This window comes from Winogradskyella aquimaris, from assembly GCF_042676105.1.
GTDB lineage: Bacteria > Bacteroidota > Bacteroidia > Flavobacteriales > Flavobacteriaceae > Winogradskyella > Winogradskyella aquimaris.
On record NZ_JBHTJQ010000010.1, the window covers coordinates 115,344 to 173,014 of the forward strand.

50 protein-coding genes (2 of these 50 cut by a window edge) are annotated in these 57,671 nt (G+C 35.8%); 15 read left to right on the plus strand and 35 right to left on the minus strand.

Going from position 1 to position 57,671, the window contains the following annotated elements; all coding sequences use genetic code 11:
- The 12 genes from ACFQ1K_RS08270 to ACFQ1K_RS08325 all read right to left on the minus strand — a co-directional run.
- A protein-coding gene (locus ACFQ1K_RS08270) for a DUF6090 family protein (RefSeq protein ID WP_320556306.1) crosses the window boundary here: on the minus strand, window positions 1–28 show its 5' end (the start). 764 nt of this gene lie to the left of the window's left edge; 28 of the gene's 792 nt are visible here — the first part of the coding sequence; its start codon is at window positions 26–28; the stop codon falls past the left edge of the window.
- 15 nt (window positions 29–43) lie between these two features.
- Window positions 44–1,459 carry an MBOAT family O-acyltransferase gene (locus ACFQ1K_RS08275; RefSeq protein WP_320556305.1) on the minus strand — a complete coding sequence of 472 codons (1,416 nt, stop codon included), beginning with the start codon at window positions 1,457–1,459 and terminating at the stop codon, window positions 44–46.
- A 12-nt stretch (window positions 1,460–1,471) separates the two neighbouring features.
- Window positions 1,472–2,503 (minus strand): hypothetical protein, encoded by a 1,032-nt coding sequence (locus tag ACFQ1K_RS08280; protein ID WP_320556304.1) that lies wholly within the window; start codon window positions 2,501–2,503, stop codon window positions 1,472–1,474.
- Between the two features lie 416 nt (window positions 2,504–2,919).
- Window positions 2,920–4,266, minus strand: coding sequence for an amidohydrolase (locus ACFQ1K_RS08285; RefSeq protein ID WP_320556303.1), 1,347 nt, complete (start codon window positions 4,264–4,266; stop codon window positions 2,920–2,922).
- 68 nt (window positions 4,267–4,334) lie between these two features.
- Window positions 4,335–5,072 carry a DUF6090 family protein gene (locus ACFQ1K_RS08290; protein ID WP_320556302.1) on the minus strand — a complete coding sequence of 246 codons (738 nt, stop codon included), beginning with the start codon at window positions 5,070–5,072 and terminating at the stop codon, window positions 4,335–4,337.
- A 250-nt stretch (window positions 5,073–5,322) separates the two neighbouring features.
- Entirely contained in the window at window positions 5,323–6,126 is an 804-nt protein-coding gene (locus tag ACFQ1K_RS08295) for a DUF6090 family protein (protein WP_320556301.1), read from the minus strand.
- Window positions 6,127–6,353: 227 nt separating this feature from the next.
- A complete protein-coding gene (locus tag ACFQ1K_RS08300; protein WP_320556300.1) occupies window positions 6,354–6,896 on the minus strand; it encodes a DUF4287 domain-containing protein in 543 nt (180 codons plus the stop codon).
- Window positions 6,897–7,049: 153 nt separating this feature from the next.
- Complete coding sequence (locus ACFQ1K_RS08305; RefSeq protein ID WP_320556299.1) at window positions 7,050–7,739, minus strand: DUF6090 family protein; 690 nt, start codon at window positions 7,737–7,739, stop codon at window positions 7,050–7,052.
- A gap of 203 nt (window positions 7,740–7,942) precedes the next feature.
- Window positions 7,943–8,440, minus strand: coding sequence for a hypothetical protein (locus tag ACFQ1K_RS08310; protein ID WP_320556298.1), 498 nt, complete (start codon window positions 8,438–8,440; stop codon window positions 7,943–7,945).
- Window positions 8,441–8,942: 502 nt separating this feature from the next.
- On the minus strand, window positions 8,943–10,034 hold the full coding sequence (locus ACFQ1K_RS08315; protein WP_320555107.1) for a hypothetical protein: 1,092 nt from the start codon (window positions 10,032–10,034) through the stop codon (window positions 8,943–8,945).
- Window positions 10,035–10,192: 158 nt separating this feature from the next.
- Window positions 10,193–12,337 carry a M3 family metallopeptidase gene (locus tag ACFQ1K_RS08320; RefSeq protein ID WP_320555108.1) on the minus strand — a complete coding sequence of 715 codons (2,145 nt, stop codon included), beginning with the start codon at window positions 12,335–12,337 and terminating at the stop codon, window positions 10,193–10,195.
- 61 nt (window positions 12,338–12,398) lie between these two features.
- Window positions 12,399–13,106 (minus strand): peptidylprolyl isomerase, encoded by a 708-nt coding sequence (locus tag ACFQ1K_RS08325; RefSeq protein ID WP_320555109.1) that lies wholly within the window; start codon window positions 13,104–13,106, stop codon window positions 12,399–12,401.
- Between the two features lie 2 nt (window positions 13,107–13,108).
- On the opposite strand from ACFQ1K_RS08325, the gene ACFQ1K_RS08330 reads away from it, so the two are divergent.
- Together ACFQ1K_RS08330 and ACFQ1K_RS08335 are read left to right on the plus strand one after the other, a co-directional pair.
- Window positions 13,109–13,750, plus strand: a complete 642-nt coding sequence (locus tag ACFQ1K_RS08330) for an NUDIX hydrolase (protein ID WP_320555110.1) — start codon at window positions 13,109–13,111, stop codon at window positions 13,748–13,750.
- Window positions 13,751–13,798: 48 nt separating this feature from the next.
- Window positions 13,799–14,596 (plus strand): lysophospholipid acyltransferase family protein, encoded by a 798-nt coding sequence (locus ACFQ1K_RS08335; RefSeq protein ID WP_320555111.1) that lies wholly within the window; start codon window positions 13,799–13,801, stop codon window positions 14,594–14,596.
- A gap of 41 nt (window positions 14,597–14,637) precedes the next feature.
- On the opposite strand, the gene ACFQ1K_RS08340 is transcribed toward ACFQ1K_RS08335, so the two are convergent.
- From ACFQ1K_RS08340 to ACFQ1K_RS08350, 3 genes are read right to left on the minus strand one after another with little or no spacing between them, the layout of a single operon-like run.
- Entirely contained in the window at window positions 14,638–15,270 is a 633-nt protein-coding gene (locus ACFQ1K_RS08340; protein WP_320555112.1) for a hypothetical protein, read from the minus strand.
- Window positions 15,271–15,274: 4 nt separating this feature from the next.
- A complete protein-coding gene (locus ACFQ1K_RS08345) occupies window positions 15,275–15,769 on the minus strand; it encodes an RNA polymerase sigma factor (protein ID WP_320555113.1) in 495 nt (164 codons plus the stop codon).
- Window positions 15,770–15,800: 31 nt separating this feature from the next.
- Window positions 15,801–16,490: a lysoplasmalogenase gene (locus tag ACFQ1K_RS08350; protein WP_320555115.1), complete on the minus strand. Its 690-nt coding sequence runs from the start codon at window positions 16,488–16,490 to the stop codon at window positions 15,801–15,803.
- Between the two features lie 121 nt (window positions 16,491–16,611).
- On the opposite strand from ACFQ1K_RS08350, the gene ACFQ1K_RS08355 reads away from it, so the two are divergent.
- Window positions 16,612–18,762, plus strand: coding sequence for a TonB-dependent receptor (locus ACFQ1K_RS08355; protein ID WP_320555116.1), 2,151 nt, complete (start codon window positions 16,612–16,614; stop codon window positions 18,760–18,762).
- Window positions 18,763–18,854: 92 nt separating this feature from the next.
- Window positions 18,855–19,583: an energy transducer TonB gene (locus ACFQ1K_RS08360; protein WP_320555117.1), complete on the plus strand. Its 729-nt coding sequence runs from the start codon at window positions 18,855–18,857 to the stop codon at window positions 19,581–19,583.
- Between the two features lie 73 nt (window positions 19,584–19,656).
- Here ACFQ1K_RS08360 and ACFQ1K_RS08365 read toward each other — a convergent pair whose 3' ends face one another.
- Together ACFQ1K_RS08365 and ACFQ1K_RS08370 are read right to left on the minus strand one after the other, a co-directional pair.
- Window positions 19,657–20,178 (minus strand): GNAT family N-acetyltransferase, encoded by a 522-nt coding sequence (locus ACFQ1K_RS08365; RefSeq protein ID WP_320555118.1) that lies wholly within the window; start codon window positions 20,176–20,178, stop codon window positions 19,657–19,659.
- Entirely contained in the window at window positions 20,175–20,729 is a 555-nt protein-coding gene (locus tag ACFQ1K_RS08370) for a thioredoxin family protein (protein ID WP_320555120.1), read from the minus strand. The genes ACFQ1K_RS08365 and ACFQ1K_RS08370 overlap by 4 nt, the downstream gene beginning before the upstream one ends.
- A gap of 31 nt (window positions 20,730–20,760) precedes the next feature.
- Here ACFQ1K_RS08370 and ACFQ1K_RS08375 point away from each other — a divergent pair, with 31 nt between their 5' ends.
- Window positions 20,761–21,096 carry a tRNA-binding protein gene (locus tag ACFQ1K_RS08375; RefSeq protein WP_320555121.1) on the plus strand — a complete coding sequence of 112 codons (336 nt, stop codon included), beginning with the start codon at window positions 20,761–20,763 and terminating at the stop codon, window positions 21,094–21,096.
- A 75-nt stretch (window positions 21,097–21,171) separates the two neighbouring features.
- Here the strand turns inward: ACFQ1K_RS08375 and ACFQ1K_RS08380 are convergent, their stop codons facing one another.
- Both ACFQ1K_RS08380 and ACFQ1K_RS08385 read right to left on the minus strand, forming a co-directional pair.
- Window positions 21,172–21,561 carry a PUR family DNA/RNA-binding protein gene (locus tag ACFQ1K_RS08380; RefSeq protein ID WP_320555122.1) on the minus strand — a complete coding sequence of 130 codons (390 nt, stop codon included), beginning with the start codon at window positions 21,559–21,561 and terminating at the stop codon, window positions 21,172–21,174.
- A gap of 63 nt (window positions 21,562–21,624) precedes the next feature.
- On the minus strand, window positions 21,625–23,382 hold the full coding sequence (locus ACFQ1K_RS08385) for an ABC transporter ATP-binding protein (protein ID WP_320555123.1): 1,758 nt from the start codon (window positions 23,380–23,382) through the stop codon (window positions 21,625–21,627).
- A 133-nt stretch (window positions 23,383–23,515) separates the two neighbouring features.
- Between ACFQ1K_RS08385 and ACFQ1K_RS08390 the strand changes: the two genes are divergently transcribed.
- From ACFQ1K_RS08390 to yajC, 4 genes are all read left to right on the plus strand, one after another.
- Window positions 23,516–24,619 carry a Glu/Leu/Phe/Val family dehydrogenase gene (locus ACFQ1K_RS08390; RefSeq protein WP_320555124.1) on the plus strand — a complete coding sequence of 368 codons (1,104 nt, stop codon included), beginning with the start codon at window positions 23,516–23,518 and terminating at the stop codon, window positions 24,617–24,619.
- 94 nt (window positions 24,620–24,713) lie between these two features.
- Window positions 24,714–25,658 carry a transcription antitermination factor NusB gene (gene nusB, locus ACFQ1K_RS08395; protein ID WP_320555125.1) on the plus strand — a complete coding sequence of 315 codons (945 nt, stop codon included), beginning with the start codon at window positions 24,714–24,716 and terminating at the stop codon, window positions 25,656–25,658.
- Window positions 25,659–25,780: 122 nt separating this feature from the next.
- Window positions 25,781–26,320, plus strand: a complete 540-nt coding sequence (locus ACFQ1K_RS08400; protein ID WP_320555126.1) for a DUF1573 domain-containing protein — start codon at window positions 25,781–25,783, stop codon at window positions 26,318–26,320.
- A gap of 8 nt (window positions 26,321–26,328) precedes the next feature.
- A complete protein-coding gene (yajC, locus tag ACFQ1K_RS08405) occupies window positions 26,329–26,619 on the plus strand; it encodes a preprotein translocase subunit YajC (protein ID WP_320555127.1) in 291 nt (96 codons plus the stop codon).
- 85 nt (window positions 26,620–26,704) lie between these two features.
- Here yajC and pepT read toward each other — a convergent pair whose 3' ends face one another.
- On the minus strand, window positions 26,705–27,943 hold the full coding sequence (gene pepT, locus ACFQ1K_RS08410; protein WP_320555128.1) for a peptidase T: 1,239 nt from the start codon (window positions 27,941–27,943) through the stop codon (window positions 26,705–26,707).
- 22 nt (window positions 27,944–27,965) lie between these two features.
- The gene (locus ACFQ1K_RS08415; protein ID WP_320555129.1) at window positions 27,966–28,796 is read right to left on the minus strand and encodes a universal stress protein; all 831 of its coding nucleotides are present in this window, start codon (window positions 28,794–28,796) and stop codon (window positions 27,966–27,968) included.
- A gap of 147 nt (window positions 28,797–28,943) precedes the next feature.
- Here ACFQ1K_RS08415 and ACFQ1K_RS08420 point away from each other — a divergent pair, with 147 nt between their 5' ends.
- The 3 genes from ACFQ1K_RS08420 to ACFQ1K_RS08430 are packed head-to-tail and all read left to right on the plus strand — an operon-like array spanning window position 28,944 to window position 31,496.
- Complete coding sequence (locus ACFQ1K_RS08420) at window positions 28,944–29,966, plus strand: quinone-dependent dihydroorotate dehydrogenase (RefSeq protein WP_320555130.1); 1,023 nt, start codon at window positions 28,944–28,946, stop codon at window positions 29,964–29,966.
- Window positions 29,967–29,969: 3 nt separating this feature from the next.
- On the plus strand, window positions 29,970–30,587 hold the full coding sequence (locus ACFQ1K_RS08425; protein WP_320555131.1) for a LysE family translocator: 618 nt from the start codon (window positions 29,970–29,972) through the stop codon (window positions 30,585–30,587).
- 45 nt (window positions 30,588–30,632) lie between these two features.
- Complete coding sequence (locus ACFQ1K_RS08430) at window positions 30,633–31,496, plus strand: hydroxymethylglutaryl-CoA lyase (RefSeq protein WP_320555132.1); 864 nt, start codon at window positions 30,633–30,635, stop codon at window positions 31,494–31,496.
- On the opposite strand, the gene ACFQ1K_RS08435 is transcribed toward ACFQ1K_RS08430, so the two are convergent.
- Complete coding sequence (locus ACFQ1K_RS08435) at window positions 31,493–33,724, minus strand: TonB-dependent receptor family protein (protein WP_320555133.1); 2,232 nt, start codon at window positions 33,722–33,724, stop codon at window positions 31,493–31,495. The two genes, ACFQ1K_RS08430 and ACFQ1K_RS08435, sit on opposite strands and share 4 nt — an antisense overlap.
- A gap of 227 nt (window positions 33,725–33,951) precedes the next feature.
- Here ACFQ1K_RS08435 and guaB point away from each other — a divergent pair, with 227 nt between their 5' ends.
- Window positions 33,952–35,421 (plus strand): IMP dehydrogenase, encoded by a 1,470-nt coding sequence (guaB, locus tag ACFQ1K_RS08440; protein ID WP_320555134.1) that lies wholly within the window; start codon window positions 33,952–33,954, stop codon window positions 35,419–35,421.
- Window positions 35,422–35,507: 86 nt separating this feature from the next.
- On the opposite strand, the gene ACFQ1K_RS08445 is transcribed toward guaB, so the two are convergent.
- From ACFQ1K_RS08445 to ACFQ1K_RS08455, 3 genes are read right to left on the minus strand one after another with little or no spacing between them, the layout of a single operon-like run.
- Window positions 35,508–35,936 carry a DUF4268 domain-containing protein gene (locus ACFQ1K_RS08445; RefSeq protein ID WP_320555135.1) on the minus strand — a complete coding sequence of 143 codons (429 nt, stop codon included), beginning with the start codon at window positions 35,934–35,936 and terminating at the stop codon, window positions 35,508–35,510.
- Window positions 35,937–36,611: a ZIP family metal transporter gene (locus ACFQ1K_RS08450; protein ID WP_320555136.1), complete on the minus strand. Its 675-nt coding sequence runs from the start codon at window positions 36,609–36,611 to the stop codon at window positions 35,937–35,939.
- Window positions 36,612–37,343, minus strand: coding sequence for an SAM-dependent methyltransferase (locus ACFQ1K_RS08455; RefSeq protein ID WP_320555137.1), 732 nt, complete (start codon window positions 37,341–37,343; stop codon window positions 36,612–36,614). It abuts the gene before it with no gap.
- Window positions 37,344–37,398: 55 nt separating this feature from the next.
- On the opposite strand from ACFQ1K_RS08455, the gene ACFQ1K_RS08460 reads away from it, so the two are divergent.
- Window positions 37,399–38,559, plus strand: a complete 1,161-nt coding sequence (locus ACFQ1K_RS08460; protein ID WP_320555138.1) for a THUMP domain-containing class I SAM-dependent RNA methyltransferase — start codon at window positions 37,399–37,401, stop codon at window positions 38,557–38,559.
- Window positions 38,560–38,587: 28 nt separating this feature from the next.
- Here ACFQ1K_RS08460 and ACFQ1K_RS08465 read toward each other — a convergent pair whose 3' ends face one another.
- The 10 genes from ACFQ1K_RS08465 to uvrA all read right to left on the minus strand — a co-directional run bounded on the left by ACFQ1K_RS08465 (window position 38,588) and on the right by uvrA (window position 52,870).
- The gene (locus ACFQ1K_RS08465) at window positions 38,588–39,220 is read right to left on the minus strand and encodes an outer membrane beta-barrel protein (RefSeq protein ID WP_320555139.1); all 633 of its coding nucleotides are present in this window, start codon (window positions 39,218–39,220) and stop codon (window positions 38,588–38,590) included.
- A gap of 106 nt (window positions 39,221–39,326) precedes the next feature.
- The gene (locus ACFQ1K_RS08470; RefSeq protein WP_320555140.1) at window positions 39,327–39,896 is read right to left on the minus strand and encodes a DUF4136 domain-containing protein; all 570 of its coding nucleotides are present in this window, start codon (window positions 39,894–39,896) and stop codon (window positions 39,327–39,329) included.
- A gap of 240 nt (window positions 39,897–40,136) precedes the next feature.
- On the minus strand, window positions 40,137–40,610 hold the full coding sequence (locus ACFQ1K_RS08475) for a hypothetical protein (RefSeq protein ID WP_320555141.1): 474 nt from the start codon (window positions 40,608–40,610) through the stop codon (window positions 40,137–40,139).
- 27 nt (window positions 40,611–40,637) lie between these two features.
- Complete coding sequence (locus ACFQ1K_RS08480; protein ID WP_320555142.1) at window positions 40,638–40,910, minus strand: DUF202 domain-containing protein; 273 nt, start codon at window positions 40,908–40,910, stop codon at window positions 40,638–40,640.
- Window positions 40,911–42,521: a class I SAM-dependent methyltransferase gene (locus tag ACFQ1K_RS08485; RefSeq protein ID WP_320555143.1), complete on the minus strand. Its 1,611-nt coding sequence runs from the start codon at window positions 42,519–42,521 to the stop codon at window positions 40,911–40,913.
- A 79-nt stretch (window positions 42,522–42,600) separates the two neighbouring features.
- Window positions 42,601–45,012, minus strand: coding sequence for an alpha-ketoacid dehydrogenase subunit alpha/beta (locus ACFQ1K_RS08490; protein WP_320555144.1), 2,412 nt, complete (start codon window positions 45,010–45,012; stop codon window positions 42,601–42,603).
- Between the two features lie 155 nt (window positions 45,013–45,167).
- The gene (locus ACFQ1K_RS08495) at window positions 45,168–48,014 is read right to left on the minus strand and encodes a metalloprotease (RefSeq protein WP_320555145.1); all 2,847 of its coding nucleotides are present in this window, start codon (window positions 48,012–48,014) and stop codon (window positions 45,168–45,170) included.
- Window positions 48,011–49,285, minus strand: coding sequence for a T9SS type A sorting domain-containing protein (locus ACFQ1K_RS08500; protein ID WP_320555146.1), 1,275 nt, complete (start codon window positions 49,283–49,285; stop codon window positions 48,011–48,013). The genes ACFQ1K_RS08495 and ACFQ1K_RS08500 overlap by 4 nt, the downstream gene beginning before the upstream one ends.
- Window positions 49,286–49,305: 20 nt before the next feature.
- Entirely contained in the window at window positions 49,306–49,992 is a 687-nt protein-coding gene (locus ACFQ1K_RS08505) for an LOG family protein (protein ID WP_320555147.1), read from the minus strand.
- A 49-nt stretch (window positions 49,993–50,041) separates the two neighbouring features.
- Complete coding sequence (gene uvrA, locus ACFQ1K_RS08510; protein WP_320555148.1) at window positions 50,042–52,870, minus strand: excinuclease ABC subunit UvrA; 2,829 nt, start codon at window positions 52,868–52,870, stop codon at window positions 50,042–50,044.
- A gap of 291 nt (window positions 52,871–53,161) precedes the next feature.
- Here uvrA and ACFQ1K_RS08515 point away from each other — a divergent pair, with 291 nt between their 5' ends.
- Window positions 53,162–57,671: the 5' portion of a PKD domain-containing protein gene (locus ACFQ1K_RS08515; RefSeq protein ID WP_320555149.1), read on the plus strand. The gene runs 1,541 nt beyond the window's last position; the window shows 4,510 of its 6,051 coding nt (coding positions 1–4,510); the start codon lies at window positions 53,162–53,164; its stop codon lies off the right edge, out of view.

A 57,671-nucleotide genomic window follows, 5' to 3' on the forward strand; every position in this document is an offset into this window, starting at 1 on the left:
GTCTAATTTTTCTAAAGAATTTTATCATTAAGAGGAGCGATTTCTAAAATTGGAAATAAATAAATTGCTCGCCACTTCCTTGTGAGATTACAATCAAAAAAAACAGAATGGCCCATACGACGCCGAACACAAGAGGAGGTGTTTTTTCAGCTAATGATTTTAAAGAGCTATTTCTCATGAACCAATGGCATAAAAACATTAAACCTATTAGAGTACAAACTTTAATAATATCAAAATTACCCAATATTTTTTCACCATTAATTTGTGCATAAAACATTGATTTAATCATATCCCAGGATTTTTTAAACGTGTCGGCCCTAAAAAACACCCAGGTAATATTAATACATGAGAACGTTATAAAAGCTAAGAAAATACCGTTATACGTGTTGATTTTAAATGGTAAGTATCTACGCTGAAGACGTTCTAAAATGAGATATGTACCATGTAAACCACCCCAAACAATAAATGTCCAAGCAGCACCATGCCATAGGCCACCGAGTAACATGGTGACCATCAATGCGATATACATTCTTGTGATTCCGTTTCTGTTACCGCCAAGAGGTATATATAAATAATCTCTTAGCCAAGTAGAAAGGCTAATATGCCAACGTTTCCAAAAATCTGAAAAACCTAAAGCTGAATAAGGATATTTAAAATTATCGGGCAGAATTATGCCAAGCATCAATGCAATACCGATTGCACAGGTTGAGTAACCTGCAAAATCAAAAAATATTTGACCAGAAAAGGCAATAGTGCCTACCCATGCATCTACACCATTCAAAATTTTAGAAGAACCAAAAACAGAATCTGAGACTCCGGCTAATAGTGTGTCAGCAAGTACTACTTTCTGAAATAAACCTGTCGTTAGCAAGAACAAACCCCATATAAATTGTTTTGGGGTGGCACGTTTACTTTCATAAAATTGTGTGATGAGTTCTTTTGCACGTACAATTGGCCCGGCCACAAGTTGTGGAAAAAAGGTAACATATAATGCAAAATCCAAGAATGTTTTAGCCGGTGGCATTCTTTTATGATACATGTCTATGGTATAAGACATAGTTTGAAAGGTGTAAAAGGAGATGCCCATTGGCAAAATAATATCCATTGGTCTTGGATGGTAATCCATGCCCAATGTATTTACAATAGAAACAAAATTTTCTAGCAAGAAATTACCATATTTAAAAAAGGCCAAAAAACCCAAGTTGACAAACATACTTAACAGGAGCCAAAACTTCCTTTTTCGTTGATTATCTTCTGCAGCCAGTTTATTTCCTGCAGTCCAATCTACTACAGTGGAAATCCATAAGAGAATAACCAGTGGAGGATTCCATAATCCGTAAAAAACGTAACTCGCAAAAAGCAACATTCGTTTTTTGTTTTTCCAATTGAAAAGTTTTGAATAATAGAGTAATAGTACTATTACTAAGAATACAATGAAACTTAAAGAATTAAATAGCATATGATGAATTGGTTAGTTTGTACTTAGCGCTTTATCCTTCTTTAAAATTGCTATCAATTCTCTTGTGAAAAATTGAGCATCTTCTAATGCTAAATGTGACCATTCAGGAAGGTTTAAGTTTCTAAATTGTGGATAATCATGGTAATGGTATGCCTTTACATTTGCTTTTTCAACCAATAATTCCCAAAAATCTTCACGAGGAAATCCTTTGTTTTCAATATCCTTAAAAAAGCCAGATGACGGACATCTGAGTAAGATTAAATTGCCACCTCGATCTTTGAATTTTTTAGAAAGATCCAAAAAGGCCGCTGTTGTACCTTCTTTATCTGGTGGTGGCCTATCTCCACTGAGAACCATATCTTTCCACGCTGCTTTAATAGTGTTTGCATAAGCTGTGTCCTGAGTAACATAAGCAGGCATTTTCATATGTCTGTCTTCTGTAATTTCCTCAAAATTGTTAAATGGAACAGGAGGCGGACCATTGCGTTCGCCTATGTAAATATGACTGAGTAAGGTTTTTAAATCAACATCAGTGTCCCACTCTTCATCTCCATCTCTGATAAAGGCAAAATTAGTTTGCAAGGGCACGGCTAATCTATGATTTATCCTTTGCGCGTAAGTTCGTTTTTTAAAATAATCTACCTTAGATTGTGCTCTAGAAATAGGAAATGCCCCTGGATAAACTGTTGAAAAGAATAACGGTGGAGTGATGCCTACAACAAGGGTACCACTGAAGGAGGTGTTTTCAACGATATCTCTTAGAATAGGTATTGGTGATGCCCCTTGTACAGCAAGCATTATAGGTTCCGTATCGGTCATTTCTCTCCAAATATCCAATTGTATATCATAAAGTATACGGGAAGAGCCAATAAAAACAGTCTTATCAGAAGTGTCGTTTTCTAATCTGGCACGTTGATTTGCCCACAAATCTTTATTGTCGTCTAAGTTTGGTTGAATACCTTGAGAACGCCAATACATTTCCCAACTCGTAACCATAGCGATTCCCAAAATCGCCGCAATTATTAAAGATTGCTTTAATTGCATATTGATTGAATTTAATTAGTTTGGAGTAAGTTAGGAACAACTTGGGATAGGTTTAAAGATAGAAAATATTATAATAGGACTGCTACAAATTGTATTTATTATATTTTTATCTACTTTAATTAATAAATTGATATTTCGATTGTTAACTAGATATTTCTGATACATTTTTTTCAAAAATATTGTTGGTCTTTACTCTGGCCTATGAGTCTATTCTACGGAAACTTTATATCAAGCTCTTATAATTAGGAAGACGCATATAGATGTATTTAACGGCCCTTTGAAGATCTGTTTTATACTCTACAAATACTTTTAATTAATTCAAGTTGTTGATGGAAGTCCCAAAACAATGAAGTACTACAGTTTGATATACTAGCCTTTATAATGGCTTGTATGCTTTGCTAGACTGTCATTATTTTTTATTGACTTTTCAATTCCATATAATCAAAAACCAGATTACACATGGTTTTTACACCTGTTTTAAATGAACTATCATCCATAAAAAACTGTGGGGTGTGGTGGTCACCGACTGTTTTTAAATCTGCACCTTTTGTAGCTGCACCAACGAAAAAATAAAGTCCGGGTACTTTTTGAGCGAAGTATGAAAAATCCTCAGCTCCAGTGATGGCAGAAATTAGAGTTACATTTTCCTTTCCAGCAGACTTTTCTAAAGTTGGTAACATCATTTCGGTTAATTCTTCATCATTAAATGTTACCGGAAAACGCATAGAGTAAGGCATTTCTACGGTAGCAGTTGCTCCGCCAGCTTTTGCTGTATGTTCTACAATTTCTCTAATTCTTTTAAGCACAAAAGTTTCATCTTCATCTGTTAACGTTCTTATGGTGCCCAACATTTCTACTTGCTCTGGTATTATGTTACTTCGATTTCCACCATTTATTGCGCCTATGGTTACAACGGCAGCATTATCGGTTAATGTTACGTTACGACTCACAATTGTTTGAAGGTTGTTGATAATTTGAGCAGAAATAACAATAGGGTCAATGCCTGACCATGGGGAGGAGCCATGTGCCGGTATTCCTTTAACCGTTATTTTCATGTCATTAACACTCGCCATGATCCCTGCCGGTTTATAGGTGATTTGTCCAACTTCAGTTAACGCATCCATATGTAATCCAAAAATGACATCAACTTTAGGGTTTTCAAGCACACCCTCTTTTGTCATTAAGTAGGCTCCGCCTTCTTCTCCTTTTGGTGCACCTTCTTCAGCTGGTTGAAAAATAAACTTAACCGTACCTCTTAATTCACTTTTCATTCCCGTAAGTATTTCTGCAACTCCCATTAAAATAGCAACATGCCCATCATGGCCACATGCATGCATCACATAGGTTTCATTACCATTGTATGTGGTTTTAACTTTTGAGGCAAATGGTAAGTCGTTCTTCTCTTCTACAGGTAAGGCGTCCATATCTGCTCTAAGTGCCACAACAGGACCAGGCTTATCTCCTTTGAGAATCCCAACAACACCTGTAACACCAACTTCCGTTTGTACTTCTATACCAAGTGATTCTAAATGTTTAGCTATGAGTGCTGCGGTGCGAAATTCACGATTTCCCAATTCTGGATTTTGGTGAATATCGTGTCGCCAATCGATAACTTTCTGTTCAATCATATCGGCTTTTTTAGAAATCAATTCACTATAATCTTTGATTTGTGCGGTAGATACCGTCGCATACAACATTAATAGGAATAGCGGTAACGATATTAAACGGTTTTTAAAGTTTGAGTTGTTGGTACTAATTTTCATTTCTTTAATTTATTTAGGATTACTTATACTTCTGTAGAATTTTATGATTTATATGTGTTGGTTCGTTTTTATTGATTGCTTGTTTTTCGTAATTCGGATAGTAAGGATTCAATTTCATTTTTGCATCTAATCATAGATTCATGAGTCAAAATTGTTAAAATATTAATTTTACGACATTCTTCATTTAGTTGATCATAGTGCTTTCCCAAAATCTCAAAAGTTATTTTATATCGGCCATAGTCAGTTGCATAATTTTGAATTTTACTGAAAAAGTTAGTGTTTAAACTGAACAGAGATTGCTGTTCTATATTAAGATCAAGGTCGTTATATCTCTTATAATATTGTTCGTATAATTCTATTATTTTTATTTGTAATTCATTAGACTGTATTAAATCTATGTTATTATTGTTTGTGATTTTATTGTATAAACCATAATTCGGAAAGAATGAACGACTACTTTCACTTACTGCATACAATAAATCTACTATTTGATTTATATCATATCTTTCCTTTATTTTTTCAAAAGAAATGGTAATAAAAATGTTTTGTGCATTAAGGGCTTTATCTACTATTAATATTTTGTCATTTACATCTTTTAAATCACTTTCTAGGCTACTAATAAGTGATTTATACAGTATTTGCTCTACAATTCTGTCTTTTCTGTTTTCATTCCAATTATTAATTTGTAAAGCAATTAAAATTCCAATCACAACGAGAATAATCTCCCCAATCGCGTATTTAAAATACTTTCCAGTTTTACCCTCAGAAAGTAGTCGCTGTCTCAAGAGTCTAAAGAACTTAATCATGTGAGGTTAGTTTCCTTAAAGATAGGATTTTAATTGATTGAAGTTCTGAATTAATCAAGATAATGGTTCACGCTATGAGCCCTTGCGTTGGTTAGCATTTAATTTAGTAAGTACCCACTACAAAGAAAATCTGCGAGGCACAAGTATCTAGAGCGAACTGTACGTTAGAAAATTTTCAAAAGTAGTCGAGATCCAGTAAGACTTATAGTCATTGTTGTACTTTCGTTATTTTATAAAAATTATTCTATTCTTAATCTTTAATAATAGCTTCTAATTGAATGATAATGTCATTGAGTTGCTTTTGTACTGGTTTTAAATCATTCACTTTACCCATTTCATTACCAATAAGATAGCGTAAGTCTTTTTTTAAACTTTCGTCCATACGTAACTCTTCTACAACGGATTTAGCTAATTCAAAATTCAGTTGAATATCACATTCATTAGGTAAACTTAACAGATAACTATTACCCTTTTTTATATAAATATCTCCACAATTCAAACGTATTTGTGTCTGGATTTGATCTGGCATTTTACCTCTCAAATTCTCTCTATATTTATTTTTAAGAATAAATACACCAGACTGGGACCAATCAGCACCATAATAACTAATTAATGTATTTTTTAAACTTTCATTTTGGATGAGATTAATTTGACCAGAAGCAATTAACTCCTGAAAAGTTGATGATGCAGAATAGGCGTCAGATAATTGACTAGCCTGATACATGTCAATTAGATTTTCGACAGGATTAATTTCAGCATCAATAGAGTTTTCGAAAACAGCTATGGCTTTTTTTGCGTGATAATAGACTTTTTTAGAATAGTTAATAGTCGCTTCAAGAATTTGTTTTTCCTCTCTAGCATCATCTAAAAGTCTTTTATAGTAAAGAGATTCTAAATTTTCATTAAGACGATTCTGATTCCAATTATTAATCTGTAGTGCAATCAAAATTCCAATAACAACAAGAATAATCTCCCCAATCGCGTATTTAAAATACTTTCCAGTTTTACCCTCAGAAAGTAGTCGCTGTCTAAAGTGTCTAAAGAACTTAATCATATGAGGTTAGTTTCCTTAAAGATAGGATTTTAATTGATTGAAGTTCTTAAATAATCAAGATAATGGTTCACGCTATGAGCCATTACGTTGGTTAGCATTTAATTTAGTAAGTACCCACTACACGGAAAATCTGCGAGACATAAGTATCTAGAGCGAACTGTGCATTAGTAAATTTTCAGAAGTAGTCGAAATCCAGTAAGACTTATAGTCATTTTTTTGGCCAGTTTTTATATGGATTTATCATAAGCTTCAGAAATCCACTCTTTTAGTTCTTTGTCAATTTCTGATTTGTCAGATAATCTTACTCTGTGAGTACACATAGTTCCAAAGGGGCCTGAATTTTCAAGTCTCTCCGTGGTTGGTTTGTCCTTTAACTTAAAACCAAGGTCTATTCTTGTTTTGGTTGCTGGTTTGATGAGAACAAACTGTCTTTTCCTAATGATGCTTACACTTCCTTTTTTTGGGGTAATAGTTACATCCGAGCCAAGTGATTTAACATATTCTATAAGTTTTTCATAAATGGGAAAAAGACTTTCTTTGCCTTTATATTGTGCTTGTACTAAGTCAACTGATGAATTGTTATCTTCTTTTGATAGGGATACAATAGTGTTAGCAAATCCGTGAGTAACGCCATGTTCAGACTTCAGAAATTTGACACCTTCGGAATGTTTTGCAAAGGATTTTTCTTTAAGGATCTTTTTCCATTCAGCCAGTGACTTACCTGTTTTTTCAGGCATATTGTCAATCATAGTTTGTAGTGCTTTCTCCATATCTTATTGATTTAATTACCAATGGTCTTGTGTATGATTTCGTTGAGTGTTTCAGCACATAATTTAGCAAATACAAACCGAATAGAAAATCCGCCAGGATTTTCTTAAGTAGGCGAGTACTAGCAATTAATTATACACGGTGTAGTGCTTTCGTTATTTATTAATATTTTCATCAATAAGTTCAATAATATGCTCTAAGGTTGCTGTTAGCTCATTTTCTTCTTTTAATCCATCTTGCCGTTGAAAATAAAAAAGATGGTTAGTTGCCCATCTAAATTCCGGATGCTCATAAATTGATTTCACATTATAACCCAGATTTTTTCCATCTTTAATGATCATTGCATTGGTCCAAGCTGATTTCATCAAATCATCTCTTTGGGCCTCAATTTTCAGTGTATTTTCTATAGCATCTGTCGTTAATTCCTTTAAAGATGCCAGTAAATATTTTAGTTCCTTATTAGAAAGTTGATTGATTTGTCCCGAAGAGATTATAGAATTAAGTATCCCATTTTGTGGATCATAAGTAACGTTCCAATTTAATTTTCTGATTAATTCATAAAACAGACTATCCGACATTTTATCAAAAGCGGCTCTGTCTCTAAAAAGCGCTCTCATTTCTATTGCGGTTTGAAAGGATCTTTCGTTTTCCTCAATTGCGAATTCCAAAGCTTTCAGATTTATTGTCATTTCTTGTTTAAGGTCTTTAAGAATAGACTGCTCTGCTTTTTTTAGCTTTCGGTCTTCATTCCAACCATTAATGGATACCGCTATTAGAATTCCAATAATTACAAGCAGAATTTCGCCAATAGCATACTTGAGATACTTACCAGTTTTGTTTTCCATAAGTAAGTTTTGGCGAATTTTTCTAAAGAATTTTATCATTGGTTATTGGTTGATCATAATGAAGCACAACGGTCTCGTATAACCGTCAGTTACGGGTTAATATGCGTTAATATTCGGTTTAGCACGGACGCTAGCAATTCCGAGTGGATTCGGACGTAGTCGAATCCGCCGTAATTGCGGTTATACATTGTTGTAGGTAGTTTTTATTCACTTTTTGGGAATTCAATTCCGATTATTTCAGCTTCTCCGATTTTGTTTGGTCCTTCGTGAATCCACCATTTTCTCCCAATATCCATATATTCATCTATTGGTTGTCTTGATAGAAATCTAACCAAAACTTCTTTTGTTTCTCCAGGTTTAATACACTCGGTTTGGTCAAATTGAATATCTCCCATATATGCATATTTAAATTGTCCATTTGATTGATATTCAAAAACGTGATTTGGACGATATCCGCTTACAATTCCATTTTTTCTTCCGCCTTGTTCAGTTGGAACCAGAGTTAATCTCGCCTTTACGTGAATCATTTCAGGTGTTTCATTAAGATCAAAATCCGTAATGCTATAGTCAGTATATTTTCCGTAAGCGTGAGTGTCAAAAACTTTCCCATATCCTAAATTCAACCATCTTTTATAAATCAATTTTCCATTGAAGTATAGATAAAGTTCATTGTCGTCTTTTATTTCCTTTCGTATTATCACGGTTAGTTTAAATTACCTACAACGCCCTGCTAAACGCAGTTCTGGTTTGCGAATGGAAAGATAATAAATTCCCTATCAATAATTAGAGAAGGGAACTTCCTTATACTCTCTAATTATTGATCGTCAATCGGCTTCGCGTAAGCGAAGGATAGATTGTGGAATTTATTAGATTGGGAATTCAAGAACCAGTACCAAATTGCTTTTAGCGATTGTTATGGCACGATAAGGACTTGAGTCCGTCAGCTGGAGCTGTGTTTGGCAAGGAATGATCAAGCAATTTGGTTTAGCAGGGCGTTAGAGCACATATTCTTGTGGGGTGAGAGTTCGAAGAACGTAGCAACACAAGTCAGCTTCAGCTGAATGTGCTCTAACGGTTGGGCTATGAGTAGTTGCGTGGGTTAGCCATTAACTTTGTAAGTACACACCAAGCTGAAAATCCGCGAGGATTTTCAGAAGTAGGCGAGAACAAGCAATTACTTATAGCCATTGTTGTATGCAGTTTTTAATATAATGTTATTAATCTTAATTTTTCTTTTTTTGGAATATATTCAAATCCAATCGTGATTTTTACAATTTCATTCAGCGTATTTAATAACTCAATTAAAATGTCGAACTTGAAAATATTAAATGATTTTAAATCAGTCATATTGTAAATGTAATTGCTCTTTATTTTCTTTTTTATTAATTCAGTAAATTCATTTTTAGAATAAGAAATTAAATTAGCTTTTTTTAGTTTACCTTTTTTTACGGTTTTCAAATAATCGAATTTATTATCCTCAATTTCAATTTCCTTTATTTTGGATACTAATGGACTAATTGAATTTAGTGAAAAGTCAATATCAGATTCAAAACCTTCAAAAACTTCACGCTCGATTTTATATGATAAAAACACTCCGTAATAAATTCCTTGAAGGCTTTTTACATTGTAACCAGATTGTTCAAATGGATAGCTTTTTAAATTGATGTTCTCGGAATTATCTCTGTCATCTTCGTGTTCCATTATTATGGTCTTATTGGTCTTAATAAAACTATTTGCCAAAATAGTTGATAAATATGACTTCATAAATGATTGGTTTGTTAAGTCAAAAAATCCAATAAATGGATGGAAACCTTTTAAGTCAGAGGTTAATTTGTCAAACATATTTTCAGACAAATTATTAATATATACTATAAAGAATTGAGTTGAATGTTTATATTCAAATTCATTAGTTTGATTTATTTGACTGTAAAATCGAAAAAACAAATCATTTTGTAATTCAATGTCACCAATATAATCTCCACATAAAATACTGTGAGTGCTATCTTTATGAAATAATGGAATTAACTTGGTAAACACTTCATATCCATACCAGTCATTTTCTATTTGTGTGCTGTCAAAAATTAACCCTATTTCCTTTCTATCGTATTTTGGTATTAAACAACTTTTAAGGCTCTCATACTTAATTCCTTTAGAGTTAAGAACCTTTATTAATTCGTTAAACATTCCATTGATTTCAGAGTGCATAACATTGTCGTCTAAAGAAAAATATTCTTTAGTAATTTCGAGAAACATATTGCCTCTGGCATTTATTGTATAAATTGTTCTGTCGTTCATTTCTCAAATTGCATACAACGGTTGACTAAACGTATTACGTTTAGCTCCATTATGTTTATACCTACAATTTATAAAATTAAGAGGCAATAAACACCAAAGCCTATAAATAAAAAAAGCCATCAAGTAAAATTTGATGGCTTTTTAGATGTTATAAAAATCTAATTTTTAGGGACTGGAAACCCTCTATCGCGCATTAAGGCTTCAATCTTGGCATCGCGCCCTCTAAATAATCTATAGGCTTCTGCAGGATCCATGGCATTGCGCGGTGCAAATAAATAGGTTACTAATTTTTCAGCAACGTCCTTATCGTAAAACCCATCTGGTGCTTCCTTAAAGGCTTCAGAGGCATCGCTGGTTAACACATCTGCCCACATGTAGCCATAATAGGCCGTTGCATAACCTTCACCTGAAAAGACATGGCCAAAATGTGGTGTTCTATGGCGCATAGGCAATTCTTTTGGCATGCCTAACTCGTCTAAGGTTTCACGTTCAAATGTATCGATGTCTATGTTGGTTGGGTCTGCTAAGTGTAATTCCATATCCATTAATGCCGAGGCTAAATACTCCGTCGTACCAAAACCTTGGTTAAACGTTGCTGCATTTTTGATTTTTTCTACCAGTGCTGCAGGAATAGGTTCGCCTGTCTCGTGGTGTACCAAAAACTGATTAATTACCTTATCTGTAGATAACCAGCGTTCTAACAATTGCGATTGAAACTCGGTATAATCCCTAACACCTCCTTGTAAGGTCGGATACTTTACATCGGCTGCAAAAAAGTGCAGGGCATGACCAAACTCATGAAAAAATGTAGTCGCATCATCCCAAGAGACCAAAACCGCTTCACCTGGTGCAGGTTTTACAAAGTTGGAGTTGTTAGAAGCTAAGACATTGGTTGGTCCTTCAAAAGTTGTGGAGCTTCTGTAGGTGGTAGCCCAAGCACCAGAGCGTTTGCCTTCACGTGCATAAGGGTCTAAATACCAAAGGCCTATGTGTTTACCAGAGTCTTTGTCGGTGACTTCCCAAACTTTTACATCCTCATGAAATACAGGAACCGAACCTTCTTCGACTGGTGTAAACTTATAATTGAAAATTTCTCCCGCAACAAAGAACATGGCTTCGGTTAATTTATCAAGTTGCAGGTATTGTTTTACTTCATCACTGTCTAAATCGTACTTCTTTTTTCGCACTTTTTCGGCATAGTAACGGTAATCCCAAGGTTCTATAGTAATGTCATCACCAAGCTCATTAGCAACAGCCTGCATGTCTGCCACTTCTTCCTTAACTCTTGCCGTTGCTGCAGGCCATACCTTAAGCATTAAATCCATGGCATTTTCAGGATTTTTAGCCATTCGGTCTTGTAGTCTCCATTGTGCGTAATTGTCGTAACCTAACAATCCGACACGTTCTTTGCGCAATCTTAGAATTTGGGCAATGATTTGGTTATTATCGTATTCGTCGCCATTGTCACCTCTAGAATAGTAGTTTTCCCACACTTGTTTGCGCAATTCGCGCTCAGTAGAGTAGGTTAGGAACGGATCCATGGAAGAGCGCGTGTTGGTTATGGCATACATGCCATCTTTGCCTTTATCGGAGGCAATCTTTGCGGCCGATTTTATAAAACCATCAGACAAACCACCAAGTTGGTCTTTGGTTAGATAGGTTACATAGTTTTCCTCATCGTGCAACACATTGTTGGAAAATTGAGTGTATAAGGTTGAAAGTTCTTTGTTGATTTCGGCATAGCGTTTTTTCTTTTCGGCATCAAGGTTAGCACCATTCATTTCAAATTGCTTATAGGTCAGCTCTACAACACGTTGCTCTTGAGGTTCAAGAGGATTGTTCTGTGAGGCTTCGTAAACGGTTTTGATACGTTGAAACAATTTTTCGTTTTGGGAAATCTTAGAACGGAATTCAGAAAGTTTTGGGGCTAATTCGGCCTGAACCGCTCTAAATTCTGGGGTAGACCTATTGCTGGATAAAATACCGTAATAGGTAAATACACGATCTAAGGTTTTGCCTGCGCTTTCCATAGCAACAATGGTATTCTCAAAAGTTGGAGCTTCAGTATTATTGGCAATGGCATCAATTTCCTGAAGTTGTAGTTCCATACCTTTTTCAACAGCCTCTTTTACATCGGCAACATTCATTTGGTCAAAAGCAGGTACACCTTGGTAAGGTCCTGTCCACTCTTGTAATAGGATATTTTCCGTCATGGATTGTTGATCTGTTTTTTGTTCTTCTTTACAGTTTGAAAATAAGATAATACTACCTAAAACGGTAGCTTTAAATGCTTTAGAAATCATTGTTTAGTTATATTAATTTTAGAGAAACAAGATAATGAAAATGACATTTAGGAAATCTTAATTATTCTATAATTTCCACCTTTCTGATGTAAACATTATTTAGTGGCCAATCTCCTTCGTCAGTTTTAACTGAGTTGATTTTATCGACCACATCCATACCTCTAATGACTTCACCAAAAACGGTGTAATCACCATCAAGATGTTTGGCGCGTTCTCTATTCATTACAATAAAAAACTGGAAAGGCGACGCTAGTTTATAGGCATTTTCAATTTCGCTACTCGGCATTGAGACCGAACCGCGTTGATGAGTGTAGCCACGTTTGGTGTCTGGCGGTAATAGGTAATGTCCTATTTTGCGTCGTTTTTTGTAGAGGTCCAGCCCATCACTACTACCGCCTTGTACCACAAAATCCTTAATCACTCTATAGAATTGCGTGCCATTAAAATATTGGCGTTTGGTGAGGTAGATAAAATTAGCACGATGAAATTTGGTCTTGTCGTACAGCAGAATATCAAAGGTTCCAAAATCGGTAGTCACTCTTACTTTATCTTCTTTGTGTTCTTTGTCGTATTCTAAAAAGAACTCCATAGCATTGGCATCCGTCAGGATAGGGAATTCCGAAGTTTTCTTTGTTTTCTTTTTGGGTGCCGGTTTTTCTATTGTTGTTACCGTATCTTTTGTGACCGTTGTTTTAGAATTTTTTGAAGTTTGTTTATCTTCACAGCTCCATAAAAGAAGAAGGATCATCAATACCAATTGAAATCTCATAAATGCACTTTAATACGTTTTCTGAATCTGTAGTAAAAATAAAGAATCTAGAGCTTTTTGGCGAACAATCGCATGCCAAAATGTCTCCACCTTACCGATTAGAATTGGCCAAACGTATGAAAGAAAAGGCTAAAAATGCTAAGACCGCTGGTGTGATGGCACTTTTTTATCCGGATAAACGAGCAGAAACCCACTTGGTATTAATCTTAAGGAAGACTTACAAAGGTGTACATTCTAACCAGGTTGGGTTTCCTGGTGGAAAGTATGAAGATACCGATGAAAACTTAATGGTCACCGCTCTGCGTGAAACTGAAGAGGAGGTCGGTGTACCTAGGGATACGGTTAATGTGATTAAAACCATATCACCCTTATATATTCCTCCAAGTAATTTTATGGTGCATCCTTATTTAGGTCTTATCGATGACACACCTAAATTTATAAAGCAGGATGAAGAAGTGGAGGATATCCTGGAAGTACAACTGATGGATTTTTTGGATGAACGTAATGTGATTACGACCAACGTCCCTACATCATTTAATGTAAGGGTAGATGTACCAGCCTTTAAATTAAATGGGCATATTGTTTGGGGAGCGACCGCTATGATGCTTGGAGAAATAAAAGACTTGTTAAAACAGGTTTTATAACGTTTCATAATTGTTAATTTTGTGACCAACTAACACTAATTACAAATAATGGGATTATTTAAAAAGAATCCTTTCGGACATATACTTTGGGTTAAGAAGTGGTTGATAAGAATTTTAGGCCTTCTAACACACAGACGTTTTAGAGGTTTTAATGAATTACAAATTGAAGGTTCAGAAATTATTAAGAACCTACCAGAGACCAATGTGTTGTTTATTTCTAACCACCAAACTTATTTCGCAGACGTTATAGCCATGTTTCATGTGTTTAACGCCAGCCTCAGTGGTCGTCTAGATAGCATAAAAAATGTGGGTTACTTATGGAACCCTAAATTAAATATGTATTATGTGGCTGCTAAGGAAACCATGAAATCAGGTTTAATTCCAAAGATTTTTGCCTACACGGGTTCCATTAGTATAGAACGCACATGGAGGGCAGAAGGTAAAGAAGTGAACCGCCAGGTAAAAATGAGCGACATCACCAATATTAAGAAAGCGTTGGATGATGGTTGGGTGGTAACATTTCCGCAAGGAACTACGACTCCTTTTAAGCCTATAAGAAAGGGTACAGCCCATATCATAAAACAATACAAGCCCATTGTTGTTCCTATTGTTATAGATGGATTTAGACGTTCGTTTGACAAAAAGGGATTACGTATAAAGAAAAAAAATATATACCAGTCCTTTGAAATAAAACAGCCTTTAGAGATTGATTACGATAATGAATCCATTGCAGAAATCGTCGAAAAGATTGAGTATGCCATTGAGCAACATCCATCGTTCTTAAAGGTGATACCTCAAGAAGAATTAGAAGAGAAGGAACGCCTAAATAAGCTGCGTGATTGGTAGTCTTAGGATAACCTCAATGTACTTAGACTTACATCTAATAACTAAACTTCTAACTTTTTAAGCTCGTCATAGTTTTTGTTGAGGCGCTTCAATAATATACCATATAGTAGCCTGTAGAATAACCAAATTATTCCTAGAAAAACAGCTGTAACTATCATGGTTATAACAACAAGGACTGTCATTTGAGTTGAATCGAAAGCGGCAACTTGATCGTGAAATTCCATATTTTGGTTAAATTCAAAGAGCAATGACAGTGGTATGGAAATAAAAATCATAACCAGATTATAGAGCACATAATACTTTATGACCTTTCGGGTTCTTAAAATGCTTTCCATTAATTTTTTAGCACTATCGGTTGTAGATATTGATTTATGTGACTTATATAATAGATAAACAAATACTCCGATTACCACAAAACCTAAAATAGTTAAAGCTGTAAAGAGGGGGTTTTCATAGCTGGTCTCCAAACGCGCCTTCATTTTATCCGAAAATACATAAGGCAGATAGCTTATAAGTAACCAAAACAACAACTCTGCGACACTTATGTAAAACAAGGTTTTTACAATTGAAGACGATTTCTTGTGCAACATGGGATAAATATCTGTATCCGAATAGTTCTTGAATTCGTCCGAGGTTTTATTCCAGTTCTTCTTTAATAATTCTAATTCATCCATAGGGTTACGGATTTAATATTGTTTTTAATTTCTTCTTCACTCGGTTCATTTTCACTCTTGCATTCACTTCCGTAATACCAAGTGTCTCACTAATTTCCCTATAATCTTTATCTTCTAGATATAAGAAAACCAGCGCTTTTTCAATATCGTTTAGCTGATGTACCGCTTTATAAAGTTGCTTTAGTTGTTGCTCTTCGGTATCATCATATGCTTCTGCCTTAATCTTAAATTCTACATTATCAAAAGCTTGGGTGTCTATTCGTCGTTTAGATTTTCGGTACAGTGTAATCGCTGTATTAAGACCTACACGATACATCCAAGTACTAAACTTAGAGTCACCCCTAAATTTAGGATAGGCTTTCCATAATTGTATGGTTATTTCCTGAAACAAGTCGTTATGCGCATCTGCATTGTTGGTATACAAACGGCATACCTTATGTACAATGTTTTGATGCTTTTGCAATTGCTCTACAAAACTATGTTCAAGTTCTTTGTTCAATTGATGAATTTGGTTAGTTACCTATAAGTAGTTATATCTTAGGATTTGTTACAGTAATTTTTAAAATTCCTAAAATGATTAGAAATTGAGCCGCAGCATATGTCAACATAATGCTTATCTCTGAAAGTGGAATGGGCTGGTAAAACTTGTTAAGGGCTAGAATACTATCGGATACCATAAAGAGAATGGCACCGAGAAAAACAAGATTATAACTCAAGGTATTTACCATACCTTTTCTGAGAAATGCTGTTGTTGTCATGCTTAAAATAACAATCATATATATGACAACAGGAATAAGCATATTGCCTAATCCATCCTGTAAGAGGTAAAATAATCCTACCGCATAGAGTAACAAGAGCATTACAAAACCTATAGCAGATTTTTGTTTATTTCTATGTCTTAAGAAGACCAAAATGTACATAATATGAGCCAATAGGAAAGCCACAAGCCCAACAGTAAAAAAATGTGTCGATGTATCCACAAACATTAAAAGGATATCTCCCAGAACTGAAGAACCTAAAGCCAAAAGTGTTATTCTTCTAATGCTATTAGTAAGACTACCAGAGGTTTTGACAAATAAAAATATCAAACTGGTCACAATAGCTGGTTTGGCTATATAATGGGCCAGTTTTAAGCTATCTGTACTTCCTGTAAGGATTTCAAAAAGTACTATCACAAAAAAAAGGATACTGAATTGCTTTTCAGTGTTGGTTAGTTTCATAGGTTGAAATTAAATAAAAATATTCAATTCGTCCTTTAAAAATTACAACTCAGTAAAATAGAATTTAGTTAGTACTGTAAATGATTGAAGTTTGTGCCATCAAATCAAATCAATCAAAAAAATGAACAAGTTAATTATAGTCTTAGTTTTATGTTTTGGTAGCCTAAGCTATTCACAAACCACCATCTCAGGTAAAGTTGTAGACCAGAAAAATAGTCCAATCGAAGGCGCTAATATCTATTTAGATGGTACCTATGATGGAGCCACTTCAAATGGAGATGGCCAATTTTCGTTTACCACTTCAGAAACTGGAACACAAGCTCTGGTCATTTCCTTTTTGTCTTACGAAACCAAAACAGTTGTAGATGAGGTTTCAAAATTTGTTAACCTTAAGGTTATGCTTAGGGAAGATGTAGAATCTTTAGATGCCGTTGTTTTAAGTGCTGGGACATTTGAGGCCAACGATAATAGTAAGGTTTCGGTATTAAAACCTTTGGATGTCGTTACCACGGCAAGTGCGCTTGGAGATTTTGTTGGTGCATTGCAAACCTTGCCAGGAACCTCTAATGTGGCCGAAGATGGCCGTTTATTTGTTCGTGGTGGTAATGCAGAGGAAACCCAAATTTTTATTGATGGTATAAGGGTTTTTACACCGTACTCGCCCACAACTAACAATATTCCAACACGTGGACGCTATTCTCCCTTTTTGTTTGATGGTATTACCTTTTCAACTGGTGGTTATTCTTCAGAGTTTGGTCAGGCGTTATCAAGTGTTTTATTATTAAATACTATTGACGAACCCGATCAGGAAAAAACAGATATAGGTTTAATGACTGTGGGTGCTGCAGTAGGAAACACCCAAAAGTGGGAGCGTTCTTCATTGAGTTTTAATGCTACGTATATTAATCTCGCTCCGTATTTGGCAGTTTTTAAAGATAGAAATGATTGGGAAACACCATACCAGGGCGCACAAGGGGAAACGGTTTACAGGTATCGCTTAAATAATGGTATGCTAAAGTTCTACGCGGCTTTTGATACGGCCAAATTTCAATTAACGCAAGAAGACATCAATTTTGACGAAGGTTTGGATTTTAAGTTGAGCAACAATAACTTTTACCTTAATACGTCCTACAAAGGAATCTTAGGAAATAACTGGACCTTACATTCAGGACTAAGCTATACCTATGCAAAAAATGAAATTGGTGTCATGGCGAGTGCTATTGAAAACGCTGAACATTCAGCACATATAAAGTTAAAAGTAAAAAAGCGTTTTAATAGTCGATTCAAATTGAGCTTTGGTGCAGAACAGTTTATTACCAAGTTCGATGAAAATTTTGATGAAGATATCCTGGACGTTACTTATGGTTATAATAACAATATCACAGCTGGTTTTGCTGAAGCCGATTTAATTTTCTCAAAGGACTTAGCCTTAAAAGTAGGGCTGCGATCGGATTATAGTTCAATTTTTAACGATCTTGATTTTTCACCTAGAGCAGCTTTAGCCTACAAAACCTCTAAAAACGGACAAATGTCATTAGCCTATGGAAACTTTTACCAAAACCCGAATAGCGATATTTTAAAATTTAATCAAGATTTACAGGCAGAAAAAACAACACACTATATTTTAAACTATCAATACGTTAACAACGGTAAAATTTTTAGGGCAGAAGTTTACAAGAAAGATTATGCCAACTTGGTGAAATTTGATACGGAGTTCACTTCCTTTGATAGTAATTACACGTCTAACGGTAATGGTTTTGCTCAAGGCCTGGATTTGTTCTGGCGTGATAATACGAGTATTAAGAATCTGGATTATTGGGTGAGTTATTCGTATTTAGATACTGAGCGCAACTACAGAAACTTTGAAACATCTGCCCAGCCAGGATTTGCTACTAATCATAACTTATCTATTGTTGGTAAGTATTGGATTGATAGTTGGAAAAGCCAAGTAGGTTTGAGTTATGGCTTTTCGTCAGGAAGACCTTATACCAATCCCAATACAAACGAGTTTCTAGGTGAGCGCACAAAGTCCTTTAATAGTTTGAGTCTTAATTGGGCATACCTGCTAGACCAGCAAAAGATATTGTACTTTTCTGTAAATAACGTTTTAGGGTTTAAAAACATTAATGGTTATCAATATGCCAATACAGCAGATAGCAATGGACAGTTTAACCGAAGAGCTTTAAGACCTGCAGCAGACCAGTTCTTTTTTGTAGGCTTCTTTTGGACTATTAGTGAAGACGGCAAAGATAATCAGCTTGACAATCTGTAAAATGTTAAAATATTGGTTTTGAGTTAAACATGACTTTTATCATAGTTATTACGTCTTATGATGGGTAACTTTATGGTATAAAATTAAACGTCATGGAACTAAAGAAGAACCCAAGAGCCAATGTAGGTCGAAACAGCAGTTTATATTTTGCTGTTGGCTTAAACGTAATGTTACTCCTTACATACTTAGGATTAGAACATAAGACTTACGAAACAGAGACGGCTAAGATTGATATCTTAATGTTAACAGAACAGTTAGAAGAAGATATTCCTATCACAAACATTAATATTCCACCACCACCTCCACCACCTAAAGCGGTAGTTACAGAAGCTATAACGGTTGTTGAAGATGTTGAAGAAATAGAAGAGACCTTTGTAGAAAGTACCGAGATTGGACAAGACGACGTTATCGAAGAACGTGTTATAAATGTAGAGGATGTAGAGGTAGAAGAGGTAGAGGAAGATGTTGAAGTGCCTTTTGCAGTAATTGAAAGAGTACCTCAGTTCCCTGGATGTACAGGTAATAACGAACAGCTAAAAGCTTGTTTCCAGCAAAAAATGCAGGAACACTTACAAAAGCATTTTAGATATCCTGACGCAGCAGCTGAGCTTAATATACAAGGTAGAGTGTTTGTATTCTTCTTAATTGATAAGCATGGTAAAGTTGCTAAAATCCAAACACGTGGACCAGACAAGTTATTAGAAACTGAAGCGCAACGTATTATAAGTTTACTACCTCAAATGGAACCTGGTAAACAACGTAATAAACCAGTTGGTGTTCCTTACAGTATACCTATTAACTTTAAATTAAGAGAACAATAAATTCATTATATGGTTTAGATAAATTTTTGATTGATTACAGAAAACCCCTTTGCAAAAAGGGGTTTTTTAATATTTAGAGCATTGGATTTTTTAAGGTATACCAATTGCAATGTATATTTTCATAGGAGAATGTACCAGCAGGTTTTAAGCCTATGTTCTTTAGAATCTTATTGGAAGCCCTATGTTCGGAATGTGCCGCAGCACAAATTTCCTTAAGTCTTAAGTCCTTGAAACCATAATCTAAAGATGCCCTTGCAGCTTCAGTGGCATATCCATGTCCCCAAAATTCTTCTTTAAGGCGGTAACCTAAATCATAAGAATCAAAAGCCCGAACGTTACGTTCAAGTTTTAGTCCAGACCAACCCACAAATTCTTCGGTGCCTTTCTTTATGATGGCTAAACGACCGATACCATAAGCTTTGTATTGTTCTAAAACACTTTTAATATACCCTCTAGATTGCTCTATGAAGGTCACTGGGTTGTTACCTAAAAACGCATGTACTTTTGGATTAGAATCCAATTCAAAGAAGTTTTTATCGTCATCTTGGTTGATTAGTCTAAGATAGAGGCGTTCAGTTTCTATTTTAAGATTCACTTCCACTTAATATTACAGCCCATACTAGGCTTTTGGTTTGGATCAATAGCTTCGTTATTCAATAAAGCCTTCATTGCAGCTCTTAAATCTTTACCTGTAACAGGAATGTCATTTCCAGGCCTTGAGTCGTCTAATTGTCCGGCATACACCAATTTTAAATCCCTGTCAAACAAGAAGAAATCGGGTGTACAAGCAGCATCGTAAGCTTTTGCAATGTCTTGTGTTTCATCATACAAATAGGGGAATGGGTAATGATTTTCTTCTGCATGAGTTTTCATCTTATCAGGACCATCTTGCGGATAGTTGTCTACATCATTGCTAGATATCGCTATACAGTTAATACCTTTAGGTTTAAAGTCATTTGCTAGTTTTACTAATTCAGCATTGACATGAATTACAAAAGGGCAGTGGTTACATATGAACATAACCAATGTACCAACCTCGCCTTTAAGTTCGTTTAATGATTTTAATTGGTTGTCTTTTGTATCTATAAGACTAAAATCAGGAGCCTTTGTGCCTAAAGGCAACATATTTGAAGGTGTTAGAGCCATGCTTTATTATAAGTTTTACTAATTTTATACTATGGATAATATAATAACATTTGAAGACTTTACAAAAGTCGATTTAAGAGTGGGAACGATTATAGAAGTCAATGATTTTCCAAATGCTAATAAGCCTGCTTATCAGTTGACCATAGATTTTGGTGAACTAGGCATAAAAACATCCTCTGCACAAATTACGACACAGTATAAAAAAGAAGACCTGAAAAATCGTCAGATTATAGCTGTGATTAATTTTCCGAAAAAACAAATTGCCAATTTTATGAGTGAATGTCTGGTAATAGGTGCTGTAAAAGCCAACGATGTGTTTTTATTGCATCCTGAAAGAAAGGTAAAAAACGGATCACAGGTGGCTTGATTATTGCACTGATATAAAAATTAAAACCGTTACGACAAGTAACGGTTTTTTGTTGTAATGTATTTAAATATTCTATTAAATATCGTCGAAACTTACATCCGTAAAGCTATCTAATCCTTTAGAATCACTAGACGTTTTAGCTTCTTGGGCAACAAAATCATCCTCTGGCTTAAAATCTCTTTGATGACGTTCGCTTATGACTTCTTCACCTTTTTCATTGATGATGTAATCGGTCATTTCTGCTAAAATATCCCTGAATTCAGAAAAATCTTCTTTGTATAGGTATATTTTGTGCTTCTTGTAGTGGTAAGAACCGTCGTCGTTTGTAAATTTTTTACTTTCGGTAATGGTTAGGTAATAATCTCCAGCTTTTGTTGCTCTAACGTCAAAGAAATAAGTTCGTCTTCCTGCGCGTAATACTTTAGAATAAATTTCTTCTTTATCCGACATTTCATAATCGCTCATAAATCAAGTCTTTTTTTTAATTTCAAATCAAAAATCTAAAAAAAAAGCAAACTAACAAATAAATTATTGTATTTCTTTTTCGGAGAGTTGTTTTGTATAAAGCTCTTTGTAATATCCTTCAACATTAATGAGGCTTTCGTGATCACCAGACTGAATAACCTTACCATCTTCAAGGACAATTATGTGATTGGCATTTTTAGCTGAAGACACACGATGGCTAACAATAATCGTTGTTTTGTCCTTTGTAAGCTTTATAAGATTTTTCAGGATTTTTTCTTCAGTTTCGGTGTCCACTGCAGAAAGGCAGTCATCAAATAAGAGTATTTCAGGTTTTTTGATTATAGCCCTAGCAATTGATACACGCTGCTTTTGTCCACCAGATAGGGTTATGCCTCGTTCGCCCAGAACCGTGTCGTAGCCTTTACTAAACTCTATAATGTTTTTATGAACTTTGGCATCTTTAGCAGCTTCGATAACTTCTTGGTCTGTTGCGTCTTCTTTTCCAAATTTTATATTGTTTTTTATGGTGTCTGAAAACAAGAAGGCGTCTTGCGGTACATATCCAATACTGTTCCTAAGACTGTATAAATTAAGCATTGATATGGTTTTATCATCAATTAAAATGTCGCCATCTTGCACGTCGTATAATCTGCCAATAAGATCTAAGATTGTAGACTTACCAGAACCTGTTTTACCTAGTATGGCTAAAGTTTCACCTGATTTTAAGGTAAAACTAACATTTTTTAAGGCTTCTATGTTCGTGTCCGGATAAACAAATGATACATTTTTAAATTCAATATCACCCTTAATTGGGGTGGATTCGTTTACTGTATTTTTAATTTCGGGTTCAGTCTTTAAAAATTCATTAATTCGTTCTTGAGACGCTTCGGCCTGTTGAACTAAAGACGTTACCCAACCAACAGTAGCGACAGGCCATGTGAGCATATTGACGTAAATGATAAATTCTGCAATGGTACCGATGTGTTCTATTTCGCCATTCATATACTGCATACCGCCCACATAGATTACGATAAGGTTACTAATACCAATTAGTAAAATCATAAGTGGAAAGAAAAGGGCTTGAACCTTTGTGAGATCGATTTGCTTTTGTCGATTTTCAACTGAAAGTCCATCAAATTCGAGATTGGTCTTCGGTTCAATACCATAAGACTTTATTACAGAAATACCACTGAAAGTTTCTTGTGCATAAGTAGATAGGGTAGAAAGAGACTGCTGTACAATAGTACTGCGCTTATTGATAAGTCTACTGAGCTTATAAATTGAAACCGATAAAATGGGTAGAGGTATTAGGGTGTACATTGTGAGCTTTGGCGCGGTATTAATCATGTAGATGATAGCCACCGTAAACAAGGTTATGGTATTTATGGTATACATCAACGCAGGACCTACATACATTCTTACCTTACCAACATCTTCACTAATACGATTCATGAGGTCACCAGTACGGTTAGATTTATAAAAGTTTAAGGACAAAACTTGGTAGTGTTGGTAAATTTCATTTTTAAGATCGTATTCAATATATCTTGAGACATTGATAATGGTTTGACGCATTAAAAACGTTAAGAGACCTGCAAATACTGCTGCACCAATGATGAATAAAATATTGGTGATAAGTCCTGTTTTAAAAATCTCATATGAAATTTTACCGTCTAAGCGGTCTGAAATAATATTGATGGAATCACCAACAAAGCGCGGTGTAAACAGAACAAATATTTTGGCTACAATGGTAATGATCACACCAATAATTAAGCGGTATCGGTATTTAAAAAAATATTTATTAAGATGTTTAAGTGCCTTCATGTTGCATTTGGTCAGTCAAAAGTATTATGATAATCTGATTTTGACGTTAATATTTTGCTAATCCTCCATTTATAATTTATTTTTGCACGCTGTTTTTAAATAATATTCAAACAGCCTTAAATCTAAATCAAGAATGACTTCAGAATTAATAAGTTCCAAGGAACTTGCAAAAGCAGATCCTGTATTTGGCCAAGTATCATTTGACGATCATGAGCAAATTGTGTTCTGCAACGACAAAGATACTGGTTTAAAAGCTATAATAGGTATACATAATACAGTTTTGGGTCCTGCGCTGGGTGGTACTAGAATGTGGAACTATAACAACGAATGGGAAGCTTTAAATGATGTACTCCGTTTATCTCGAGGTATGACGTTTAAATCGGCCATAACGGGATTAAACTTAGGTGGTGGAAAAGCGGTAATTATAGGTGATGCTAAAACGCAAAAAACACCTGAACTCATGCGTCGTTTTGGCGAATTTGTTCATTCCTTAAGTGGTAAGTACATCACAGCGGAAGACGTTGGGATGACTACTGAAGACATGGATACGGTAAGGGAAGTAACTCCTTATGTTACCGGAATTTCAGAAAGTAAAGGTGGTGCCGGTAACCCTTCGCCAATCACTGCTTATGGTGTGTTTATGGGCATGAAAGCAGCTGCAAAGTTTAAATTTGGTTCTGATGTACTCGAAGATAAATCAGTTTACGTTCAAGGAATAGGTCATGTTGGTGAAGCTTTAGTAGAACATTTAGTAAATGAAGGAGCTAAAGTTACTATTGCAGATATAAATCAGGAACGTTTAGAGGAAATCCGTTCTAAATATGATGTGACTATATATGGTGGTCAGGATATTTACAGTGAGCCTATGGATATCTATGCACCATGTGCGCTAGGTGCCACGATTAACGATGATACGATTGAAAGGTTACAAGCTAAAATAGTCGCAGGTGCTGCAAACAATCAGTTGGCTGAAGAAAATAAGCATGGTAGAGTCTTACAGGAAAAGGGTATTGTTTATGCACCCGATTTCTTGATTAATGCTGGCGGTATCATTAATGTGTACGCAGAGTTAGAGAACTATGATAGACAAGAGATAATGCGTAAGACCGAAAATATCTACAATACAACATTAGAGATATTGGACCACGCCAAAATAAATAATATTACCACGCATACAGCGGCATTAAATATTGCCCGAGAGCGCATCGCAACACGAAAAAGAGAAAATTCTAAATAATTTTTTTTCGACTTAAATAATACTATTTTTGCAAGGTGAATTTCAAAATTGGAATTCACCTTTTTTAGTAAACTATATAAAGCAGTTCTTACACATGCTAAACAGAAGACACATTAGAATAAAAGTGATGCAATCGTTGTATGCTTTTAAAGGTCACGAAGGTGATGATTTAACTAAGGACGAAAAATTTTTAATGCACAGTCTAGATAGCATGTTCGATTTATATCTTTCTATTTTAGCCTTGCTTACGGAATTGCACAAAAAAAGTAAGGATTACAATTCAAAGCTTCAAAATAAGCTCTTAGGCTCTGATGCAGATAGGCAACCTAACACTAAATTTCAGGATAATATCTTATTGAACATTATTAGTAATAACAACATGTTGCAAGATATTATTACCAAACGTAAGCTGAATTTTTGGGATCTCGATTTTGAATATGTGGATATTCTTTTTAAAGAGATAAAAAACAGTAAACTTTATGAAGCCTATTTGAACAATAATGAGGATGGGTTAGAGTACGATAAAAAATTCATTATAAATATTTATACCGAAATAATTGCACCAAACGATAAGTTGTACGACTATTTTGAAGACAAAAAATTAACTTGGGTAGATGACTTCCCAGTAGTTAATACCGTTTTATTAAAAGTTTTGGGTAAAGTAAAATTGACCTCTGCAGAAACAAAACTACTACCCAACCTTTATAAAGATGAGGACGATAAGGAATTTGCAAAAGACCTGTTTAAAAAGACCATTCTTAACAACTCTAAGTTTGAAGAAGAGATTTCTAAACGAACAACCAATTGGGATACAGAACGCTTGGCAAGTTTGGATGGCCTATTATTAAAGATGGCCCTATGTGAATTTCAGAAATTTCCATCTATTCCTTACAAAGTAACCATTAATGAATATTTGGAAATCGCCAAGGAATATTCTACACCAAAGAGTAGCTTATTTATCAATGGCATTTTGGATAAAGTTGTAAAGGAATATCAATCCAACAATCTACATTTAAAAACAGGTAGAGGCCTTATGTAGATATTTTATAACCTATTTCTTAGGTAACCACATAAAGGTTATTTTAAAAGTTTTTATTGCTAGGAATAATTATTACCTTTGGCATTCTAGAAATTCAATTGTATTAACTAAAAATATAAATAATGAAAAAGATTGTATTAGGATTAAGCGCATTATGTATGGTAGCCTTTACGTCTTGTAAAGATGATGCAGCTAGCAAAGTAAATTCAGAAAATGTTGCGGTTGCAGCTGAAAGAGATGCCAATGCTGGTAATTTCCCGGTAATGGAATTAGATAAAATGGTTCACGATTTTGGAACTATTGAAAATGGTACACCAGTAGAGACCATTTTTAAATATACCAATACAGGTAAATCAATGCTTGTAGTGAGTAATATTAAAAGTACTTGTGGTTGTACTGTTCCTTCTAACTATACTAAAGAAGTGGCACCAGGTGAAACAGGTCAATTTACAGTAAAATTTAATGGTAAAGGAAATGGTAAGGTGTCTAAGTCTTTAACCATGACAACCAACACTGAAAAAGGTACTGAAGTTGTGAAGATTACAGCTATGGTAAACAACCCTAATGCAGCTCAAAATACAGCTGTAAAAACAAACCCGTTATCGACTTCACCGACCAAAACATCAACACAGCCAGGTCACGAAGGACATAATCACGACTAAGATTTAATATGGAAGGATTAAGTTCATTTTTACCATTTATTGCCATTTTCGCAGTGATGTATTTCTTTATGATAGCACCACAAATGAAACGTGCAAAACAAGAGAAAAAATTTGCTAGTGAGTTAAAGCGCGGTGATCGTATCATCACCAAGAGCGGAATGCATGGCAAGGTTGTAGAATTAAACGAAAAGGATAACAGCTGTGTTATTGAAACGTTAGCTGGGAAAATAAAGTTTGATCGTTCTGCAATTTCAATGGAAATGAGTAAAAAACTAAACGCGCCGACCAAAACGAAATAAATTGGTCAGTAGATAGAAATTAAAAAGCCACTTTACAAAGTGGCTTTTTTTATGGTATCAATAGGAAGTGCTATAAATGTTTATCTCAAGAGTTATGACTTCTTTTAGCCGTTAGCTCAGCAATCTTACAGATCACTTCTACCGCTTTTTGCATGCTTTCAACAGGCACATATTCGTAACGGCCATGAAAGTTATGACCACCTGCAAAAATATTAGGACAAGGTAAGCCCATATAGGATAATTGTGAACCGTCGGTACCACCACGTATAGGCTTAATCAATGGTTTAATACCCAAAGATTTCATCGCTTCTTCCGCAATATCTACAATGTGCTTTACAGGTTCTACCTTTTCTTTCATATTGTAGTATTGGTCTTTAATTTCAATCTCAAAAATTTCAGCTTCAAATTTGGTGTTTAAGTCAAACACTATTTTTTTCATCAAAGCTTTTCGTGCTTCAAACTTATCTTTATCATGATCTCTAATGATATACTGCAATACAGTTTCTTCGACCTTGCCATCTAGTCTGTGTAAATGAAAAAATCCTTCATAACCTTCAGTATGCTCAGGGGTTTCTAACCTTGGTAAAGCGTTGATGAATTCTGTTGCATAGTACATTGAATTTATCATTTTCCCTTTGGCATATCCAGGATGCACAATCTTTCCTTTCACTTTAATTTTTGCGCCAGCTGCATTAAAATTCTCGTATTCTAATTCTCCAATCTGACTACCATCCATGGTGTATGCCCAGTCAGCACCAAATTTTTCAACATCAAATTTATGGGCGCCTCTACCAATCTCTTCGTCTGGTGTAAAGCCAACCTTAATCGTTCCGTGTTTAATTTCGGGATGATTAATAAGGTATTCCATAGCAGTTATAATTTCTGTAATGCCAGCTTTATCATCTGCACCCAATAGGGTTGTACCATCTGTGGTAATTAAAGTTTGGCCTTTGTACAGTAAGAGGTCTTCAAAATAATCTGGTGATAAAATAATGTTTTCCTTACCATTTAGAACGATGTCCTTACCATCATAATTTTCTACTATTTGAGGTTTTACATTAGCGCCTGTGAAATCCGGAGATGTATCAAAATGCGAAATAAACCCGATGGTAGGAACATCATAATCTACATTACTAGGCAGTGTTGCCATGATATACGCATTTTCATCTATGGTAACATCACTCATCCCAATAGATTTTAGTTCTTCTGCAAGCTTTTTGGCCAAGTCCCATTGTTTTTCGGTACTTGGTGTACTTTCAGAATTGGGATCGGACTCAGTATCTATAGTGACATAACTAATAAAGCGATCTATGATATGTTGCATAGGTTCTTAGTCTTGTTTAGGATTAAAGCTTAAATGTAATTACGGGTAATTTAGAGTGGTTTACCAAGTCTTCTGAAATACTGCCACCGAAGAAATGACTTAAACCAGTTCTACCATGGGTAATTATTGAAACTGCATCAGCGTCTTCTCTTCTGGCATAGTTCAACACACCATCTTCTACCATATGATCGGCCGTATATGCAATATTTAAATCACTTTCGTTAAGTTTGGAAAGTTTAATAAAGTCCGATACTTTATCATTGATTTCATCTGTACTTAAAAAACTCAAGTTCGGAAGATTAACATGTAGTAAAGTTACTTTATCAGCTAACTCGTTAAGTGTTTCTAAAGCGTTTTTCACAGCAGAAATGCTCTCTTCGTTAAAATCACAACCTAGAACAACGTTTTTATAGTGTACGGAATTTGGTTTGGTTTTTACTACTAATACAGGAGTATCACTATAGCGTACTACCTTTTCGGTATTAGAGCCTGTAAACACGCCGTCATGGTCACTATGTCCCCTTGACCCCATAACAATAAGGTCAGCTTTTTCCTGACTCGCTACTTCCGATACTTCTTTTAGAACTTTATGATGCTTAATTACTGGAGTAACAGATACACCCTCCAAGTACGGTTTATCTAAGAATTTTTCGAACTCCTTGTTGGCTACCATAAGCATAAAAATAGTTTCCTCATTTTTTTCATTTCCAGAAGTGGAAAAAATAGATTCAGAAAGCTCTAACATGTGCATTACAATAAGTTCGGCATTATACTTTTTAGCTAGTGCTGCTCCGGTTTCGAGGGCGTATTCAGAATGTTGTGAGAAATCTACAGGAATTATGATTTTTTTCATGATCGTTTTTTAATTAGTTATTGCTCAAAGTTAAGAATTTGATTGATTAAAAATAATGATAATTGACAGTTTATATAAATATTTAATGGACTCCTAGCATTCGTAAAAGGTTTTAGATTCTTATTTTTGTAAAGCAAATTTCTTTCCATGTATAAAGCTATAATAAGACCCATTCTTTTCTGTTTTGATCCAGAAAAAGTACACCATTTTACATTTGCCTTAATAAGAACCATTTCAAAAATACCAGGTTGTAAACGTTTATTTAGATCGCTGTATTTAATTGAGGATAAGCGTCTTGAGCGTCCGTTGTTTGGTTTAACATTTAAAAATCCAGTAGGCTTGGCAGCTGGTTTTGATAAGGACGCCAAACTCTACAATGAACTGTCTAATTTTGGTTTTGGATTTATTGAAATTGGTACCCTAACACCAAAACCACAAGATGGAAATCCTAAAAAGCGGTTGTTTAGATTAAAAGAAGATTCAGCGATTATAAACCGAATGGGTTTTAATAATGGTGGAGTAGAAGAAGCGGTGAAACGATTAAAGAACAACAAAGGTGTTTTGATTGGCGGAAACATTGGAAAAAATAAAATCACCCCAAATGAAAATGCCGTAGACGATTATAAAATCTGTTTTAATGCACTTTTTGATTATGTAGATTATTTTGTGGTCAATGTTAGCTCACCAAATACACCAAACTTAAGAGCTCTGCAGAATAAAGAGCCATTGACAGAGTTGCTAAAAGCATTACAGGTTTTAAATTTTCAGAAAGCAAAATCTAAACCTATTTTACTTAAAATAGCTCCAGACCTTACTAACGAACAACTAGATGATATTATAGCTATTGTAAAAGAGACTAAAATTGACGGTGTTATTGCTACAAACACTACTATTTCCCGCAAAGGATTACAAAGCGCCAATAAGGATGAAGTGGGTGGTTTAAGTGGTAAACCCTTAACGTCGCGTTCTACAGAAGTCATCAAATATCTGGCTCAAAAAAGCAATAAAGCCTTTCCGATTATTGGTGTAGGCGGTATAAACTCAGCCCAAGATGCGTTGGAGAAGTTAGATGCTGGTGCAGATCTGATACAAATATATACTGGCTTTATTTATGAAGGACCCAAGTTGATTAAGTCCATTAATAAGGCACTCCTTAACAAGACTTCATAGGTATTGAATATAGAGACCCTAATATCATTTGCACTAGCTACATCAGTTTTGGCGATATCCCCAGGACCTGATAATATTTATGTTCTAGTTCAGAGTATTAGCAATGGAAAAGCTTTTGGTTTGGCTACGGTGTGCGGTTTAATAACTGGTTGTATTGTGCATACCACATTATTGGCGTTTGGAGTTTCTGCCATTATAAAAGCCAACGAACATTTGTTTTTTGGCATTAAAGTATTGGGTGCTTTGTATTTATTGTATTTGGCTTACAAGGTTTATAGGTCGAATTCCCAATTAGATTTCAATGAAGAGATTGCACCAAAGAAAAGTTTAAAAGCTCTATTCGTACAAGGATTCTTTATGAATGTTTTAAATCCGAAAGTGACAATCTTCTTCTTGGCATTTTTTCCTGGATTTCTGTTTAGCGATACAATGAGTACAGTTTGGCAGTTTTATATTTTGGGAGGTATTTTTATGTTAGTCTCATTTCTTATATTTTCTGCGATTGCCCTATTGGCAGGGCAAATTAAATCCTACACATTGAAGCATAGAAACTCTGGAAGTGTTTTTAAGTGGCTTCAGGTAATTGTTTTCATTGGTATTGCAATCTTTATTTTAGTCTGATGATGACACTATGAAATCGATTTCGGAAACCGTATATTTGGGGCAATGAATTCAACTGTAAAACTCATAGAATGTCCTAGGGATGCCATGCAAGGCATTAAAGATTTTATTCCCACAGAACAGAAAATACAGTACATTCAATCATTATTGAGAGTCGGTTTCGATACAATTGACTTTGGAAGTTTTGTATCTCCAAAGGCTATACCCCAAATGGTTGATACGGCAGCAGTTTTGTCACAATTGGATTTATCCGATACCAAAAGCAAATTACTAGCTATCATAGCAAATATTCGTGGAGCTAATGATGCTGCAGAGCATTCGGAAATAGATTATTTAGGCTTTCCATTCTCCATCTCAGAAAACTTCCAAATGCGTAATACGCATAAGACCATTGCGCAATCCGTTGAAACGTTGCAAGCGATTTTGAACATAGCGGAGAAGAGCAAAAAGGAAGTGGTTGTTTATATATCCATGGGATTCGGTAACCCTTATGGTGATCCTTGGAATGTCGATATTGTAGGTGAGTGGACTGAACGATTGGCAAAAATGGGAGTGAAAATTCTCTCCTTAAGTGATACTATAGGGAGTTCAAACCCAGAGAATATCGAGTATCTCTTTTCTAATTTAATTCCAAAATATCCTCATATTGAATTTGGTGCACATTTACACACAACACCGACCACATGGTTTGAAAAAGTAGATGCTGCCTATAGTGCTGGTTGCCGACGTTTTGATGGCGCTATACAGGGTTTTGGTGGCTGCCCAATGGCAAAAGACGATCTTACTGGCAATATGCCAACGGAAAAAATGTTGTCTTACTTCACGCAAAAAAAAGCTCACGACTTAAATGCCATGAGCTTTGAGAGCGCTTATAATGAAGCGACAAAGATTTTTTCAAAATATCATTAAAACCTAAATTCCAGTCCTAGGTTTCCACCAAATGGATGTCCTGGTCGTAATCCGGCAGGTACCCTTGAAACCGCATAGGTTTTATCTAAAAGGTTTATAATATTACCGGTTAAACTTAAGGTTTTTGAGAGATGATATTTTCCGGCAAAATCTATTATAAAGTTGGAAGCAACTTTTTCATTACTAGGAATATTTCCAGTACCAGCTAATGTTCTGAATTCTCCATTATACCGTCCACTCAAATTCAACTCATATTTAGCATGTTCTAACGATATGGAGGCATTAAATTGATGCATTGGAATGTATGGTAATTGATCACCTTCGTTTACTTCTCCCCACAAATCATTGCTACTGCCAAAGCTATTTAAAAACTCAGTGTGTGTGAATGTATAACCAAAGGTTATTGGTAATTTGTATTTAGTGTTGTTCTGAAGTAATTCATAATTTAATAATAACTCAAGACCACTAACTGCGACTTCACCAGCATTAAATTGGTCAAGGGATCCTGTTCCACCTGTGGCTGCTAAATCACTACCCAATAAATTACTATAGTCGTTATAGAATCCAACTATTTCACCGCGGAGACCACCCACTGTAAATCGTGAACCTAGCTCGTAGTTTATGCTTTCTTCAGATTGCTCACCATCAGAGCTTCCTGGAGGTGAAAATCCTTTATGTACACCACCAAAAACAGAAACATTGTTTGAAAATGCATAATTAATACCTATGCCAGGGATAAAAATATCTACTTTATTTTCTCTGAATGCCAAGTTGGTACCCGTTCTGTTGGGATCGTCATCGCCAAAGTCGTCACGTTGTAATATGATATTTTCATAACGTAAACCAGGAGTTAAAGTAAGTTTGTCATACTTTAATTTATACATGGCGTATGCGGCAAAGGCTGTTGCACTACTAATACGATTACCCTCTGCACCACGAGGACCTTGAGATGTGCGCGTCATTTGCTGTTCTATGATACTATAACCATCTTCCCATTGAAAGCGATCTTCTTCATCATAATGATAGCGTAAACCTACTTCAATATCATGAAAAGTGTTGTCACCATACCAGTGGTAATCAAATTTTGTCTGAATACCCTTGGAATAGTAAACACGGTTATTGGCTTTTAATAATAAGGCGTCATCACCAGAGTTAACATCACCACGAACAATAGCCATATGGTCTGCAAAGGTTATTGGATCTGAAACGACTGTGGCTATACGTTGTGCGTCTCCATTAAAGACCACGTCATCTAATTTAAACCAATTGCGCGTAAACTTATTGTAATATCCATTGGTTGTTAGTCTCATATTCTTGCTGAAATCCAAGGTATGGGTAAGCATCAATTGCAATTGTTGGGCTGTCATTCTATCATCTTGTGAAGACGCATATCTACTATATGGCGATTGGGCAAAATCTTCTTCAGTCAGTCCTAAGTAAGTCTCGTTAGAGCGTTCATCGTAATAATGGAATTTAGTTTCTAAGGCCTGCTTTAATTTAGCGTCCTCACTACTATAGATACTGAATTTTGCCGTAACCTCGTTAATATCAAAGCCTGTGTTGCTGCCATCAGGTAAATTTTTAAATCCATCAGATCCAAAATTCAAGTATTCTACCAGATAACCAAAATTTTCTTTTCGGTCTCCAACTCTTGCCAATAATTGTTGTGTATCAAAAAGGCCATAGCTCGCTCTTACTTCTCCTTTAAGTTTATTTGGGATTTGGGCAGATATCATATTAATGGCACCACCAGTAGTAAATGGACCAAACTGTACTTGGCTACTTCCTTTTAAAATTTCAACAGCCTCCATTCGTCCAACAGAAGGGAAGTAGTATGCAGCTGGTGCGCTATAAGGGGCTGGGGCAATAAGTACACCATCTTCCATTAGTGATATTTTGGCACTACGTTGAGGTGAGGTACCTCTAAGACTAATATTCGGGCGTAAGCCAAAACCGTCTTCTTCATAGAAGGTAACACCTGGTACTGCTCGTAATGCGCGGTTTATATCTGTGTAATTGAATTTTTTCAGTTCTTGAGGCGAAATGTAATAGGCGGATCCTGTACGATGTCTCGCAACATATTTACTACCAAATATTTGGTTAGAATTAATAATGACCTCATCTAATTTTTGAATGGAGTCGAGGGGCTTTTCTTGTTTTTCTTTTTCTTGTGCATTTAATAAAATACTTGTAAAGCTTAGTAACGATAGGGCTAATTTTATTTTCATTAATTTAGACTTATTAAAAATAGATTATTATTTGGCTGCAAATTTACAACCTCAAGACATTATTTCAAACTTTATTTAGAATAAATAAAAATAAAATTTACAAGCCACTGATTATTAATTGGATATCAATTATCTAAATATTTTAAATGGTATGATTTGTTTTTAAATACAGCCAAGCACTATGAAAAAATACGTATCTTTGCGTGCAATTATATGTTAATTGCACTATGATAGCACATGAAAACAAAATCTTAGGTGAAGGCCTTACCTACGACGACGTCCTTTTAGTTCCAGCCTTTTCTGAAGTACTTCCACGCGAAGTAAATATTCAAACAAAATTTACTAGAAACATTACCATTAACATTCCTGTAATTTCCGCAGCGATGGATACAGTTACGGAGAGTAGAATGGCCATTGCTATGGCTCGTGAAGGTGGTATTGGTGTGCTACACAAGAATATGACTATAGAGGAACAAGCACAAAAAGTAAGACGGGTAAAACGTGCTGAAAGCGGTATGATTATAGATCCTGTAACCTTGCCTTTGGATGCTACCGTGGTTGATGCTAAAAATGCTATGCGAGAACATAGTATTGGAGGTATCCCAATTGTTGACTCCAATGGAAAACTAAAAGGTATTGTTACCAATAGGGATTTGCGTTTTGAGCATAAAAACGACCGACCAATTGCCGAGGTAATGACAAGTGAAAATTTGGTGACTGCTCCCGTTGGTACATCCTTAAAGGATGCTGAAGATATATTACAAGAAAATAAAATTGAAAAACTTCTGATTGTAGAAGGTGATAAACTGGCAGGATTAATCACCTTTAGGGATATAACAAAGGTGACCCTTAAGCCAGATGCCAATAAAGACAACTACGGGCGACTAAGGGTTGCTGCGGCTATAGGTGTAACAGGAGACGCTGTAGATAGAGCGGAAGCCTTAGTGAAGGCTGGTGTAGATGCGGTTGTTATTGATACTGCACACGGCCATACCAAAGGTGTAGTAACGGTTTTAAAAGAGATAAAATCAAAATTCCCTTCACTTGAAGTTATCGTCGGAAATATTGCTACGGGCGAAGCTGCTAAATATTTGGTGGAAGCTGGAGCAGATGCTGTAAAGGTTGGTATTGGACCAGGTTCTATCTGTACAACACGGGTGGTTGCTGGTGTTGGTTTTCCACAATTTTCAGCTGTTCTAGAAGTAGCAGCTGCTATAAAGGGTAGTGGGGTGCCTGTTATTGCAGATGGAGGTATTCGTTATACAGGTGATATACCAAAAGCTATTGCAGCGGGTGCAGATACAGTGATGCTAGGATCTCTTTTAGCAGGTACTAAAGAAAGTCCTGGTGAAACTATTATTTATGAAGGACGTAAGTTTAAGTCCTATCGTGGGATGGGATCTGTTGAGGCGATGAAACAAGGAAGTAAAGACCGTTATTTCCAAGATGTGGAAGATGATATCAAAAAATTAGTACCGGAAGGTATAGTAGGTCGTGTACCTTATAAAGGCGAATTATATGAAAGTATTCATCAGTTTGTTGGTGGTTTGCGCGCTGGTATGGGATATTGTGGAGCTAAGGATATCGCAACCTTAAAGGAAACAGGACGTTTTGTAAAAATAACCTCAAGTGGTATTCATGAAAGTCACCCACATGATGTTACAATTACTAAAGAGGCCCCAAATTATTCAAGATAATTAACTTATAGGATGAAGTAAGACAGATCAATTAAAACAATTGTAATGTCTTTGTTTTAAAGCGGCTAGGATGTCTCTGTATTTTCTTATCCTTTTATAATATCCTTGTATTCCTCGAAAAACGATTCAAACAACATCATATTGGTATTAAAGAATTCCATAACTTCTCTCCAGGTGTTTTTATTATGGATGGATACCTTTTGATTTAAGGGAATATAGATCCGCGAGATTTCTTTGCCATTGTCTAGAAAATGAACTTCCTCATAAATAGCATCTGGTAAGTAATCTGTTTGTAAAATACCTTTTAAGGCAACAAGTTTTTCCCAGCAATTGATACGGTTTTCTAAATCGTCTTCTAAGTCTAGACTTATGTGAGCCTTTTTAGTATCGAAATGAAATTTAAAAGAAAGTCCTTTAATTTTGGTGTTGTATAAAGTCCATTTTCTGGGAAAGGATTTTCCAAAACTAGTCCAGAATTCCTGACGTAATAATCGGCTTTCTTCCTTGCTGAACATCTATATAAAGTAAGCGATAAGGACTCCTAAGCTAATGGCAACCAACTTAGATAAATTAAACTTATGACCTTCTCCAGTCTCAAACAAAATAGTGGTAGAGATATGTAGAAAGATACCTATAACCAGTGCATTAATGCTCATAAGGTATGTGGGGTTTATAGACAGCGTATTGGAAGCTAGAGTGCCCAAAGGTGTCATAATCGCAAATATAACCATAAAGCTAATCGCCTGTAATTTGGCATATTTAGATTGTAATAAGAAAGAAGTAAGCAATGCAGCAATAGGGATTTTATGAATCAGAACACCATAAACCATGTCATTATGTTGATGAATGGGGAATCCTTCCAAAAAGCTATGAATGCATAAACTAATAAACAATAGCCAAGGGAATTTGGTATCTTTTTGATGTATATGAACATGACCGTGTTCAGCGCCCTTAGATAAAAACTCTAAAACAATTTGTAGTAAAATACCACACATGATAAGCAATCCCGTATGTTTGGCATTGAGATGCTCATAGACCTCCGGTAATAAATCAAAAAGTGTTAAAGCTAATAAAAACGCACCACTAAACGATAAGAGTAATTTGGTGTAAATTGACTTTTGCTTTTTGGTTAAAAAAGCAATAGCAACTCCAATGATGATGGCGTATATAGGAAAAAGGTACTTATTCATTTATTTAAAAATCATAATCAAACGCTGAGAGGTTTTTGGATGATATTGACCTAATTTGTAATCTCCAAAAATATCAAGTAGGTGTACACCAGCTTTTTCAAACAACAAAATAAAATCGTCTAGAGATAATGCCTTGACACGTTCTTGAAATTCAAAATTCTCACCATCAATTTCAAATTTGATATCCTTTACAATATAACCGTTTTTAACACTGCGTTTCTGATGAAAATCTATACCATCAATGGTTTTTACATCTTCAGTAACTAAGTTGTCAATAATATAATTGACGTTCATAAAATCAATAACCCCAAAACCATAAGCATTCAATTCTTCTTTAATGGAAGTAATAGTTTTTAGGTTGCAAGTGTCATCTTCAAAATAACCAAAACTTGTAAATAGGTTAAAAACGGCATCAAAAGTATCAGGGTAAGGTTTGGTCATGTCATGCACGTCAAACCTTAGTGTGTCATTTTCAAACTGGCTGGCGTGTTTTATACTTTGTTCAGATAAATCTATTCCAGTAACATTATATCCCAGCCTATTGAGGTAGATGGAGTGTCTGCCTTTGCCACAAGCCAAATCTAAAATTTTTCCACCTTCAGGAATGTTTAGATAACTAGTAAGATTATCCATAAAAACCTGTGCCTCTGCATAATCCCTGTCTTTATATAGGATGTGGTAAAATGGTGTGTCAAACCACGAGGCGTACCATTGTTTTGTTGAATTTGTCATAACCTATTACGTCCTGCAAAAATAGTTTAAATTTGCAATCTATTTGACGTGTTGTATGGACAATAATTTTAAAATGGTAGCCAAAACCTTATTTGGCTTTGAAGATATATTAGCCAAAGAGCTTACCCAACTTGGAGCTATGCAGGTTGAAAAAGGGGTGAGAAATGTGAGCTTTGTTGGAGATAAAGGCTTTATGTACAAAGCCAATATTGGCCTTAGAACCGCTATAAAAATTTTGAAACCCATAAAATCATTTAGGGTTACCAGAGAGATAGACTTGTATAAAAATGTAAAAGATATTAAATGGGAAGACTATCTGAAACCTACTGGATCTCTTGCTGTTGATGCCACAGTAAACCATAGTATATTTACCCATTCGCAATACACCGCTTTAAAAACAAAGGATGCTATCGTAGATCGTTTTAGAGAGCAAAACGGACAACGGCCAAATGTTGATTTACGCTTTCCTGATTTAAAAATAAACGTACATATAGACCGCCAACGCTGTACAATTTCTTTAGATACTTCTGGGGAATCATTACATCGAAGAGGTTATAAAACAGCAACCAATATTGCACCTATTAATGAGGTATTGGCTGCAGGTTTGATTATGATGAGCGGCTGGGATGGTCAATCCGATTTTATGGATCCGATGTGTGGTAGTGGAACCATTCTCGCAGAAGCTGCCATGATAGCTTGTAACATTCCACCAAACTTGATGCGAAAGGAATTTGCTTTTGAACGCTGGGAAGATTGGGATGTGGATTTATTTGAAACCATTGAAGAATCATTGCTTAAAAAAGCCAGGGATTTTCATCATAAAATAATTGGTTACGATAAGTCTCCATCAGCAGTTAGGAAAGCTAAGGAAAATATTAAGAATGCCCATTTAGAAGAGTTTATTCACATACAACACGAAGACTTCTTTAAAACACAAAAAGCTGGTGATGCTAAACTTCATATGGTATTTAATCCACCATATGGAGAACGTTTAGAAAATCTTAATATAGAGGAATTCTACGGGAATATCGGTACCACCTTAAAACATGGTTATCCTAATACAGATGCTTGGTTAGTGACGTCTAACCTTGAAGCCTTAAAATATATAGGCTTGCGTCCGTCACGCAAAATAAAGGTATTTAATGCCAAGTTAGAGTCGCGTTTTGTTAAATACGAAATGTACGAAGGCAGCCGTAAAGCTAAAAAACGGGATTAAGGATTCTATGGTTTACTATAACCGATGACTAGAAGCGGTAACCAAACAATAAGCCAATAGTGTTTAGCGTCTGTATGGATTGCTCATCCTGAAATGAGGTATTGTTTTCTGTTTTTAATTTATTGAAGTCTGATTGTGTTGAAACATTAATCCCTAAAGACCAATTGTTGGATACGTCATATTCAAAACCAAAAAAACCTTGAAAACCAAAAGTCCATCCCTCATAAACATCTTCTTCGATGGTAGAGAGAAATCTAAATTCATCATTGATGATGGTTTGACCGTAAAAACCAGCAGAGAGTAATAAGTTGATTTTATCTGTAAGTTTTTGACTCGAGCGCACTAAAAGAGGAAATTTTAAAAGGTCGCGTTCGTGATAAAAGTTTCCACTACTATTGAAACCATTCCCACTAAGTTGTAACCATCCAGCACCTGCACTGATCCCAAAGTTGCTGTTAAAATTGTAGGTTAAAAGTACTTCACCCACATTGGCGCTTAAATTATAATTGGGTTCATTGTCATTTTTTACTTGTCCATAACCTATGCCAGTAGTTGCAGTTACATCAAAACGATTAAATGTAACATCATCGTCTTGAGAATAACTTATGGAAATAAATAAAATAGAAAATACAAAGCTAATTAGAGGTAATTTTTTTTTCATGGCCGTTATTTTACCTCTAAAATAGCCAACCATCATATTATTTTTTAATGTTTTAAATAAAAATTAACAGAGTCATCATATACTACAAAGGCCCTAAAAGAAACAACTATAACTCTTTTTTCTCATCAGGAAAACGTCCCACTTGTGTTTTAGGATAGGTGTCAAACAGATCTTTTACCAAACCGTTAATATAAGGCTTCAGTTTTTTGTCAGGTTTGTTCAGTTCACATAATACCGAAGCATGCCACAAGACTTTATTGGTTTCAAAATCTGCTACGTAAACAATGAGTGTTTCTTCTTCATAGGTTTCTTCATGAATAGTACAGGTTTCCCAATACTCGAGATATTTAGAATGCTCACAGTTTTCAAACTCCACCGTTTCTTCACTGATCATAATTTTAAAACCTGCCTGTAATTGCGGGTTCAATACATTGGTTCTATGCGCTTTATTTTCCATTTCATCTGCAACAGCATCACCTATTAATTGCCGCACCTTATCGTTATCGAGTTGTGGATAGTTGAGGTGTTCTACCGTAAAATCCTCAATACAAAGTACATACGTGTCGTATTGATTAAAATCTACTTCTAGGTTATAGTCGTAGACGACCTCGCTAGTGGCGGCGCAGTTAAGAAGCAGTACTAATAAAAATCCTGAAATTATTGAATAAACTCTCATAAGGCAGTGATTTAGAATGTTCTTCAAGTTCTAAATTCTAGGTCAGAAATACTATGACAATTGTCAAGTTTAAAAGGGTGTACTTAATTTTCTTCAAAAACAAGAGTCTTTTGGTATTCAGCTATTACTATTTTAGGTTTGAACAAGATGTTCTCAAACATGAAATTTTTGTAATAGCTTCACTTTAATCATGGTTTGTTATTACAATAGCGGTAATAACTGAAACGCTATGTTCATCTCCTACTCAAGTCCTTCTAATTGTAGATTGTAATCGTATTGAAGATCTTCATGCAGTACACTTATTTTTTTCTTAAGGGCAAGGATCTGTCTTTGGTATAGGTTACTAAGTGTTCTATTTCTATGTATGGATGGTCTAAGTTCGTTTAGTTGTTCGCAAAAGTAGAGAAGGAGTTCAACTTCGGTAGATTTTTTGTTAGAGTAGCGGCTGTAAACTCTAATTTGTCGTAGAATCTTTCTGATGGTTTTTTTCATATAGAAATAGCTATCCGTATTTATGCCCTCAAATAACTCGTCTAAAGAGGTTTTTACGCTGCTTATGTAACCATCTTCATCATGAGCTTCAAACAATAAATACGTCAGAAGTGCCTTGTTCTCTTTTTTAAACTTACCGAGGCGTAAGCATAGTTCCAGCAAATCTTCCTTTGGCAACTGTTTGAGTTCTTTTTTTATGGTAACGATAGACTCTATCTTCATTGTAATTCTAAACTTGGCTTAGGATGTTCAATAATGTTTTCTAATGGTTCGTTTTACTCTAAATAGCCTATAAATACCGATCGCTAAAATAAAGGCAGACACAATAATAAGAATGATACCATATGATTTTAAATCCGAGAAGAACTCTAGTTTTAAAATGGTCACGCCCGTACCGAGAATAACCAAAAAAGTTCTGAAATAGGCTAAAAACGTACGTTCGTTAGCTAGCTTTGTGCGTTCTATAGCAAGCCAATCTCGGGTAATAAGTGGTTTGTTGTTTTCTTTCTTCGTTTTTGACATTTAGTCTTTTCCTTTTAATAAATTAATGCTCACCGTTGCCAATTCGTTATCAGGGAATTTTGCAAAATGATCATCGTCAGGTACAAGACCTGCTTGTTTCGCAATATTTCTAAACACATCGACCTCCACAATGTATTGATCGCTAAACCCATGTGTAGCATCGTAAGCGGTTGCAGCGGTTTTGCCAATATTGTTTGCTGCTAAATCTGGACTTATGGTATGCAACTCTATAATTAATAGTCCAAATTTATCTACATAAGGTTTCCATTTGCTTAAATGTTCTAGAAGCGAAGCCTCAACAGCCTTATTGTTAAGTCGTTTGCCTTTACTTGCATAAGCACCAGAAGATTTACTAATAAAATCATAAGTTTTCAGAGGTGCTTCCCAAATTCGATTATGATCTAAAAAGGTTCTAACGTTTAACAGATCCTGCAGTTCAATATTATAATCTTCTTTTAAGTCAGACGCTAAAAGGTCTGGTCTGCCAATATCTCCCCAAATGACCTTAGCCCAAATATCAGCAGCAATTAGATTAGCTCTAGTCACCCTCAAAGCGGCTTTATTAAAATCTGCACCTACTAAAAAAAGTGGATGGTCATCGAGCATTTTACCACGTAAGGTTTGCTGTTCAATAACGTTAAAAATATGCTCAATAAATGCCCCATTCCCACAGCCCATGTCTAAAATACCTTTGGGTTGCAGGTCAATGGGCCTGTTGAATAAATCTATTATTACTTTATCTATAACCTTAAAATAAGTGGCATGTGCACCGCCACTTCCCCAAACATTCATCTCACGATGTACGTGTTTTTCGGTGTCGCTTGGTGATTCGGTTTTGAGCACTAATGGATTGCCAAAAATGAGTTCATCGAGTTGTAAAAAGGTAGGTAAATATGATACTGTTACACCATAAGCACTGGCGCGTTTGGCAAAAAAGAGGCCTTTATCCGTAAATTGATAGGTGTTTCGTTTCTTTTTGAACCATCCTAAATGTGCAAAGAAATCGAGTATTTTTTTAAAGCTTTCAGGATCTTTATGGTATTCTTCAGCTGTAAAAGAGGCCTCCATAAAATACTTATGAAACAAGCCGTTTACACCCAACAAAACAATAATTGGTCCTGCAATGACTCCTTCAATATGTTTGTAAATCTGGTATTCAATAGATGCTTCATTCGATATATCTAAACCAAAATTGGTTTCAAACTTTTTAAAAATACGTTCTAAAGCAATGAAGGCATCAGTACTAATCATTTTTTCCGTTGCAAACCTATCGGAATAACGCAAGAGGTTGACGGCATCTTCATAAAGATGTACTATTTTGAAAGCAGTTTCGGACTTGTCATTAGTCTTATATATTATGGTATTACTTTTATTGTCAAGGTTTTGCAAAAGCCATCCTTGAGAACATAATACCCTAAGCGCGACATTCAGGTAACCTTCATTAGCATTAAATACATCAGCAAGTGCTTTTGTGCTAATGCTTTCTTTCTCTAAAATATAGTCTAAAACTTTATGTTTGTGTAATGTATATGCTGAAGTTGCGGTAGCGATACCATCTAAATGACGAAATATGATACCTCTGAGTTGAGATTTGTCTGATTTTGTAAGCATAAATATGAACTGGTATTTAAATATAAAAAAAACCATCACAAAAATGATGGTTTTTAATAGTCTATTATTTTAAACGGTATTATCTCAGTTTAGGAAAATCGGAAGGACTAACCTCGTGCATCACGTTATATACCGCTTCAAAAATATCTTCTACAGATGGTTTTGAGAAATAATCTCCATCTGTACCGTAAGCAGGACGATGTGGTTTTGCAGCCAACGTTTTAGGTTGACTATCTAAATACTGATAGGCATTTTGTTCGTTCAGGATTTGGTCTAAAATATAGGCCGAAGCTCCGCCTTTAACATCTTCGTCAATAACCATGACACGGTTGGTTTTGACTATACTCTTAACGATGTCATGATTTAAATCGAATGGTAATAACGATTGTACATCAATAATTTCAGCATCGATACCAACTTCCAATAACTCCTTGGCAGCCTGTTCTACCAAACGTAACGTAGAACCATACGATACCAAAGTGATATCCTCACCTTCTTTAATGGTTTCAACAACACCAATAGGTGTTTTAAATTCACCAATATTATTAGGCATTTTTTCTTTTAAACGGTAACCGTTTAGGCACTCTACGATTAAGGCAGGCTCGTCACTTTCTAAAAGTGTATTATAAAAACCAGCAGCTTTCGTCATGTTTCTAGGTACTAATACATGTATACCTCTAACTAAATTGAGGATGCCTCCCATTTGAGAGCCAGAATGCCATATACCTTCTAAGCGGTGACCACGTGTTCTAACTATTAAAGGTGCTTTTTGGCGTCCTTTTGTTCTGTATTGAACAGTAGCTAAATCATCGCTCATAATTTGAAGCGCATAAAGGATATAATCCAAATACTGAATCTCTGCGATAGGTCTTAGACCTCTCATGGCCATACCAATACCTTGGCCTAAAATGGTAGCTTCCCTAATACCTGTATCTGAAACCCTAAGTTCACCAAATTTTTCTTGAAGGCCTTCTAGACCTTGGTTAACATCACCTATATGACCTGAATCTTCCCCAAACACCAAAGCTTCTGGGTATTTGTTGAAAATTGCTTCAAAATTATCTCGCAGTACCACACGGCCATCTACTTCGGCAGCATCATTACTGTAAGTTGGGAGTACTTCTGATTGGTATTTTGCTTTTAGTTTAGACTCACTGTATAAGTGAGAGCTATATTTAGGTTGATTTATTTTAATGTAATTATCAATCCAGTTCTGTAGGGCTAATTTTTCATTAGAGTCTTCAGAAATGACATAACGTAATGCCTTACGCGCGGTAGATAATATATCTTTTCGAATTGGCTCGTCTATGGCCTCCAAATCACTTTTTAGTTTGGATATAAAAACACTGTTAGCACTTGTTTTGGCAACATTTTCCAATAGTGTTAACACCTCATTTTTTTCTTCCTTGATAGGGTGGATAAAGGCCGACCACGCTGCTTTTTTTCCATCTCTCACCGCCTTCTTAATATCCTTTTCTAATACAGTTAATTCTTCGTCTGTTGCAATGTTGTTTGCAATCATCCATTGACGCATTTGTGCATTACAGTCGTATTCTGCTTCCCAAGCTAATCGGTCTTTATCTTTATAACGCTCGTGAGATCCTGATGTTGAATGCCCTTGGGGTTGCGTTAATTCTTGAACGTGAATCATAACCGGGACATGCTCTTTCCTTGCTACCTTGGCAGCACGTTGATAGGTGTCTATTAACTCAGCATAATTCCAACCATTAACTCTAAAGATTTCGTAACCGTTGCTGTTGTCTTCGCGTTGAAATCCTTTTAAAATTTCAGATATATTTTCTTTAGTAGTTTGGTGTTTGGCATGAACTGAGATACCGTACTCATCATCCCAAATACTAATTACCATTGGCACCTGTAAAACACCAGCGGCATTTATAGTTTCAAAAAACAACCCTTCACTTGTACTGGCGTTTCCTATAGTTCCCCAAGCAATTTCATCACCATTTTTAGAGAAGTTTGTCGTGTCTATACCCTCAACATTTCTGTAAATTTTGGAGGCTTGTGCTAAACCAAGTAATCTCGGCATCTGCCCAGCAGTAGGGGAAATATCTGCACTAGAGTTTTTCTGTTCCGTTAAGTTTTTCCAATTTCCTTGATCGTCTAAACTATGTGTTGCAAAGTGTCCACCCATTTGACGACCAGCAGACATTGGTTCTTCTTTTAAGTCCGTATTGGCATACAACCCTGCAAAGAACTGCTCAATCGTTAATTCCCCAATAGCCATCATAAAGGTTTGGTCTCTGTAGTAACCTGACCTAAAATCGCCGTTTTCAAAGGCTTTTGCCCATGCAATTTGCGGGACTTCTTTACCATCACCAAAAATCCCGAATTTGGCTTTTCCCGTTAAAACTTCTCTTCGACCTAATAGACTGCATTCACGACTGGTAACAGCAAGTTTGTAATCGTTTATAACCTCTGTTTTAAAATCCTCGAATGTAATCTCCGTTTTGGTATTAGGGTTTGTTTTCATTTAGGTCGAATTTTTAGGAACACAAAGGTACTAAATTAGGATATTTTAGGCAATACTGAAAACTGTTAGAATTTTGAATTATTCTTAACAATAACCAGTTTTTATTGATAAAAACTTAAGTTAATCGAAAATATTAACATTTGAATAAGAATATGTTAATACCATTTACGTCTAAATAGCCCAAGGAGGACTTGTGGGTCTACAGTGATAATAAATCGGATACGCTGACTATAATTAGGTTGCGCAATTTCCCAGCCAAGTGTAGAATAGACAGGGAAATAGACTTCAAAGAAATCTTCCACTAAATTAAGTCTTACACCAGAATCATATACAAAGTTCGCACTATCAAACTTGTTCTTAACAAGTCCAACATCTCCGTAAGCTTGTATATATCTCCAAATGGACGTACTAAAATTAGCTGTGGTTATCCATTGATTTGCAAAAGGCGTTGGTAGCATGGATTTAAACCCTCCTTCTGCAATAATGATTTGCTGACTAAATAAACCTGCAGCTTCTGACCTTCCCAGATAGTTGAGGTCAAAGAGATAATCTGTTGGCCTGTCCAAGGCGAAACTAAAGAAGTTGGAGTTAGGGTCTGTATCATTATTTAAAAACACACCTGCAAACAACCTAAGGTTAATATTTCTATTGCCTTTAGTTAATTTTCTAAACTCATAACTTGCAGACAATTTACTGAAATTACCCGCAAGTTGGAAGTCCGTGCTAAAACTTGAAAAGTTAATCCTTCCTGGATTAAAATGTGTGTATCTTAAATTAAAAACACCGTAATCGGGCTCGTCGATTTCAACTATAGCATTGTCACCAATATCCCTATTAATACTTACATATCTGGCTGTAATATTATCAATTTGGTCTGCTCTAAAATCTTTATCGTTTCTAAATCTTAAGGTTAACGACGGTCGAATCGTAGTAAAAAAGGCATCTTCTGCAAAGGATTGATAGCCCGCCGAAATGCCATATGTGATATCAAACAGGTTCTTATTTTCAATATTATGTGTGTAAAAAATAGAGGTAGACCCTGTTAAAGACTTAGACTTTGTGGCATATTGTGGTGAAAATCTGTAGTTAAGACGTTTCCTGAGTATGGTTTTATTATAAATTTTGGTTCCGAGTGTTAATCCATCATAAATATTATTAAACTCAATTAAAGGCATAAAAAATACCTGGTTGTAATAAGGATCTTCGATGTCCTTAAATAATCGAAATTGTAGAGGCTTGTTATTTATAAAGGTTCCATTAACCGACTTATAATTATCACGTTGGTTAAATTCTGGTATCACGTTGTAATAATCCAAAACAAATTTATCTGTATTATCTTTTGGTAAGCTTATGGTTTTTATGCCACTTATTTGTTCTACCCATTGTTTACCAATAACAGTATCATTACTAATGCTGTAAAGGGATATTGGCATAGAATTATTACGTTTGTTTTTAATGCTAACAATAAAGGAATCTTTTGTGGTTTCAACACCTTTTATTTTAAAGTCTATTTTTTTTCGAGTTCCTACATAATCTGTAAAAAACCAATTAATGTTCTTAGATGTTTTGGAACTTAAAAAGGTCTCAAAATCAGATATTTTAACATGGCTCTTGAGTTTGTTTTGCTCTAAAAATGCGGTGATGGTTTTAGATAAATCGATATCGTCGGTAAACTTTTCCAAGTAGTTAAGGCCTACGCCAGCCTTATATTTGCCTGCGATATTGGCATTGAACTTAATTAAGGAATCCTTAGGTGTTGTTAGAGGTTGGTCTCTATTTTTTCTGGCAATTTCCATAGAGTACAAAAAGTACTGAAAATTAAAATCTACATCTGCTGCATGAAATGCACGAATACCCCAAATATTAGCTAGTGTTCCCAGTAATTTCATGTCTGGATAATGTTCCTCAACATATTTGATCATAAAATAAATCTGAAGACCCTCACTAAGCCAATGCTCCTTTCTTGGGTTTAGTAGTAAGGTATTGTCAATGTATTTTTTAAGAGCGGTCTTTAATAATTTTAACTCATACTGAAATTGATCTGGAAATGGTCTTAGAAAATCAGGTAGTTGATTTAGACCATAAAGCGGATTTTTGTTATAATCAATCCTCGAAACCAATAAACGCTCATGTGGATATTTTCCTAGATTTTTAGTTAAAAATCGTCCGATTTTATCGGTTAGAATAGCTTTATCTGCGCCAGGTAATCCGCGTTCATTGATGTTTGAAATAAGAATTAAATCATCCGTCTGTACAAAGCCAAATAAAGGGAATTTCTGAAGTGCCAGATAGGTGTCTACGCGGTCTTTACCATAGTAAATAGTAGTCTGTCTTCGGGTCTTTGGGTCTGGATCGGCAGAAATAAGATTAAGTTCAGATGTTGGTCGGTAGTTTAAAGGATGCTCAATGGTGATTTTGACATCTGATTTAGGGACATATAAATCGTCAAGATTTTTATTGCTATAATATTGCCATTCTCCGTTGTATACTGCTGGCGTAATGTACCAGTGCTTCAATTCAAAATCTCTATTTTTTGTAAAACCATAGTCTGTAAATGTAGCATCAGGTAGAACCAAAATGTAACTTAAATTAATATTATAAGACTCGCCAGGTAAAAGTGGTTCAGGAAGTTTAGCTCTTAAGACATCGGGATGCTCTTCTAGATATTCAAAATCTAACTTGATGTTGGTGTCATTATCGGTAATGCTAGTAATAAGGGTAAAACCGCGCTGTTCACTTTTTGCCAGATGAAACTTTGTGCTAAATTCTTCTTCAAAACGTTTGGCTAGTGGTGTGGATTTACTCGAATAGCTATTGTTCCAGTCATGCAAATAGATGTCCTGTAAGGTGTCGCTCGATTCGTTTTTATAGACAATCTGTTGGGATATCGTAAGGGTTTTGGTTTCTACATCTGCATTAGCATTAACCTCAATACGGTTTTGTCCATATATTGGCGCAGTGAGGAGAAAAGTGATGACATATATTTTTAATTGTTTTATCAATGCGAAACAATAAATTTAAGAGGCGTTGAAAAAGTGTTTGAAAATGTCATATAGTACATGCCATTACTAAGTTGATTGGTACTGAATGATTGTCGTTGATTCGTGTTGAGGTGGTAAGTATCTACCAATTCCCCGATTTGATTATAAATGTTAATAGCTTGATTAAATAGTTGAGGTGAATTAACATAAAGCGTTATTTCTGAATCCACTACACTTCTTTCTAATGTAATATCTTGTGTGAAAATCACATCATTATCATCAGAAAGTGTAACGTCAGCTTCGAGCGATAGGGTTACAGGTAAGTGATCGCTAAAATTGTGTAATGCGTTGCGAAGTTCAAATGAAAATTCGGAATCTATGTTCCCGCAATTTGAAGAATTTATAGCACTGTTATAGCATGATACAAGGGCGTTATTTCCCCAGACTTTATATGAATTAGGCACATAGGTTATGTTAGAGCTCCCGAGCATATTTTCAGAAGTTAATATAAAATCAAAACGGTCATCAAAACCTCCGGTTGTACCACCAAAACCAGATTGCGTTCTGGTAGATTGCGTAAAGACATCCACAAAGGTCGGATTATTGTTCCAACTACCAATTCTGTTTGCTGGATCTGCAAAAGTAATGGCATCACTTGAATCTAAGAGTTCCTGAAATGCCGACTCTGATGCCGTATACAGATTAAGATCCCCACCTAGCACTATATTTGAGTCTGCTGGTAAGGTTTCTAGAAAAGCGTCTAGCTCTAAGACCATTTCAAAACGTCGTTGCGCGTTCTCGATACCACTAGAGGCCTTTAAATGACATACGATAACATAAATTTCAACAGGATTAATATCTTGATCTACTGTATTTAATTTTAATTTATAGACATTAAAATCACGTAAATCGGTAGGTACAATAATTTCTTCCTCTAAAATAAATTTGGAACTATCGTAATACAGCATGTTTTGCAGATCATTTTGATCACCAAAATTGTCGTCTGATGTATTTGACACATAGGTGGCCATATCAAAGTTTGGATTTATGACAGTTTGCGTAATATTTAAAACAGTATTAGCGCCAGTGATATTATTAAGTTCGCAAACAAAAAATAAATCAGGCTGATAATCAGCTAGGATAAATGCCAAATCATCTTCACGGTTGGGTACAGCATCTTCTTCTGGATAGTTTAAGAGGTTGTAAAACATTACTCTAAAGGTTTCTTGTGCAGAAACAAAGAGCATGTTCATAAATCCAAGAAGGATAAAACTCAGTATTTTCTTTTTCATAGCATTTAAAAATAAGAAAATTAAAAGTTTGGACTCAGCCTATATTCTTCATAAAATTTATTTAAAATCTCAATAACCTCATCAGAGGTATCGACTATATGAATTAAATCTAAATCTTTTGGACTAATATTACCAGCTTCTAGCAGCGTATTTTTTACCCATTCAAACAGACCACCCCAAAATTCTTTTCCAACCAAAATAATTGGAAAGGTTTCAATCTTATGCGTTTGGATTAAGGTAATGGCTTCAAAAAGTTCGTCTAAAGTACCAAAACCGCCTGGCATTACAACGAAACCTTGTGAATATTTGACGAACATGACTTTACGAACAAAGAAATAATCGAAATCTAGACTCTTATCGTTGTCTATATAAGGATTATCATGTTGCTCAAAAGGTAATTCAATATTTAGACCCACTGAAGTACCACCTGCAATATGAGCACCTTTATTACCAGCTTCCATTATTCCAGGTCCACCACCAGTTATGACTCCGTAACCGTGGTCTACTATCTTTTGTGCTACATCAACAGCTAACTGATAGTATTTGTTATCTGGCTTGGTGCGAGCGGAACCGAAAATGGAAACACATGGACCTATTTTGCTTAGTTTTTCGTAACCATTTACAAACTCTCCCATGATTTTAAAAATCGCCCAAGAATCGTTTGTTTTAATCTCATTCCAGCCTTTATGTTTACTTTCTTTTCTCATATGATTTGTTAATGCCTTTTGTTGCAATTTATCAATGTACAATATAGTATTATTTCAATTCCTTCTTTAAAAATTTAGCCGTATAACTTTTTTTGTCTTTGATGATGTCCTCAGGTGTGCCTTTGGCAACGACTTTTCCACCACCTTTTCCACCTTCATAGCCAATATCTATAATATAATCTACGGTCTTAATAACATCGAGGTTATGTTCTATAATAAGTACAGTATTTCCTTTGTCCACCAGCTTATTAAGGACTTTCATGAGAACCCTAATGTCTTCAAAATGTAAACCAGTAGTTGGTTCATCAAGAATGTAAAACGTATTTCCGGTATCACGTTTACTAAGTTCTGTAGCGAGTTTGATGCGCTGGGCTTCACCACCAGAAAGCGTTGTGCTTTGTTGTCCTAATGTAATATAGCCTAAGCCTACATCTTGTATGGTTTTAAGCTTACGGTAAATCTTTGGAATATGTTCAAAGAATTCCACCGCTTCATCTATAGTCATATCCAATACGTCACTGATGGTTTTTCCTTTATATCTAATCTCCAAGGTTTCACGATTAAAACGTTTGCCTTGACAGGTTTCACACTCCACATATACATCCGGAAGAAAATTCATTTCAATGACTCGTAAACCACCACCTTGACAGGTTTCACAACGTCCACCAGCGACATTAAAACTAAAGCGTCCCGGCTTATAACCACGAATCATAGCTTCAGGTATTTGTGCAAATAACTTTCGTATTTCGTCAAAAGTCTTGGTATAGGTTGCCGGATTACTTCTTGGTGTTCTTCCAATAGGGGATTGGTTAATGTCAATAACCTTATCTATATGCTCTAAACCTTTAATGCTATTGTATGGCATTGGTTTTTTCACTCCGTTGAAAAAATGCGCATTTAGAATAGGGTAGAGGGTTTCGTTGATTAATGTAGATTTACCACTTCCTGAAACACCAGTCACTCCAATCATTTTACCTAATGGAAACTCTACATCTACATTTTTTAGATTATTACCTGTACAACCTTTGAGTACTATTTTCTTTCCATTGCCGCTACGGCGTTGTTTCGGAATTTCTATTTCTTTTTTGCCACTGAGGTAGTCCCCTGTAAGGGTTTTGTGCGATAATAATTCCTTTGGAGAGCCTTCACTAATAATTTCACCACCATGCTTGCCCGCGAAAGGGCCGATATCTATAACATGATCGGCACGTTCTATCATATCCCTATCATGTTCAACTACAATTACGGAGTTACCAATGTTTCTAAGGGATTCTAACGAATTGATGAGTTTTTCATTGTCCCGTTGATGAAGACCAATACTGGGTTCGTCTAATATGTAGAGCACACCAACTAACTGCGAACCTATCTGTGTGGCCAAACGGATACGCTGTGCTTCGCCACCAGAAAGTGATTTAGAACTTCGGTTGAGGGATAAATACGTTAAACCAACATCAAGTAAGAAACTCGTTCTGGCTTTAATTTCTTTTATGATCTCTTCTGAAATTTTTCGTTGTGTTTTAGAGAGGCGATCTTCTAAACCGTCTAACCAATCAGCTAATTCCACAATATCCATTTTAACCAGATCTGCGATGTTTTTTCCGTCAACCTTAAAGTACAGTGATTCTTTTCGCAAACGCGACCCTTCACATACATCACATTCCACCTTATCCATAAATTCCTTTGCCCAACGCACTAATGATGTAGAATCGGATTTATATTGGTTTTCAATAAAGTTGGCAAACCCTTCAAAATCAATATTGTAGTCTCTTGTTACACCAAGAAGTTTGCTTTCTACAGCAAACTTATCCTTACCACCATACAAAATCATTTGTTTGGCTTCTTCTGGAATGTTTTTCCATGGGTCACTTAATGAAAAATCGAAACGTTGTGAGATGGTATGAAATTGTTTAAAAATCCAACTTTTCTTTTCAGGACCATGAGGTGCTAATGCGCCGTTCTTTATGGATAGCGTTTCGTCAGGCACCAACTTTTTTTCATTAACTACGTAAAGTTCGCCTATACCGTTACAGTTAGGACATGCCCCTTTTGGTGAGTTAAATGAAAAATTATTAGGCTCTGGATTAGGATAGGAAATTCCCGAAGAGGGACACATTAAATTTCTACTAAAATAACGTGGCTCATTAGTTTCCTGGTCTATGACCATTAAAACATCATCACCATGGTACATGGCCGTGTTAATGGATTCCATAAGGCGTTTTTCATTGTCCTGAGAATCATCAATTTTTAAACGATCAATGACAATTTCTATATCGTGGGTTTTATAGCGATCTAGTTTCATTCCTTTTTCAAGGTCAACGATTTCGCCATCGGTACGCACCTTAACAAAGCCTTGTTTGGCAATTTGTTCAAACAATTCACGGTAATGCCCCTTTCTAGATCGAATGACTGGAGAAAGAATGTTAATGCGCTTGCCAGCGTAAGATTCTAAAATAAGGTCTTTGATTTGCTCATCACTGTAGCTTACCATTTTTTCGCCAGTTTCATAGCTGTAAGCATCGGCAGCTCTTGCAAATAGTAAGCGAAGAAAATCATAAATCTCTGTAATAGTACCTACCGTAGAACGTGGTGATTTGCTAGTTGTTTTTTGCTCTATTGCTATAACAGGTGAAAGACCATCAATTTTATCCACATCAGGACGCTCTAAATTACCCAAGAATTGTCGTGCGTAAGCCGAAAACGTTTCAATGTAGCGTCGTTGACCTTCAGCATAAATAGTATCGAAAGCTAAAGAAGATTTGCCACTACCTGAAAGTCCTGTAATCACTACCAGTTTTTCTCTTGGTATAGTAATATCAATGTCTTTCAAGTTGTGAACACGTGCACCTTTTACTTCAATGGAGTCGTCGAAATGGCTCATAGATGGTTATCGCTTTTTCTTAAATTCTAGCAAAGTTGCAAAGTTACGATTTTAGATGTTAAATTGATGTGAAGGTTGACAGTCGTGTTTTAAATAAAATAGAGGTTCAAAGCGTCGTAATTCATGGAGCTACTTATTGGTGTAATCCCACTTTAAGAACATAACTAATTTAGCTTTAAAGCATTACCGTTTAAAGAAAATATAGTAATCTAAGCGAAAAATAGATACTTTGATTATTATTCTTACAGATTTTTATCTACTTTAACCATCGTAATTAGCTATTAATCAATTATGAGATACCACAAACGCCATGCCTTTGCATTGCTTTTTTATTTATGTATTGGTATAGTTGCCGCTTATAATTTATCTGATGTATTAGTAAAAGTTCGGCCCAAATCTAAATTAGAATTGCCTCCTACTGCAAGTATTTCTGGGACAACTACGGTTTGTCTTAATGAAACGCCCCAGCCTGTAATAACCTTCACGGGTGCAGATGGTGATACGCCTTACACATTTACCTACACTTTAAATGGTGGTGCTAATCAAACCATAACGACTACAGGTACTAACAATTCTGTAACATTGCCTGTTAATACAGGGGCAGTAGGCACCTTCACTTATGAATTGGTTTCTGTGACGGACTCCAATAACGATACTGAAACCATAAACGAAACTGCAACTGTAACAGTTGCTAATCCACCAACCGTTGGTTTTACATTTAATAATGGAGGATGTTCAGCTGATGCCGTTAATTTTGATGCTACAGCATCAGGAAATGGCCCTTTTACATACAGTTGGTCTTTTGGTGATGGTGAAACTTCGACTGATGAAGACCCTTCACATATTTATGATGCATTCGGTTGTGGGTTTTCAAACTATACGGCTACATTAGAAGTTACAGATGCCAACGGCTGCACGGCCTCGGTTTCAGAAACTGTGAATGTAGAACAACGACCAGATTTGAGTTTTGAAGATTTAGATGCTCAGTTTACACCACCCTTTGATAATTGCGGAAATAATACTATAGATCCTGCCTACACTATCAATGTTGGTAATACGTCGGCTTCAGCAGGATGTATTACGTCATATGATATAGTCTGGGGAGATGGGACTTCGGAAACTAACGTTACATTTCCTATAACACATACCTACGCCAATTTAGGGTCATTTAATATGGTAATAACCGGATATGGTGACAGCGGCTGTAATGCAACGGAGACTATTTTGGTGAAGAACTCAAGTAACCCTATAGGTGCTATTATTAGTCCAGGGAACACGGTGAATTTGTGTTTGCCAGCCAATGAACTTGGATTTGCTATTGGCTCTTGGGGTGCCAATCCACCAGATACAACCTATTTTATAGATTACGGTGATGGAACACAAGCTACATATACACAAAATGACTTAATTGCTGCGGTAGCCAACTATGATCCTAATAATCCCGAACTGGCAGATCCATTTCCAATTCCACATGAGTATACAGAATCAAATTGTCCCAATCCAAACTATACAATTACTTTAATCATAGCAACGTCTTGTGGTCAAACTGTATTAACGGCAGGACCGATCATTATTTTATCACAACCCCAAGTTGACTTTGAATTTGATAATCCAAGTTGTGTTAATACGGCTGTTCAATTTACAAACCTTACTGAAGGTGGCTTTGGACCAAACTGTGTTACCCAAGCAGCCCACAATTGGGATTTTGGTGATGGCACAACTTCTAATCTAGAAAACCCTACACACATCTATACCTCTCCAGGTACATATACGGTCACTTTAACCGAGGAAAATTTTTGTGGATTATCAGATCCGGTGGTTAAAACTATTTGTATAGAACCCGATTTGGTTGCTGACTTTTCTCTTGATAATAACGAAGGATGTATTCCTTTTAATGTTGGGGCTACAAATACAACCGATTTGTCGCAGTCTTGTGGAGGGGAAACCTATCTATGGGAAGTCACTTATAGCCCTGACTTTTGTGGTACATCAGCGTCGTGGGGATTTACTAATAATACAGATGAAACTTCAGAAAACCCGTCATTTCAATTTCTAACTGCTGGTGTCTACACCATAAGCATGACCATAACTAACTCTTGTGGAGATTTTACAACAACACAACAAATCAATGTTAAGCAACCACCTGCAGCATCCATTAATCCTATCGATGAAGCCTGTGGTACGGCTAGTTTTAATCCTTCGGCTAATATCACGACCTGTGCTCCTGCTGCGGAGACGATTACTTACAATTGGTCGTTCCCAGGAGGTACACCGGCAACATCCAATCAATTAGATCCCGGAACCATAAGTTATAACACACCTGGCAATTATACAGTAACGTTTAGTGTGACTAATGAATGTGGTACAGCTACGGTAACAGAAGGTTTTTCAGTCAATGAAAGTCCGACAATGACTAATACCGATTTGACTCAGACCTTATGTTCTGGTAATGATAGTGATGCCATTGTGTTTACCTCAGATAATTCAAATACAACATACACATGGACGTCAAATAATCCTGCAGGTCTAACGGGATTTATTCCTAATGGTACAGGAGATACCATTCCGGCGCAAACACTTATTAATACAACAGGAGTAGCTATCGATTTAATTTACACGGTAACACCTGACATTAATGGCTGTGTTGGCCCTTCAGTAAGTTTTACAATTACTATAGAACCTGCACCATTTATTGATGCACAACCACAACCCGAAGTCATTTGCCTTAACGGTACCCCAAATGATTTAGTAATCAGTTATCAGGGTACGGGTACACCAAGTTATCAGTGGTATGTGAATACTGTTGATGATACAACTACCGGAACAGCTATAGCAGGGGCTAATGGTCCAACATTTACACCACCAACAGATATTCTTGGTACGTTGTATTATTATGTAATTATCACGTTTACAACGGGTGACTGTAACGAAATTATTTCTGATACTGCTGAAATCACAGTTGAAGAAATCGCACAAATTAATACTGAACCTATTGGGACACAATCTATTTGCATTGGTGGTGAATCAGAAGAACTCTCAGTCACTATAACTGGTGGAGCGGGAACGGTAAGCTACCAATGGTACAGCAATACCAATAATTCCAATACTGGTGGTACGGTAATTGCTGGTGCCACATTCGCTAGTTATACGCCACCTGTATTTACAGGCTTGGGAACATTTTATTATTACGTTGAGGTCAGTTTTACCGGAAGTGGTTGTACGGGATTAGTTAGTACGGTTGCTGAAATAATTGTTGTTGAGGATCCAGAAATAATAAGTCCTGATTTTGATATACAGAGTGTTTGTCAGAATACCACTGTAGATCCACTTGAAGTGCAGGTATCTGGTGGATTAGGAACTATTTCTTACCAATGGTATGTCAACACCGTTAATGATACAACGACTGGAACACCCATTGCGGGAGCGACGGCTGCAAGCTATACACCGCCTTCTGATGTGGTTGGGACTTTCTATTATTATTGTATTGTGACCCAAGACGTGTCTGGCTGTGAGGTGACGAGTTCAGTGGCTACTGTAGAGGTGACTGCGGCTGCTCAGTTTAGTTCACAACCACTTTCGGATGAGTTGTGCTTGGGTGAAACAACGCCTGCATTGAGTGTATCTTACACCAATGGTACTGGAACACCAAGTTATCAATGGTTTCAAAATACGGTGAATGATACAACGACTGGAACTCCAATAGCTGGGGCTACAACCGATATGTATCAACCTATAGTAGATACGGTTGGTACAACCTATTATTATGTGATTATTACGTTTAATACTGGTGGTTGTTCCGAAATCATTTCTGATGTTGCAGAAATCATTGTGAACGAGACACCAAGTATTACCGATGGTACGGTATTGATATGTAGCGGAAACACATTTGAATTTTTACCAGATGGCATCACAGGCAATGTGGTTCCTGTTGGGACGACGTATACTTGGTCTGATCCGGTGGTCAACCCTGCAGGTAGTATCACAGGAGCAGCGGAGCAACCAACAGCGAGCGGCACTATTTCCCAGTTTTTAGAAAATACAACCATAAATCCAGTAACGGTGACTTATACCGTAACACCTAATACTAATGGCTGTGTCGGTGCTGATTTCGACGTTGTGGTTACGGTGAATCCGTCTATTTCGGTGGCTTCAATTGTGGTTAATAATAGTTGTTTTAATTCTGATGATGCCTCCATAGCCATTACGATTACTGGAGGTGTGCCGTTCACAAGTGGCAATCCTTATCAAGTGAGTTGGACTGGACCTAATGGATTTGTTAGCAGTGCCACAACGATTTCAAATTTAGAAGCTGGAACCTATACCTTGGATATTCTGGATGATGGCGGTTGCCCTTATAACGACACGTTTACCATCACTGAGCCGGACGAGCTTATTTTTAGTGCTGTAAATTTTGACCCAGATACCATTTCCTGTTTTGGAGCGAATGATGGTGAGATTAATATAGATATAAGTGGTGGTATAGAACCGTATACCTATAACTGGACACGTGATGGTAATCCGTTTTCAAACAATGAAGACCTTGATAATTTAGAGCCAGGGACTTATGAGATCACAGTAACCGACGTTAATAATTGTGGCCCAATCAGTTCAACGTTTGTGATTGAAGAACCACCTTTGTTGGAGGTGGCTTTACAAAGTCAGACTGATGTAATATGTTTTGGTGATGCTACTGGAGCGATTACAGTGAACACTGTAGGTGGCCGACCAGGCTATACCTATAGTTGGACAGGACCTAATGGGTTTACGAGTGCCTCTGCCAATATTAATAATTTATTTGCGG

Coding starts and splice junctions, on each gene's coding strand:
- uvrA (WP_320555148.1), bottom strand. CDS start 52,870: ATGAGCCATTTCGACGACTCCATTGAAGTAAAAGGTGCACGTGTTCAC.
- ACFQ1K_RS08320 (WP_320555108.1), bottom strand. CDS start 12,337: ATGATTTCTAAAGCATTTAAAGCTACCGTTTTAGGTAGTATTATCTTA.
- pepT (WP_320555128.1), bottom strand. CDS start 27,943: ATGCAACATATCATAGATCGCTTTATTAGTTATGTCACTATAGATACT.
- ACFQ1K_RS08505 (WP_320555147.1), bottom strand. CDS start 49,992: ATGAGAAAAGAAAGTAAACATAAAGGCTGGAATGAGATTAAAACAAAC.
- ACFQ1K_RS08450 (WP_320555136.1), bottom strand. CDS start 36,611: ATGAATAAGTACCTTTTTCCTATATACGCCATCATCATTGGAGTTGCT.
- ACFQ1K_RS08375 (WP_320555121.1), top strand. CDS start 20,761: ATGGATAATATAATAACATTTGAAGACTTTACAAAAGTCGATTTAAGA.
- ACFQ1K_RS08360 (WP_320555117.1), top strand. CDS start 18,855: ATGGAACTAAAGAAGAACCCAAGAGCCAATGTAGGTCGAAACAGCAGT.
- ACFQ1K_RS08380 (WP_320555122.1), bottom strand. CDS start 21,561: ATGAGCGATTATGAAATGTCGGATAAAGAAGAAATTTATTCTAAAGTA.
- ACFQ1K_RS08390 (WP_320555124.1), top strand. CDS start 23,516: ATGACTTCAGAATTAATAAGTTCCAAGGAACTTGCAAAAGCAGATCCT.
- ACFQ1K_RS08300 (WP_320556300.1), bottom strand. CDS start 6,896: ATGGAGAAAGCACTACAAACTATGATTGACAATATGCCTGAAAAAACA.
- ACFQ1K_RS08340 (WP_320555112.1), bottom strand. CDS start 15,270: ATGGATGAATTAGAATTATTAAAGAAGAACTGGAATAAAACCTCGGAC.
- ACFQ1K_RS08470 (WP_320555140.1), bottom strand. CDS start 39,896: ATGAGAGTTTATTCAATAATTTCAGGATTTTTATTAGTACTGCTTCTT.
- ACFQ1K_RS08350 (WP_320555115.1), bottom strand. CDS start 16,490: ATGAAACTAACCAACACTGAAAAGCAATTCAGTATCCTTTTTTTTGTG.
- ACFQ1K_RS08370 (WP_320555120.1), bottom strand. CDS start 20,729: ATGGCTCTAACACCTTCAAATATGTTGCCTTTAGGCACAAAGGCTCCT.
- ACFQ1K_RS08285 (WP_320556303.1), bottom strand. CDS start 4,266: ATGAAAATTAGTACCAACAACTCAAACTTTAAAAACCGTTTAATATCG.
- ACFQ1K_RS08475 (WP_320555141.1), bottom strand. CDS start 40,610: ATGAAGATAGAGTCTATCGTTACCATAAAAAAAGAACTCAAACAGTTG.
- ACFQ1K_RS08400 (WP_320555126.1), top strand. CDS start 25,781: ATGAAAAAGATTGTATTAGGATTAAGCGCATTATGTATGGTAGCCTTT.
- ACFQ1K_RS08330 (WP_320555110.1), top strand. CDS start 13,109: ATGCACTTTAATACGTTTTCTGAATCTGTAGTAAAAATAAAGAATCTA.
- ACFQ1K_RS08355 (WP_320555116.1), top strand. CDS start 16,612: ATGAACAAGTTAATTATAGTCTTAGTTTTATGTTTTGGTAGCCTAAGC.
- ACFQ1K_RS08430 (WP_320555132.1), top strand. CDS start 30,633: ATGAATTCAACTGTAAAACTCATAGAATGTCCTAGGGATGCCATGCAA.
- ACFQ1K_RS08385 (WP_320555123.1), bottom strand. CDS start 23,382: ATGAAGGCACTTAAACATCTTAATAAATATTTTTTTAAATACCGATAC.
- ACFQ1K_RS08465 (WP_320555139.1), bottom strand. CDS start 39,220: ATGAAAAAAAAATTACCTCTAATTAGCTTTGTATTTTCTATTTTATTT.
- ACFQ1K_RS08280 (WP_320556304.1), bottom strand. CDS start 2,503: ATGCAATTAAAGCAATCTTTAATAATTGCGGCGATTTTGGGAATCGCT.
- ACFQ1K_RS08485 (WP_320555143.1), bottom strand. CDS start 42,521: ATGCTTACAAAATCAGACAAATCTCAACTCAGAGGTATCATATTTCGT.
- ACFQ1K_RS08325 (WP_320555109.1), bottom strand. CDS start 13,106: ATGAGATTTCAATTGGTATTGATGATCCTTCTTCTTTTATGGAGCTGT.
- ACFQ1K_RS08500 (WP_320555146.1), bottom strand. CDS start 49,285: ATGAAAAAGAAAATACTGAGTTTTATCCTTCTTGGATTTATGAACATG.
- ACFQ1K_RS08490 (WP_320555144.1), bottom strand. CDS start 45,012: ATGAAAACAAACCCTAATACCAAAACGGAGATTACATTCGAGGATTTT.
- ACFQ1K_RS08415 (WP_320555129.1), bottom strand. CDS start 28,796: ATGAAAAAAATCATAATTCCTGTAGATTTCTCACAACATTCTGAATAC.
- ACFQ1K_RS08305 (WP_320556299.1), bottom strand. CDS start 7,739: ATGGAAAACAAAACTGGTAAGTATCTCAAGTATGCTATTGGCGAAATT.
- ACFQ1K_RS08295 (WP_320556301.1), bottom strand. CDS start 6,126: ATGATTAAGTTCTTTAGACACTTTAGACAGCGACTACTTTCTGAGGGT.
- guaB (WP_320555134.1), top strand. CDS start 33,952: ATGATAGCACATGAAAACAAAATCTTAGGTGAAGGCCTTACCTACGAC.
- ACFQ1K_RS08290 (WP_320556302.1), bottom strand. CDS start 5,072: ATGATTAAGTTCTTTAGACTCTTGAGACAGCGACTACTTTCTGAGGGT.
- ACFQ1K_RS08445 (WP_320555135.1), bottom strand. CDS start 35,936: ATGTTCAGCAAGGAAGAAAGCCGATTATTACGTCAGGAATTCTGGACT.
- ACFQ1K_RS08420 (WP_320555130.1), top strand. CDS start 28,944: ATGTATAAAGCTATAATAAGACCCATTCTTTTCTGTTTTGATCCAGAA.
- ACFQ1K_RS08435 (WP_320555133.1), bottom strand. CDS start 33,724: ATGAAAATAAAATTAGCCCTATCGTTACTAAGCTTTACAAGTATTTTA.
- ACFQ1K_RS08275 (WP_320556305.1), bottom strand. CDS start 1,459: ATGCTATTTAATTCTTTAAGTTTCATTGTATTCTTAGTAATAGTACTA.
- yajC (WP_320555127.1), top strand. CDS start 26,329: ATGGAAGGATTAAGTTCATTTTTACCATTTATTGCCATTTTCGCAGTG.
- ACFQ1K_RS08335 (WP_320555111.1), top strand. CDS start 13,799: ATGGGATTATTTAAAAAGAATCCTTTCGGACATATACTTTGGGTTAAG.
- nusB (WP_320555125.1), top strand. CDS start 24,714: ATGCTAAACAGAAGACACATTAGAATAAAAGTGATGCAATCGTTGTAT.
- ACFQ1K_RS08480 (WP_320555142.1), bottom strand. CDS start 40,910: ATGTCAAAAACGAAGAAAGAAAACAACAAACCACTTATTACCCGAGAT.
- ACFQ1K_RS08315 (WP_320555107.1), bottom strand. CDS start 10,034: ATGAACGACAGAACAATTTATACAATAAATGCCAGAGGCAATATGTTT.
- ACFQ1K_RS08455 (WP_320555137.1), bottom strand. CDS start 37,343: ATGACAAATTCAACAAAACAATGGTACGCCTCGTGGTTTGACACACCA.
- ACFQ1K_RS08460 (WP_320555138.1), top strand. CDS start 37,399: ATGGACAATAATTTTAAAATGGTAGCCAAAACCTTATTTGGCTTTGAA.